Annotated in this window: 60 protein-coding genes (2 of these 60 only partly in view); 32 read left to right on the top strand and 28 right to left on the bottom strand. The window is 71.4% G+C overall.

Translation table 11 applies throughout. From position 1 onward, the window contains the following. On the top strand, positions 1–174 hold the 3' end of the coding sequence (locus AMK10_RS31920; RefSeq protein ID WP_073752385.1) for an endo alpha-1,4 polygalactosaminidase. 714 nt of this gene lie to the left of the window's left edge; only the last 174 of its 888 coding nucleotides appear in the window; its start codon lies off the left edge, out of view; its stop codon occupies positions 172–174. A gap of 31 nt (positions 175–205) precedes the next feature. On the opposite strand, the gene AMK10_RS31915 is transcribed toward AMK10_RS31920, so the two are convergent. Continuing rightward, on the bottom strand, positions 206–703 hold the full coding sequence (locus tag AMK10_RS31915) for a YfbM family protein (protein ID WP_198959835.1): 498 nt from the start codon (positions 701–703) through the stop codon (positions 206–208). Between the two features lie 804 nt (positions 704–1,507). On the opposite strand from AMK10_RS31915, the gene AMK10_RS31910 reads away from it, so the two are divergent. Continuing rightward, entirely contained in the window at positions 1,508–3,139 is a 1,632-nt protein-coding gene (locus AMK10_RS31910) for an MFS transporter (RefSeq protein ID WP_079180947.1), read from the top strand. A 105-nt stretch (positions 3,140–3,244) separates the two neighbouring features. Here the strand turns inward: AMK10_RS31910 and AMK10_RS31905 are convergent, their stop codons facing one another. From AMK10_RS31905 to AMK10_RS31895, 3 genes are all read right to left on the bottom strand, one after another. Beyond that, positions 3,245–4,510: an arginine deiminase gene (locus AMK10_RS31905; RefSeq protein WP_073752383.1), complete on the bottom strand. Its 1,266-nt coding sequence runs from the start codon at positions 4,508–4,510 to the stop codon at positions 3,245–3,247. Between the two features lie 46 nt (positions 4,511–4,556). Further along, positions 4,557–6,011, bottom strand: coding sequence for a basic amino acid/polyamine antiporter (locus tag AMK10_RS31900; RefSeq protein ID WP_073752381.1), 1,455 nt, complete (start codon positions 6,009–6,011; stop codon positions 4,557–4,559). Positions 6,012–6,147: 136 nt separating this feature from the next. Continuing rightward, on the bottom strand, positions 6,148–8,193 hold the full coding sequence (locus tag AMK10_RS31895) for a heavy metal translocating P-type ATPase (RefSeq protein WP_073752910.1): 2,046 nt from the start codon (positions 8,191–8,193) through the stop codon (positions 6,148–6,150). A 97-nt stretch (positions 8,194–8,290) separates the two neighbouring features. On the opposite strand from AMK10_RS31895, the gene AMK10_RS31890 reads away from it, so the two are divergent. Together AMK10_RS31890 and AMK10_RS31885 are read left to right on the top strand one after the other, a co-directional pair. Then, positions 8,291–8,677, top strand: coding sequence for an ArsR/SmtB family transcription factor (locus AMK10_RS31890; protein WP_073752379.1), 387 nt, complete (start codon positions 8,291–8,293; stop codon positions 8,675–8,677). 120 nt (positions 8,678–8,797) lie between these two features. Further along, the gene (locus AMK10_RS31885; protein WP_073752376.1) at positions 8,798–9,826 is read left to right on the top strand and encodes an MsnO8 family LLM class oxidoreductase; all 1,029 of its coding nucleotides are present in this window, start codon (positions 8,798–8,800) and stop codon (positions 9,824–9,826) included. A 67-nt stretch (positions 9,827–9,893) separates the two neighbouring features. Here AMK10_RS31885 and AMK10_RS31880 read toward each other — a convergent pair whose 3' ends face one another. The 8 genes from AMK10_RS31880 to AMK10_RS31845 form a co-directional block, all read right to left on the bottom strand. Next, entirely contained in the window at positions 9,894–10,283 is a 390-nt protein-coding gene (locus tag AMK10_RS31880; RefSeq protein ID WP_073752908.1) for a DUF2267 domain-containing protein, read from the bottom strand. A gap of 183 nt (positions 10,284–10,466) precedes the next feature. Then, positions 10,467–10,658 carry a DUF6381 family protein gene (locus tag AMK10_RS31875; RefSeq protein WP_073752906.1) on the bottom strand — a complete coding sequence of 64 codons (192 nt, stop codon included), beginning with the start codon at positions 10,656–10,658 and terminating at the stop codon, positions 10,467–10,469. A 117-nt stretch (positions 10,659–10,775) separates the two neighbouring features. Further along, the gene (locus tag AMK10_RS31870) at positions 10,776–11,396 is read right to left on the bottom strand and encodes an L-threonylcarbamoyladenylate synthase (protein WP_073752374.1); all 621 of its coding nucleotides are present in this window, start codon (positions 11,394–11,396) and stop codon (positions 10,776–10,778) included. Between the two features lie 385 nt (positions 11,397–11,781). Continuing rightward, the gene (locus AMK10_RS31865; RefSeq protein ID WP_073752372.1) at positions 11,782–12,573 is read right to left on the bottom strand and encodes a MerR family transcriptional regulator; all 792 of its coding nucleotides are present in this window, start codon (positions 12,571–12,573) and stop codon (positions 11,782–11,784) included. Between the two features lie 15 nt (positions 12,574–12,588). Continuing rightward, positions 12,589–13,350, bottom strand: coding sequence for an ABC transporter permease (locus AMK10_RS31860; protein ID WP_073752370.1), 762 nt, complete (start codon positions 13,348–13,350; stop codon positions 12,589–12,591). After that, a complete protein-coding gene (locus AMK10_RS31855) occupies positions 13,347–14,156 on the bottom strand; it encodes an ABC transporter ATP-binding protein (protein WP_073752904.1) in 810 nt (269 codons plus the stop codon). Before AMK10_RS31855 ends, AMK10_RS31860 begins: the two co-directional genes overlap by 4 nt. 187 nt (positions 14,157–14,343) lie before the next feature. After that, a complete protein-coding gene (locus AMK10_RS31850; RefSeq protein WP_073752368.1) occupies positions 14,344–15,726 on the bottom strand; it encodes an NAD(P)/FAD-dependent oxidoreductase in 1,383 nt (460 codons plus the stop codon). 154 nt (positions 15,727–15,880) lie between these two features. After that, positions 15,881–17,242, bottom strand: a complete 1,362-nt coding sequence (locus AMK10_RS31845) for an FAD-dependent oxidoreductase (protein WP_073752366.1) — start codon at positions 17,240–17,242, stop codon at positions 15,881–15,883. 323 nt (positions 17,243–17,565) lie between these two features. Between AMK10_RS31845 and AMK10_RS31840 the strand changes: the two genes are divergently transcribed. Further along, positions 17,566–18,003: a nitroreductase family deazaflavin-dependent oxidoreductase gene (locus AMK10_RS31840; RefSeq protein ID WP_073752364.1), complete on the top strand. Its 438-nt coding sequence runs from the start codon at positions 17,566–17,568 to the stop codon at positions 18,001–18,003. 61 nt (positions 18,004–18,064) lie between these two features. On the opposite strand, the gene AMK10_RS31835 is transcribed toward AMK10_RS31840, so the two are convergent. The 3 genes from AMK10_RS31835 to AMK10_RS31825 form a co-directional block, all read right to left on the bottom strand. Beyond that, positions 18,065–18,994, bottom strand: a complete 930-nt coding sequence (locus AMK10_RS31835; protein ID WP_073752362.1) for a PmoA family protein — start codon at positions 18,992–18,994, stop codon at positions 18,065–18,067. Continuing rightward, entirely contained in the window at positions 18,991–20,154 is a 1,164-nt protein-coding gene (locus tag AMK10_RS31830; RefSeq protein ID WP_107428538.1) for a Gfo/Idh/MocA family protein, read from the bottom strand. Before AMK10_RS31830 ends, AMK10_RS31835 begins: the two co-directional genes overlap by 4 nt. A 106-nt stretch (positions 20,155–20,260) precedes the next feature. After that, positions 20,261–21,235, bottom strand: a complete 975-nt coding sequence (locus AMK10_RS31825) for an acetylxylan esterase (protein WP_073752360.1) — start codon at positions 21,233–21,235, stop codon at positions 20,261–20,263. Positions 21,236–21,389: 154 nt separating this feature from the next. Here AMK10_RS31825 and AMK10_RS31820 point away from each other — a divergent pair, with 154 nt between their 5' ends. After that, a complete protein-coding gene (locus tag AMK10_RS31820) occupies positions 21,390–21,713 on the top strand; it encodes a DUF2087 domain-containing protein (RefSeq protein WP_073752358.1) in 324 nt (107 codons plus the stop codon). A 60-nt stretch (positions 21,714–21,773) separates the two neighbouring features. Here the strand turns inward: AMK10_RS31820 and AMK10_RS31815 are convergent, their stop codons facing one another. After that, entirely contained in the window at positions 21,774–22,598 is an 825-nt protein-coding gene (locus tag AMK10_RS31815; protein WP_073752356.1) for an aldo/keto reductase, read from the bottom strand. A 207-nt stretch (positions 22,599–22,805) separates the two neighbouring features. Here AMK10_RS31815 and AMK10_RS31810 point away from each other — a divergent pair, with 207 nt between their 5' ends. Beyond that, complete coding sequence (locus tag AMK10_RS31810) at positions 22,806–24,107, top strand: alpha/beta fold hydrolase (protein ID WP_073752354.1); 1,302 nt, start codon at positions 22,806–22,808, stop codon at positions 24,105–24,107. A 12-nt stretch (positions 24,108–24,119) separates the two neighbouring features. Here AMK10_RS31810 and AMK10_RS31805 read toward each other — a convergent pair whose 3' ends face one another. Next, the gene (locus AMK10_RS31805) at positions 24,120–24,692 is read right to left on the bottom strand and encodes a rhodanese-like domain-containing protein (protein WP_073752352.1); all 573 of its coding nucleotides are present in this window, start codon (positions 24,690–24,692) and stop codon (positions 24,120–24,122) included. 212 nt (positions 24,693–24,904) lie between these two features. On the opposite strand from AMK10_RS31805, the gene AMK10_RS31800 reads away from it, so the two are divergent. From AMK10_RS31800 to AMK10_RS31765, 8 genes are all read left to right on the top strand, one after another. Then, positions 24,905–25,627, top strand: coding sequence for a PIG-L deacetylase family protein (locus tag AMK10_RS31800; protein WP_073752350.1), 723 nt, complete (start codon positions 24,905–24,907; stop codon positions 25,625–25,627). Between the two features lie 87 nt (positions 25,628–25,714). Then, positions 25,715–26,314, top strand: a complete 600-nt coding sequence (locus AMK10_RS31795) for a helix-turn-helix domain-containing protein (protein WP_073752900.1) — start codon at positions 25,715–25,717, stop codon at positions 26,312–26,314. A 102-nt stretch (positions 26,315–26,416) separates the two neighbouring features. After that, positions 26,417–27,385, top strand: a complete 969-nt coding sequence (locus AMK10_RS31790; RefSeq protein WP_073752348.1) for an NADPH:quinone oxidoreductase family protein — start codon at positions 26,417–26,419, stop codon at positions 27,383–27,385. Next, positions 27,382–28,572, top strand: a complete 1,191-nt coding sequence (locus AMK10_RS31785; protein WP_073752346.1) for an acyl-CoA dehydrogenase family protein — start codon at positions 27,382–27,384, stop codon at positions 28,570–28,572. Before AMK10_RS31790 ends, AMK10_RS31785 begins: the two co-directional genes overlap by 4 nt. Further along, on the top strand, positions 28,569–29,684 hold the full coding sequence (locus AMK10_RS31780; protein ID WP_073752344.1) for an acyl-CoA dehydrogenase family protein: 1,116 nt from the start codon (positions 28,569–28,571) through the stop codon (positions 29,682–29,684). The genes AMK10_RS31785 and AMK10_RS31780 overlap by 4 nt, the downstream gene beginning before the upstream one ends. Before the next feature lie 229 nt (positions 29,685–29,913). Further along, positions 29,914–30,789, top strand: a complete 876-nt coding sequence (locus AMK10_RS31775) for a phosphatidylinositol-specific phospholipase C/glycerophosphodiester phosphodiesterase family protein (RefSeq protein WP_073752342.1) — start codon at positions 29,914–29,916, stop codon at positions 30,787–30,789. A 125-nt stretch (positions 30,790–30,914) separates the two neighbouring features. After that, positions 30,915–31,109, top strand: coding sequence for a hypothetical protein (locus AMK10_RS31770; protein WP_073752340.1), 195 nt, complete (start codon positions 30,915–30,917; stop codon positions 31,107–31,109). A 158-nt stretch (positions 31,110–31,267) separates the two neighbouring features. Beyond that, entirely contained in the window at positions 31,268–32,017 is a 750-nt protein-coding gene (locus AMK10_RS31765; RefSeq protein ID WP_073752338.1) for a hypothetical protein, read from the top strand. 9 nt (positions 32,018–32,026) lie between these two features. Here AMK10_RS31765 and AMK10_RS31760 read toward each other — a convergent pair whose 3' ends face one another. Further along, positions 32,027–32,641, bottom strand: coding sequence for an endonuclease (locus tag AMK10_RS31760; protein ID WP_073752336.1), 615 nt, complete (start codon positions 32,639–32,641; stop codon positions 32,027–32,029). Further along, on the bottom strand, positions 32,638–32,820 hold the full coding sequence (locus AMK10_RS31755; protein WP_073752334.1) for a DUF6480 family protein: 183 nt from the start codon (positions 32,818–32,820) through the stop codon (positions 32,638–32,640). Before AMK10_RS31755 ends, AMK10_RS31760 begins: the two co-directional genes overlap by 4 nt. A 126-nt stretch (positions 32,821–32,946) precedes the next feature. On the opposite strand from AMK10_RS31755, the gene AMK10_RS31750 reads away from it, so the two are divergent. Next, positions 32,947–34,185: an FUSC family protein gene (locus AMK10_RS31750; protein ID WP_073752332.1), complete on the top strand. Its 1,239-nt coding sequence runs from the start codon at positions 32,947–32,949 to the stop codon at positions 34,183–34,185. Positions 34,186–34,190: 5 nt separating this feature from the next. Here AMK10_RS31750 and AMK10_RS31745 read toward each other — a convergent pair whose 3' ends face one another. The 5 genes from AMK10_RS31745 to AMK10_RS31725 form a co-directional block, all read right to left on the bottom strand. Next, entirely contained in the window at positions 34,191–34,406 is a 216-nt protein-coding gene (locus AMK10_RS31745) for a CDGSH iron-sulfur domain-containing protein (RefSeq protein WP_073752330.1), read from the bottom strand. Then, positions 34,390–35,073, bottom strand: coding sequence for a HemK2/MTQ2 family protein methyltransferase (locus AMK10_RS31740; RefSeq protein WP_073752328.1), 684 nt, complete (start codon positions 35,071–35,073; stop codon positions 34,390–34,392). The genes AMK10_RS31745 and AMK10_RS31740 overlap by 17 nt, the downstream gene beginning before the upstream one ends. A 41-nt stretch (positions 35,074–35,114) precedes the next feature. Then, positions 35,115–36,077: an iron-containing redox enzyme family protein gene (locus AMK10_RS31735; protein ID WP_073752326.1), complete on the bottom strand. Its 963-nt coding sequence runs from the start codon at positions 36,075–36,077 to the stop codon at positions 35,115–35,117. 136 nt (positions 36,078–36,213) lie between these two features. Beyond that, the gene (locus AMK10_RS31730) at positions 36,214–37,233 is read right to left on the bottom strand and encodes a PHP domain-containing protein (protein ID WP_073752324.1); all 1,020 of its coding nucleotides are present in this window, start codon (positions 37,231–37,233) and stop codon (positions 36,214–36,216) included. A gap of 2 nt (positions 37,234–37,235) precedes the next feature. Then, positions 37,236–37,679 carry a hypothetical protein gene (locus tag AMK10_RS31725; protein ID WP_073752322.1) on the bottom strand — a complete coding sequence of 148 codons (444 nt, stop codon included), beginning with the start codon at positions 37,677–37,679 and terminating at the stop codon, positions 37,236–37,238. A 122-nt stretch (positions 37,680–37,801) separates the two neighbouring features. Here AMK10_RS31725 and AMK10_RS31720 point away from each other — a divergent pair, with 122 nt between their 5' ends. From AMK10_RS31720 to AMK10_RS31665, 12 genes are all read left to right on the top strand, one after another. Then, positions 37,802–38,122, top strand: coding sequence for a gas vesicle protein GvpO (locus AMK10_RS31720; RefSeq protein WP_073752320.1), 321 nt, complete (start codon positions 37,802–37,804; stop codon positions 38,120–38,122). Positions 38,123–38,158: 36 nt separating this feature from the next. After that, positions 38,159–38,608 (top strand): gas vesicle protein GvpJ, encoded by a 450-nt coding sequence (gvpJ, locus tag AMK10_RS31715; protein WP_073752317.1) that lies wholly within the window; start codon positions 38,159–38,161, stop codon positions 38,606–38,608. Between the two features lie 3 nt (positions 38,609–38,611). After that, the gene (locus tag AMK10_RS31710; protein ID WP_073752314.1) at positions 38,612–39,361 is read left to right on the top strand and encodes a GvpL/GvpF family gas vesicle protein; all 750 of its coding nucleotides are present in this window, start codon (positions 38,612–38,614) and stop codon (positions 39,359–39,361) included. A gap of 1 nt (position 39,362) precedes the next feature. Further along, entirely contained in the window at positions 39,363–39,617 is a 255-nt protein-coding gene (locus tag AMK10_RS31705; protein WP_073752312.1) for a gas vesicle protein GvpG, read from the top strand. Positions 39,618–39,624: 7 nt separating this feature from the next. Then, the gene (locus AMK10_RS31700) at positions 39,625–40,578 is read left to right on the top strand and encodes a histone protein (protein WP_073752310.1); all 954 of its coding nucleotides are present in this window, start codon (positions 39,625–39,627) and stop codon (positions 40,576–40,578) included. Positions 40,579–40,584: 6 nt separating this feature from the next. Further along, positions 40,585–41,697, top strand: coding sequence for an SRPBCC family protein (locus AMK10_RS31695; protein WP_073752308.1), 1,113 nt, complete (start codon positions 40,585–40,587; stop codon positions 41,695–41,697). Beyond that, complete coding sequence (locus tag AMK10_RS31690; protein WP_073752306.1) at positions 41,694–42,026, top strand: gas vesicle protein; 333 nt, start codon at positions 41,694–41,696, stop codon at positions 42,024–42,026. The genes AMK10_RS31695 and AMK10_RS31690 overlap by 4 nt, the downstream gene beginning before the upstream one ends. A gap of 22 nt (positions 42,027–42,048) precedes the next feature. Beyond that, positions 42,049–42,876, top strand: a complete 828-nt coding sequence (locus tag AMK10_RS31685; protein ID WP_073752304.1) for a GvpL/GvpF family gas vesicle protein — start codon at positions 42,049–42,051, stop codon at positions 42,874–42,876. A gap of 2 nt (positions 42,877–42,878) precedes the next feature. Further along, complete coding sequence (locus AMK10_RS31680; RefSeq protein WP_073752302.1) at positions 42,879–43,106, top strand: gas vesicle protein; 228 nt, start codon at positions 42,879–42,881, stop codon at positions 43,104–43,106. Further along, a complete protein-coding gene (locus AMK10_RS31675; protein ID WP_073752300.1) occupies positions 43,103–43,381 on the top strand; it encodes a gas vesicle protein K in 279 nt (92 codons plus the stop codon). Before AMK10_RS31680 ends, AMK10_RS31675 begins: the two co-directional genes overlap by 4 nt. 144 nt (positions 43,382–43,525) lie before the next feature. Then, positions 43,526–44,194, top strand: coding sequence for a lytic polysaccharide monooxygenase auxiliary activity family 9 protein (locus AMK10_RS31670; RefSeq protein ID WP_073752298.1), 669 nt, complete (start codon positions 43,526–43,528; stop codon positions 44,192–44,194). A gap of 180 nt (positions 44,195–44,374) precedes the next feature. Then, positions 44,375–46,054: an MFS transporter gene (locus AMK10_RS31665; protein WP_079180945.1), complete on the top strand. Its 1,680-nt coding sequence runs from the start codon at positions 44,375–44,377 to the stop codon at positions 46,052–46,054. A 24-nt stretch (positions 46,055–46,078) separates the two neighbouring features. Here AMK10_RS31665 and AMK10_RS31660 read toward each other — a convergent pair whose 3' ends face one another. The 3 genes from AMK10_RS31660 to AMK10_RS31650 form a co-directional block, all read right to left on the bottom strand. After that, complete coding sequence (locus tag AMK10_RS31660; protein ID WP_073752291.1) at positions 46,079–46,660, bottom strand: N-acetylmuramoyl-L-alanine amidase; 582 nt, start codon at positions 46,658–46,660, stop codon at positions 46,079–46,081. Positions 46,661–46,745: 85 nt separating this feature from the next. Beyond that, on the bottom strand, positions 46,746–48,035 hold the full coding sequence (locus AMK10_RS31655) for an SWIM zinc finger family protein (protein ID WP_073752290.1): 1,290 nt from the start codon (positions 48,033–48,035) through the stop codon (positions 46,746–46,748). After that, positions 48,032–50,908, bottom strand: coding sequence for a DEAD/DEAH box helicase (locus AMK10_RS31650; RefSeq protein ID WP_073752288.1), 2,877 nt, complete (start codon positions 50,906–50,908; stop codon positions 48,032–48,034). Before AMK10_RS31650 ends, AMK10_RS31655 begins: the two co-directional genes overlap by 4 nt. A 259-nt stretch (positions 50,909–51,167) precedes the next feature. On the opposite strand from AMK10_RS31650, the gene AMK10_RS31645 reads away from it, so the two are divergent. The 3 genes from AMK10_RS31645 (at position 51,168) to AMK10_RS31635 (ending at position 53,049) form a co-directional block, all read left to right on the top strand. Further along, positions 51,168–52,232: a fatty acid desaturase family protein gene (locus AMK10_RS31645; RefSeq protein ID WP_073752287.1), complete on the top strand. Its 1,065-nt coding sequence runs from the start codon at positions 51,168–51,170 to the stop codon at positions 52,230–52,232. Between the two features lie 95 nt (positions 52,233–52,327). After that, positions 52,328–52,510, top strand: a complete 183-nt coding sequence (locus AMK10_RS31640; RefSeq protein ID WP_028442276.1) for a hypothetical protein — start codon at positions 52,328–52,330, stop codon at positions 52,508–52,510. Further along, positions 52,507–53,049 (top strand): MOSC domain-containing protein, encoded by a 543-nt coding sequence (locus tag AMK10_RS31635; protein ID WP_198959842.1) that lies wholly within the window; start codon positions 52,507–52,509, stop codon positions 53,047–53,049. The genes AMK10_RS31640 and AMK10_RS31635 overlap by 4 nt, the downstream gene beginning before the upstream one ends. Positions 53,050–53,149: 100 nt before the next feature. Here AMK10_RS31635 and AMK10_RS31630 read toward each other — a convergent pair whose 3' ends face one another. Next, positions 53,150–54,067 carry a hypothetical protein gene (locus AMK10_RS31630; RefSeq protein ID WP_073752286.1) on the bottom strand — a complete coding sequence of 306 codons (918 nt, stop codon included), beginning with the start codon at positions 54,065–54,067 and terminating at the stop codon, positions 53,150–53,152. Positions 54,068–54,269: 202 nt separating this feature from the next. Here AMK10_RS31630 and AMK10_RS31625 point away from each other — a divergent pair, with 202 nt between their 5' ends. After that, positions 54,270–54,403 carry the beginning of an oxygenase MpaB family protein gene (locus AMK10_RS31625; protein ID WP_073752896.1) on the top strand. The gene runs 769 nt beyond the window's last position, so only the first 134 of its 903 coding nucleotides appear in the window; its start codon is at positions 54,270–54,272; the stop codon falls past the right edge of the window.

Genomic DNA, 54,403 nt, shown 5'->3' with positions numbered 1-54,403 from the left:
GACGCGTACGCCGACGCGTACGACGGCCGGGTCTTCGCCATCGAGTACGAGGGCGAGGGCGACGTCGGCTTCGACGAGAGCTGCTCCGCCTGGGGCGACAGGATCTCCCTCGTCCTGCGCGACCTCGATGTGCTCCCCGGGGGCGAGAAGGGCCACGTGTTCCGTCTCTGCTGAGCTTGCCGTTCAATGTCCCCGCCGTAGGAGGTCAGTCGAGCCAGACCACCATGGCGTGCTCGGAGGAGGCCGCAGCCTGGAAGAACTCGGTCAGAGGCACAAACAGGTCGCGGGCCCATTCCAGGGAGGCCGGCGAGTCCCAGATCTGGGGATAGATCTCGGCTGCGGTGAGTTCGTTGTGGTCGACGCCGTGGATCAGATCGTCGTAGGTCATCCGGTTCAGGCTGTCGGCGGCCAGTTGCACCCGGTCGACGGAGAGGTACCGCGGCGGATCGTAGCCCCAGTCGTCTGCCTCGGGGATGAGTTCCTCACCGAAGACGATGTCGACCGGGAAGTCCGACCGCTTCAGCAGGAACCCCAGCAGGTTCCAGGTCTGGTGCGTGGTGAAGTGCCGCGCGTCGGCGGGTGCCGTCTCCTCGTCCTCCTGGTCCTGAACGTCGGAGGCGAAGTCAAAGGCCCACTCGGGGTCCTCCAGGGCTCGGGCCAACTCGCCGGGTGTGACACGCAGGTACTCGCCGTTCATGCTCATGGGCGGCAGCATACGGAGCGGCTCCGACAAAAGTTTCGGCTGGTCAACCAGCTCGGCGTGGTCCGGTGCCGACCTTGTGGTGGGCTGGTCTGCGGTAGGGCTCGCCGGTCACCGGGAGCAGGCCGACGTCGTAGCGGGTCGCGGGGCGGCGGTTGTCCCGGGAACACCCGGACGAGTGATCACCAGGTCCGCCTGCTCGAGGCCGCTGGACAGATCACAAGCTGAGCGCTGCGCTCCAAGCGCTCCGAACCGCCGACGCGGGCGCCCTCACCAGAGGGCGTTTTCGCCTCGCGCGCCACTTCGGCGCGTCCTTCCTCGGCCGGCGGTGCCCCGTAGGGCCTGGTCCTCCCTCCGCGTCCTTCGCGGTGGTTCCGCGCACTCATCGCCGAGTGAATCATCTGTACGTTCTGAAAGAGTCCTTGACAGTCCATAAAGCTTGTGACAATTTCACTCCTCAATCGGCTGGTGAAGCCGGTCGCAGGGTGTCGCGCTGCCGGTGCGGCTCCTGCCCACCTCAGGAGGGGCCGCGTGACGTGCTCACCCGCTCCCGGGGCCGACGGTCCGGTGCGCCCTTCGTTACGGCCACGGCCACTCCGGGCCGTCACCCTCGTACCCCTGGGCTGAGCCCCGGCCCACGCCGCTCAGCCCGGCTGTCGCCCCTCCCGTAGAGCCGCCCTTCATCCGGACCTCGCCCTGCCGCGTGGTTCGTACCGGCATGCCCCCTCGGACGCCCCGGTGCGCCGGAACCGGCATGCCGGTTGGTACGCCACGGCCATCTCCCGCACGGAACAAAGGAGTTCACGCATGAGCCGCGTCAGCGAGCCGTACAGAACCGCAGCCGAGGAGGCCGCGCCCCCCGAGAGCCCCGCTCGGGGCGTGCGTTCCCCGCGCTACCGGGCCACCCTCGTGGCCGGCTTCGTCGCCGTCCTGGTCGCCCAGCTGGCCAACGCGCTGCCCGGTGCGCTCAACGGCACCTTCCAGCAGGAGTTCCAGACGGCCGGTACCCAGCTGACCTGGATCACCGCAGCCTTCTCGATCCCGCTGGTCGTCTTCGAGCTCACCTTCGGAGTCCTCGGCGACCTCTGGAGCCGCCGCAAGCTGCTCTTCGGAGGAGCCGTGCTCACGGCGATCGGCGCGCTGATCTGCGCCACCGCACCCTCCGTGCAGGCGATGTGGGTGGGCCAGGCGGTCGGCGGTCTCGGCGCGGGCGTCCTGTTCCCCATCTCCCTCGCCCTCATCGCCGCCGTCACCCCGACCCAGCACGCCCGGTCGAGAGCGATCGCCGTCTGGGCCGGATTCCTCTCGGCAGGCGCGGCGATCTCGCCCCTGCTGGCCGGTCTCTTCGCCGAGTACGGCTCGTGGCGTGGCTCCTACGTCGTCGTGGCCGCACTGGGCCTGGTCACCTTCGGGCTCACCTTCGGCGCCGCGGACTCCTCCGCCCCCGAGGGCCGGAAGCTGGACATCCCGGGCCAGGTCACCCTCGCCGTCGGTCTGATCGCGGTCATGTACGCCGCGGTGCAGGGCTCGGAGGTCGGCTGGAGCCGTCCCGAGATCATCGGATCCTTCACGGTGGGCGCCCTGCTGCTCATCGCGTTCGTCGTCATCGAGCTGCGCACCGACCCGCCGCTGCTGGACCTCGACCTGTTCAGGAACCGGGCGTTCACCATCTCGTCGCTCGTCGCGGTGATCGGCATGTTCAGCTTCCTGGGCATCTGCTTCGCGACGAGCATGTGGGTCGGCGCGGTGCAGCACCAGAGCCCGCTCAAGCTGGGCTTCCTGTTCCTCTTCATCCAGGGCCCGGCATTCGTCCTCATCCCGGTGATCTCGCATCTGATCAGAAACGTGTCACCCCGGTGGGTCCTCACCTCCGGGTTCGTCCTCGTCGCGATCGGCGGCTTCATGTGCTCGCGCTTCGACGTACGGGACATGGACTGGACCCAGTTCATCGCGCCGCAACTCTGCGTCGGTGTGGGATTCGCCCTGACCGTCGGCTCGATCACCGCCGTCGCCATCAACTCGGTGCCGATCGCCTACGCGGGCATGGCGAGCGCGACGACCAACCTGCTGCGCGACCTCGGCTTCGCCCTCGGGCCGGTCGTCGTGGGCGCGGTGGCGCTCAGCAGCGCGGGCGACGCCTTCATGTCGGCCCTGCCGGGCGCCGGGCTCCCGCCCGAGGAAGTCGGGGCCGCCATGGGCATCGGGCGGGAAGCGGGTCCGCTCGCGGTCAACAGCCTCCCGCCGGGCACCCCGGGGGCCGCGGCGCAGTCGATCGCGCTGGACGCACTGGGTGACGCCCTCTCGCTGTCCTTCCTGGTCTGCGCCGTCGCCGCGCTCGCCGCGGCCGCCCTGACGCTGTTCGGCCTCATCGGATCGGGCGGGTCCCAGGCCCTCGACACCGCCGACGAAGCTCACCGGGCGGCGCCGGCGCCCGCGTAGAACCGACGCGCCGGAAGCGGTTCCGGCACCGCACGCCGTCCCACGGCGCGACCGTGGGACGGCCGCCGGAGTACCCGGCCGGACGCTGCCTCAGGGCCGCGCCGCTCAGAAATCCACCGGCTCGCGGATGAGCGGGCACGTCATGCAGTGCCCCCCGCCCCGGCCGCGTCCCAGCTCCGCGCCGACGATCGTGATGACTTCCACGCCCGCCGCGCGCAGCAGATCATTGGTCTGGGTGTTGCGGTCGTAGGTGAACACGACCCCGGGTTCGAGCGCCACGGCGTTGTTTCCGCTGTCCCACTGCTGGCGCTCGGAGGCGTACACGTCGCCGCCCGTCTCGATCACCCGCAGGGAGGGCAGCCCGAGGCTCTTGGCCACGACGTCGGTGAAGGCCCGGGAACCCTCGTCGGTGACCTCCACCCCGGGGGACCTGTCGCTCGGACGGAGGGAGAACGTGCGGACCGCGTCCATGATCGTCGGGTAGACCGTCACGATGTCGCGGTCGGCGAAGGTGAAGACCGTGTCCAGGTGCATGGCTGTCCGCAGTTTGGGCATCCCCGCGACGACGACGTGCTCGGCGGCCCCCTGCGCGAAGAGCGAGGCCGCGACCTGGGTGATGGCCTGGCGGGAGGTGCGCTCACTCATGCCCATGAGGACGACACCGTTGCCGACCGGCATGATGTCGCCGCCCTCGAAGGTGGCCTGGCCCCACTCCTGCTCGGGGTCGCCCCACCAGACCCTGGCTCCGGTGAAGTCCGGGTGGAAGAGGTAGACCGCCTTCATCAACAGCGTCTCGTCGTGACGCGCGGGCCAGTAGAGGGGGTTGAGCGTCACCCCTCCGTACAGCCAGCAGGTGGTGTCGCGGGTGTAGAGCGTGTTGGGCAGGGGCGGCATCAGATATTCGCGCACCCCCGTCGACTCGCGCGCCAGGGCGAGATAGCCGGACCGGTAGTCGTCGGGCAGGTCGGCGGTGGCCAGCCCGCCGATCAGATACTCGGCGAGCTCACGCGGTTCCAGCGACTCGAGGTAGGCACGGGTCGCGTCGATGAGACCCAGGCCGACCTCATTGGCGGTGATCTTGCGGTCGAGGAGCCATGACCTGGCCGTGGGATCGGCGACCGTCCGCGCCAGTACGTCGTGCAGCTCCACGACCTCTACGCCGCCCTGCTGGAGCTTGCCGACGAAGTCGGCGTGGTCGCGCTGCGCGTTCTCCACCCACATCACGTCGTCGAAGAGCAGGTCACCTGCGTTGCCCGGGGTGAGCCTGCGGTGGGCGAGGCCCGGTGCGCAGACGAGCACCTTGCGCAGCTTGCCGACCTCGGAGTGGACGCCGTGCACGGCAGGCGCGCCGGAGGCGGAGGTGTTCGTCATGAAGGGCTGCCTTTCGGTCGGGAAGCGGACGCGGGGAGTGCGGACCTCAGAGGCTGATCCATCCCGCCGCCAGGGCGATCACCCCGACCACGGCCCCCGCGACGGAGACGGCGCAGATGAGGCGTTCGGCGGGGGAGAAGACCCGCCGTCCCTGTTCCCTGCGGGCCATCGCGAACAGGATCGTGGCAGGGGCGTAGATGATGAAGGAGACCAGGACGAATTTCAGTCCGGCGGCGAAGAGCAGGAACGCCGTGTAGAGCGTCGCCACGATGCCGACGGTCAGGTCGCGCCGCTTGGCCGTTCCCCTGGTCAGTTCGTCGGGACGGACCATGATCTTGACGGCGAACGCGGCGGCGAGCAGGAACGGGATCAGGGACAGCGCACTGGTCAGATCGAGGGCGAAGTTGAACGCGTCGTCCGAGAAGAGCGTGATCACCAGGACGACCTGGGACAGCAGCGTCGTCATCAGCAGGGCGGGCACCGGCACGTCGGCGCTGTTGGCGTGGCGCAGGAAGCGCGGCATGTCGTGGTCCTTGGCGGCGACGAACAGCACCTCGGCGGCCATCAGGGTCCAGGCGAGATACGCGCCGAGCACGGAGACGATCAGCCCCACGCTCACGAAGACCTGGCCCCAGGTACCGACCGCCTCCTCCAGCACCGCTGCCATGGAGGGCTGGCGGAGGTCGGCGATCTCGGCCATCGGCATGATGCCGTACGAGACGATCGTGACCGAGGCGAAGACGGCGAAGACGCTGAGGAAGCCGAGGACGGTGGCGCGCCCGATGTCCTCGCGTCGCCTGGCGTGGCGCGAATAGACGCTGGCGCCCTCCACACCCAGGAAGACGAACACCGTGGCCAGCATGGTGCCGCGCACCTGGTTGAACAGGGAGCCGGCGTAGTCCGCGCCGCCGAAGTTGTCGGCGAACACCGATGCGTCGAAGAAGAACAGGGCCAGGATCACGAACACGATGATCGGGACCACCTTGGCGACGGTGACCACCCTGTTGATGGCCGCCGCCTCCTTCACGCCCCGGCGGATGAGGAAGTAGAAGGCCCAGAGCCCGGCCGTGGACACGACCACGGCCACCAGCGTGTCGCCGTCGCCGAGGGCCGGCCACACGGCCCCGACCGTCGACGTGATCAGCACCCAGTACGTCACATTGCCGACGCAGGCGCTGGCCCAGTATCCGAACGCGGAGAAGAAGCCGAGATACTCGCCGAATCCGGCCTTGGCGTAGGCGTAGACACCGGCGTCGAGATCCGGCCGGCGCACCGCGAGCGTCTGGAAGACGAAGGCGAGCATCAGCATGCCCGTCCCGGCGATCGCCCAGGCGATCAGTGCCCCCGCCACACCCGTCTCCTGGGCGAAGCGCGACGGCAGGGAGAACACTCCGGCGCCGACCATCGAGCCGACCACCATCATGGTCAGCGTCAGCAGCGACATCTTGACCGGGGTGGCCGGTCCTTCGGAGACGTCGGTCCCGGTGCGGGAGCTTGTCATCTGGTCCCCCTCGTGCGGTGCAGATACGAGGGGGACTTTAGTTGCAAATAGGACATTGTGCCCGATAGGTGGCCGTGATGGCGGCGGGTCGCGCGGTTCGGGTGAGGCGCCGGGAGCCTCCCGCGCTGACGGGACCTCAGGCGGCGGCCGGCTCCGAGGGTGTGGGTGACGGCTTCGGGGTGAGGCCCTGGCCGGCCGCGCGCCGCCATGCCGATTCGCGCAGCAGCCGGAGGCCGTTGAGGCCCACGATCACGGTGGAGCCCTCGTGGCCCAGGACGCCGTGCGGGAGCGGAAGATGGCCGACGAGGTCCCAGACCACCAGGACGGAGATGAACACCCCCGCGATGACCAGGTTCTGCACGACCAGCCGGCGCGTTGCCCGGGACAGGGCCACCACGGCGGGCACGGTGGCCAGTTCGTCTCGGATGATCACGGCGTCCGCGGTCTCCAGTGCGAGATCGGAGCCGGCCCTGCCCATCGCGATGCCGGTGTGCGCGGCGGCCAGCGCGGGCGCGTCGTTGACGCCGTCGCCCACCACCAGGACCTTGCGCCCCGCCTGTTCCTGCTCGCGTACGGCGGCCGCCTTGTCCTGGGGGAGCAGTCCCGCGCGAACGTCGGTGATGCCCGCCTCGGCGGCCAGCCGGGCGGCGGCGCGCGGGTTGTCACCCGTCAGCAGCATCGGCGAACCGCCGGTCAGACGGGCCAGCGACGCGACGGTTTCCACGGCGTCCCGGCGCATGCGGTCGGCGATTCCCAGCACCCCGGCCGGCACGCCGTCCCGCAGGACGAGCACGGCGGTGCGCCCGCCGTCCTCCAGCTCCTCGGCGGCGGAGGCGGCGTGGTCGAAGGCGGCGGCCGTGGTGGCCGTACGGGTGGAGACCTCGCGCAGCAGTCGCCCGGGCGAGCCGACCGCGATCCGGTGGCCGTCGACGGTGGCCGTGACCCCCGTGCCGGGCGCCGACGTGAAGTCCCCGGCGGGGGCGACCGGCAGGCGCCGCTCCTGCGCGGCGTTCACGACGGCGCGGGCCAGGGGGTGCTCGCTGGCGTGCTCGGCGGCGGCCGCCAGGGCGAGCAGCGTGTCCTCGGTCAGCCCGGAACCGGTCAGCGGGCGGACGTCGGTGACGCGCGGGGTGCCCTCCGTCAGGGTGCCGGTCTTGTCCAGCGCCACGGCGTCGGCCTGCCCGAGGCGCTCCATCACGACGGCGGACTTGACGAGGACACCGTGGCGTCCGGCGTTGGCCATGGCGGAGAGCAGCGGCGGCATGGTCGCCAGGACCACCGCGCAGGGGGAGGCCACGATCATGAAGGTCATCGCGCGCAGCAGGCTGTCCTTCATGTCCTCGCCGAAGCCCAGCGGTACGAGGAAGACGGCCAGGGTGGCGGCCACCATGCCCAGCGAGTAGCGCTGCTCGACCTTCTCGATGAACAACTGGGTGGGCGCCTTGGTCCGGGAGGCCTCCTCCGTCATGGCCACGATCCGGGCGATCACGGACTCCGAGGCGTCGCGCTCGACGGCGACCCGCAGCGTTCCCGTGCCGTTCAGCGTTCCGGCGAACACCTCGTCCCCGTGCTCCTTCGTCACCGGCAGCGGTTCGCCGGTGATGGTGGCCTGGTCGACCTCGCTCGCGCCGTCCAGGACCCTTCCGTCGGCGCCGACCCGCTCTCCCGGGCGGATGCGGATGACATCACCGACCACGAGGTCCTCGGTGGCGACGCTCTCCTCACCCCCGTCGGGCATGATCCGGGACGCGGTGTCCGGCGCCAGGTCGAGGAGTCCGCGTACGGCGTCCTGGGTCCGGGCGGTCGCCAGTGCCTCCAGTGCTCCCGAGGTCGCGAAGATGACGATCAGCAGCGCCCCGTCCATCACCTGTCCGATCGAGGCCGCGCCGAGCGCCGCCACGATCATCAGCAGGTCCACGTCCAGGACCTTCTCCCGCAGCTCCCGCAGTCCCGACAGGGCGGGCTCCCAGCCTCCGGCGGCATACACCAGGGCGTACAGCGGGCCCCAGGCCCAGGCGGGGGCGCCGGTGACCTGGAGCGGCAGCGCCAGCAGGAACAGCGCCAGGGAGGCGCCCGCCCAGCGGGCCTCCGTCAGCGCGAGGACGCGGGTCCTGCGCCGGGGGACCGTGCCGGGACCGGCGGTCGGGGTGCGCGAGGGGCGCGGGATGACGGCAGCGGGCATGGCGGAGAAACCCCTCACGGGCGGCGGGAACGGCGACGCCACCACCGTACAGGAACATATGAACAGGTCTTCATGTGTCATCCGTAGAATGAGTGCCATGGGCCACGGACGCGACGAGCAGAACACCGCAACCACCCGCGAGCGTCTGGACGCCGTGGGGGCCGCGGGCGTCGCCGAGACCCTCCAGGCGCTGGCCACCCCGTCCCGGCTGCGGATTCTGGCACGGCTCCAGGAGGGCCCCTGCGCGGTCGGTGACCTCGCCGAAGCGGTGGAGATGGAACCTTCCGCCTGCTCCCACCAGTTGCGGCTGCTGCGGAATCTCGGACTCGTCGCGGGCGAGAGGCAGGGGCGCTCGATCGTCTACGCCCTGTACGACCACCACGTCGCCGAACTCCTGGACCAGGCCCTCTACCACGTGGAGCATCTGCGCCTGGGACTCCGCGACGCGCCCGCCGAAACCGCCGCCGCGGCAGCCCGGCGGTGACGGCGCGCCACGCCGGGTGACCCCGGCGGCGGCCGCGTGCCCTGCCGGGCCTCCCGGCCGTGACCGCGTGCCGCGCCAGGGATACGGGAATCCCGGCGCGCCCCCGGCGTTGAACCATGAGTGAGCCCACTCATCGGATCGACCCGCTTCTCCTTCCTCGACCGCTCCCGCACCCGCGAGGGGGATGACGGCCCGCAGGCGCTGCGGGACACCGTCGCGCTCGCGGGAACGGCCGAGGACCTCGGCTACCACCGCTTCTGGGTGTCCGAACACCACAGCGTGCCCGGTGTGGCCGGATCGGCGCCGACGGTGCTCGCGGCTGCCGTGGCCGCCGCGACATCCACCATCAGGGTGGGAACCGGCGGGGTCATGCTCCCGAACCACCAGCCCTTCGTCGTGGCCGAGCAGTTCGGGGTCCTGGCCTCGCTCTTCCCCGGCCGGATCGACATGGGCCTGGGCCGCTCCGTCGGCTTCACCGACGGGATCCGCAGGGCCCTCGGCCGGGACAAGGGCGACGCCGACGCCTTCGCCGGTCAGCTGAGCGAACTCCTCGGCTGGCTGGACGGCACGCAGCGGGCCCACCCCCAGGTGCACGCCCGTCCCGCCGAAGGGCTGCGCGTTCCGCCGTTCGTCCTGGCGACCGGCGGCGGCGCGGCGATCGCCGCCGCGGCCGGTCTGCCGCTCGTCGTGGGCGACCTCCGGGGCCGCGAGAGGCTCGTCCGCGCGGTCGAGGAGTACCGCGCCGGATTCCGCCCCTCCCCATGGGCTCCCGAGCCGTACGTGATCGTGGCGGGCACCGTCGCCGTCGCGGGCACGGAGCGGGAGGCGCGGCGGCTGCTGATCCCCGAAGCGTGGTCCATGGCGTACGCGCGCACCCATGGCTCGTTCCCGCCGCTGGCGCCGGCCGGACGGATCGAGGCACTGGCCATGACGGACAAGGAGCGCGGGCTGTTCGAGGACGGACTGCGGGGGCATCTCGCGGGCACCGAGGACACGGTGGCCGACGGACTGGAGCTGGTGCTCAAGGAGACCGGCGCCGACGAGGTGCTGGTCACGACGAGCACGTACGACCGCGAGGCGCTCGTGGACTCCATGCGGCGGCTCGCCCGTCTCGCGGGCCTGCGCCCCGCCGCCGACGCCGCGCCCTGAACTTCGGATGCCGTGCCGGCCTCGGACGCACCCCGCGCCGCACGTCGGACAGCGCCCGCCACCGGCCTCAGATGCTGCCGGGGTGACCGAACAAGAGGTCGTAGCCCGGAGGCAGTTGCAGCAGCATCCGATCCAGGAGATCCTCGCCCGCGGCGTCGGCCGCCACACTGAGCACCGCGCTGGTGTCCCAGGCGGCGGTCTGCTCGGTCGCGCCCTCGATCCAGGCGGCCGCCGCGCGCACGAATCTCTCGGGGCTCAGCGGCTCGGCGGCCTGCAGCGGATTGAGAAGGATCAGCGCGAAGGTCTCGGGCAGCCGGGCCGCCAGCTCGTTGCGCTCCTCACCCACCAGATGCGCCCCGAGCAGCGCCAGCACCACACGTGACGCGCGCTCCGCCTCCAGGCCCGATGGATAGTCGCCCCGTTCCTGGACGGCCTCCAGGAACGCCTGCCATCTCATGTACGTCACCGGTACCCCTTCACGGAGCGCGAGCGGAGAGCGGGGCGGGGGAGGGGAGCCCGTGCCCCGCCCTCCGCGTATTCACCGCAAGCCACCTCATGTTCGTACTAACACGGCTGCACGAGGGCGGCAAACGCGCGGCGGCTCTTCCACCGACGGGTGACGCGACGCCCCCGTGCCGGCCTACTCCATGGGGTAGATGTCCCCGCTCGCCATGCCGCTGACCTGCACGCTCTGGTCCTCGAGCCGGTGCGCCTTCTCCTGGAGACGCTTGCGTTCCGCGGGGTCGGTGGACTTCTCCGCCGCCGCTTCGAGGTCCTTCGCCTTGTCGCGCATCTCCTGCGCGCGGCCCCGGAGGTCTTCCTGCTCGCTCATGATCACTCCCTGGCGCTGTACGGAGCGGACACCTCCACCGAACCAGGCACCGGGGGGTACGCGCATCTCAGCGGAGCCCGCGGAAGCGCGGAGTGACCGCGCGGGGACCCGGGCGGGCTACTCGAAGCGCGTCGGATCGCCCGCCCCACGGCGTACGATCTCCGCTTCGCCGCCCGAGAAGTCGATCACGGTGGTCGGCTCGGTTCCGCAGTCGCCCGAGTCGAGCACCACGTCCACGACGTGGTCGAGGCGCTCCTTGATCTCCCAGCCCTGCGTCAGCGGCTCCTCCTCGTCCGGCAGGAGCAGCGTGCTGGACAGCAGTGGCTCGCCGAGCTCGGCCAGCAGGGCCTGCGTCACCGTGTGATCAGGGATCCGGACCCCGACGGTCTTCTTCTTGGGGTGCAGCAGCTGGCGCGGCACCTCCTTGGTGGCGGGGAGGATGAAGGTGTAACTCCCGGGCGTCGCCGCCTTGATCGCGCGGAAGACGTCGTTGTCGACCTGCACGAACTGGCCGAGCTGCGCGAAGTTCTGGCACACCAGGGTGAAATGGTGGCGGTCGTCGAGATTCCGGATGGACCGGATGCGGTCGATGCCGTCGCGGCTGCCCAGCTGGCATCCCAGCGCGTAGCAGGAGTCGGTCGGATACGCGACGAGTGCGCCCGACCGGATGCTCTCGGCCATGCCGGTGATGGTGCGGCGCTGAGGATTGTCTGGGTGCACGTCGAAGTACTTGGCCATCCGGCGAGTCTACGGCCTCCGGACCACGTCGTTCCGCCTTCGGAGTGCCCTTCCGGGGGAGTTCCGGGAGAGACCGCCCCATGCTCGCGCGCGGGGGAAGTGCCGCGGGCGGGTGGCCCGGTGACTCCGGGCGTGCTCCGTGTCGGTGCCCCTGTCCGACGGCCCGTCACGGACCGTTCGCCCTTTGTCGCCGAACTGCTCCACCTGTACGAGCGACGAAGGCTCACCGGTGCCCCGGGTCATCCGGGCACGAGTCGGCCCGTGACGCGTTCAGCCACCTCCCCGGAGGTGTGCCGCGACGATCCGCGCGGTGACCGGTCGACCCCTCGCGCCCGTGCAGGCGCGAGCACCACCGCACGACGTCGCCGAGGCCGCCGACCTGCCGTCAGGAGGGCGGCGGTTCAGGAGGGAGCCTGTCGGCAGGCACGCGCTCGATGCGGGTCCACCCCTCCCAGCCACGCTCCTTGAGAATCGCCAGCACCAGTTCGGCGCCCGGTGCGGACTCGAGCATGGCCGAGTCCATCAGGGCGACGAACTGGTCGTCGAAGCCGTCGGTCCCCACCTCGCCGGCCTCCACGGCGCGAATCATCAGGCGCTCCAGGACATCGGCGACCTCGACGATCCGTGGGTCACCGGCCCGCCAGTCGGGCTCCCCGGTGAAGAAGCCGTAGAGCCTCACCATGTCGGGATCGTCCAGCTCCTCGTGCTTCATGGCGATCACGGCGCCGATCTGGTCGGGCACCTGCGCGGCGATCATGATCCAGGCGTCCCGCTCCAGTTCGAGGTACCGCTTCCCGACACCGAGACCGCGCAGCCGGTCGAGATAGTCCACGACGCACTGCGGGAGCGCCAGATGCTCTCCGGCGGCGAGCCGGGCGAGCCGGGCGCGGGTGTCCCGCAGCCGCCGGATCTCGGCGCGCAGACCCTTGTCGATCTCCTCGACGCCGGCGGTGAACTCCGCGGGCCCGGCGTCGAGGAGTTCCTGCACCCTGGCCAGCGGTACGCCGGAATCGGCCAGGGTGCGGATCCGGATCAGCCGCACGACCGCGGCGGCATCGTAGGTCCGGTACCCGGACCGGTCGCGCTCGGGCTCGGGCAGCAGGCCGATCTTGTGGTAGTGGCGTACCGCCCGCACCGTCACCCCCGCGTACCGCGCCAGCTGGCTGATGGTGAGCATGGGCACCAGCCTGCCTCAGGCGATCTTCCGGCGGTAGGCGGTCATCGCGAAGACGTACGCCACGACGAGGATGCCCACACACCACACGAGCGCGATCCAGATGTCGTCGCCGACCGGCCGCTCCGTGAACAGGGCACGGATCGAGTCGACGATCGACGTCACCGGCTGATGTTCGGCGAACCAGCGCACCGGGCCCGGCATCGTCTCCGTGGGCACGAACGCCGAGCTGACGAACGGCAGGAAGATGAGCGGGTAGGCGAACGCGCCCGCGCCCTCGACCGACGACGCGGAGAGCCCGGGGATCACGGCGAGCCAGGTCAGCGCCAGGGTGAACAGGAGCAGGATGCCGGTGACCGCCAGCCAGGCCGACACTCCTGCACCCGAGCGGAAGCCCATGAGCACGGCGACGCCCACGACGAGGACGAGCGCGATCAGATTGGCGACCAGCGAGGTGACGACATGGGCCCACAGCACACCCGACCGTGCGATCGGCATGGACTGGAACCGCTCGAAGATCCCGCTCTGCACATCGGTGAACAGCCGGTACGCGGTGTAGGAGATGCCCGATGCGATGGTCATGAGCAGGATGCCGGGCAGCATGTAGTTCACGTACGAGGCCGACCCGGTATCGATGGCGCCACCGAACACGTAGACGAACATCAGCATCATGGCGACCGGCGTGAGGACGGTCGTGATGATGGTGTCCATGCTGCGGGTGACATGGCGCAGGGTCCGCCCCGTGAGCGCGGCGGTGTCGCTGAAGAAGTACCCGGTCATCCCTGTTCCCCCGTTGTCGTGCCGATGACGGCGTTCCTGTCGCCGCCGCCGACGACCGAGAGGAAGATCTCCTCCAGAGTCGGCTGCTTCTCGACGTACTCCACCGCGGCGGGCGGGAAGAGCTTCTTGAGCTCGGCGAGCGTGCCGTTCACGATGATCCGCCCCTGGTGCAGGATCGCGATCCGGTCGGCCAACTGCTCGGCCTCGTCCAGATACTGCGTGGTGAGCAGCACCGTCGTGCCGTGACCGGCGAGCTCCTTGACCGCATCCCACACCTCGATGCGCGCCTCCGGGTCGAGTCCGGCTGTCGGCTCGTCCAGGAAGATCACCGGGGAATTCCCGATGAGGCTCATCGCGATGTCCAGCCGGCGGCGCATCCCGCCCGAATAGGTGGACACCTTCCGCGCGCCCGCCTCGGTCAGCGAGAAGCGCCTGAGCAGGTCGTCGGCGATCGCGCCCGGGTCCTCCAGGTGACGCAGCCTGGCGACGAGCACGAGGTTCTCCCTGCCGCTGAGGATCCCGTCGACGGCCGCGAACTGTCCGGTGAGACTGATGGACTCGCGCACGCTCGCGGGCTGTTCGGCCACGTCCAGGCCGTTGACGCTCGCCGTCCCCGCGTCTGCCTTGAGCAGAGTCGCGAGGATCCTGACCGTCGTGGTCTTGCCCGCCCCGTTGGAGCCGAGCAGGGCGAAGATACTGCCCCGCGTCACGTCGAAGTCCACACCGCGCAGCACTTCGACCTTCCCGTACGACTTCTCCAGACCCCGCACGCTCAGCGCCGGGCCGGCGATCGATCGGGCCGTCATGGTCATCCGCCTCCTTCGCGGAGCTGTTCCGGGCAAGGGCTGCCAGGAAGCTCCTGCCGGAAGGATGGAGGGTTGACCCAGCGTCAAGGTCAAGTCCGCTCCTGAGCGGCGACGAGCGACGAGCGACGACAACGCGGCGAGCGTGCGTGCCAGACGCCGCGAGCCCGGCAGGATCCGGAAAGACGGCCTAACCGCCCGGAGCCCGGCGGACCGCCGCCGCTTCCCACTCCTCGCGGTCAGGTCCGTCGAACTCCGGAACGTAGTCCCGGTGCTGGTCGAGCCAGCGCGCGATATGGGCGCGCACCTCCTCGGTGGCGTAAGCCTGTTCACCCGTCAGCACGAGGTGGCGCACATGCGCGCGTGCCCGCATGACCACGGGGTCGTCGAGAGCACAGGCCGACCTCGCGGCCTTCTCGCGGGCGGCGCCCGTGACCTGCCTGCCCGTTGCCTCCGGCGCGCCCCGGCGGTGCCTGTCCGCCGCCTCGTCGGCCGCCGCCTGGATCTCGAACCACGGGCGAAGGGTGCGCACCGCCCAGCGGTGGTACTCCTCGGCGAACGCGACGGGATCGCGTGGTGCCCCGTCGGCGTGGTGGGCGATCCACTGCGCCGCCCACAGGCCCAGCGCCGTGCCCTGGCCCATGGTCGGGTTGGTGTGGGTGAGGGAGTCCCCCAGGCCGACCAGCCCCGTCACCACCGGGCCGGAGTCCGTGACGAGGGAGGTCCAGCGGTTGTCCAGACCGCCCATCGCGTGGACGTCGGAGACGGCTTCGGGGTCCAGTGCCAGCCAGGCGGCGACCGCCGGGAACAGCCGGGCGACCCTCTCGAAGACCTCCGGGTCCCGAAGCGCGGCGCGCGTGGGCTCCGCCGTGGACACGGTCAAGGAGACCGCGAACGTGCCGTTGTCCGAGGGGAAGACCCCTCCGACGGCGACGGGCGAGAACGAACCGTACGTGACCCGCCCGGGGTTCGCCGGACCGTCGGTCCGCAGCCTGTACCACCGGCAGAAGTACGCGATGCCGGTCCGGTGACTCTCCACCACCGGCGCGCGGCAGCCGGCCCCGGTCAGCCAGCGGCCGACCTCCGACCGGCGTCCTCCGGCGTCCAGCACCAGACCGGCGTCATGGCGTCCGGACGCCGACTCCACCCCCGTCACCCGCGGGACGGCCCCGGACCGGTCCGTGAGGAGTCCGAGCGCGGGGTCCCCGCGCCGCATCTCGATGGACGCCTCACGCGCGACCGCCGCGCTCAGGTCCTCGTCGCCGGGACGGGCGGGCGGCCGCTCGGGGAACCAGTCCAGCTCATGGCGTTCGACGGCGCCGCGGCGCAGCATGTCCTCGTGGACGTCCGGGGCCTCGGCGCGCAGCACCGTGCGTACGGGAGCCAGCAGGGCGTGCGGCTGGACCGCCTGGGGCACGCCCGGCCGCTGCCAGTCGAAGAAGTCCGTGTCGAGGTGCTCGCCGGGCTGCCGGGCATCCCGCTCGAACACCGTCACCGAATGACCCCGGCGGCCCAGGAAAAGGGCCGCCGCCACACCACTGATCCCACCGCCGACAATCGCCACGTGCGTCACAGCAGACCCCCCCGCGCATGCGCTACGCACCCCATCGTAGCGAGGCGCTCGCATGCGCTCGGGGCCGTCCTCGGGGGCCCGGCCCCGGAATGCACGGCGCCCCCGGAGCCTCCTTGACGGGAGGCCCGGGGGCGCGTACGGCTCGCCGGATCGGTCAGGCCCCGGAGGCGTCCAGCATGGCGGTGCGCTCGACGACCTTGATGCGCTCACGGCCCTGCTCGGCGCCGAGCGCCTGCTCGTGGGCGTCCAGCCGGTGCCAGCCCTCCTTGGTGGTGTAGCGGACTCCGCGCTGCTCCAGGTAGTCGACGACCGCGTCGGGCTCGGGCTGCGTGGGGGCGGGCAGCCGGCCGGCGGAGTGGTCCTCCAGCAGGCAGGCCACGGTCTCGTTGGCGTCGCCCTTGGTGTGCCCGATCAGGCCGATCGGACCGCGCTTGATCCAGCCCGTGACGTACACCGACGTCATCGGCTCGCCACCGGTGAGCACCCGGCCGGCCTCGTGCGGGACGGTGCCGGAGGCCACGTCGAAGGGCAGCTTCGGGAGCTCCTCCGAGTAGTAGCCCACCGCGCGGTAGACGCTCTGCACGTCCCAGTCCGTGAACCGGCCGGTGCCCTTGACGTTGCCCGTACCGTCCAGCTCCGTGCGCTCCGTCCGCAGGGCGACGACGCTGCCGTCCTCGCCGACCACCTCGACCGGGGACTCGAAGAAGTGCAGGAACAGCTTGTGAGGACGGTCGCCGATGTCCCGGATCGCCCAGTTCTCCAGCGTGGAGGCGACCATGTTGGCCTGCTTGTTCTCCCGGCGGGTGGCGATCGAGCCCTCGTCGTAGTCGATGTCCTCGGGGTTGACGATCACCTCGATGTTCGGGGAGTGGTCCAGCTCGCGCAGCTCCATGGGGCTGAACTTCGCCTGGGCCGGCCCGCGCCGCCCGAAGACGTGCACCTCGAGCGCCTTGTTCGCCTTGAGACCGTCGTAGACGTTCGCCGGGATCTCGGTCGGCAGCAGTTCGTCCGCGGTCTTGGCGAGGATGCGTGCGACGTCCAGGGCCACGTTGCCCACACCGAGCACGGCGACCTTCTCCGCCTCCAGCGGCCAGGTGCGCGGAACCTCGGGGTGGCCGTCGTACCAGGCGACGAAGTCAGCGGCACCGTAGGAGCCGTCGAGCTCGATCCCGGGTATGTCCAGGGCTCGGTCGGCGTCGGCACCGGTGGAGAAGATCACGGCGTCGTAGAAGGACCGCAGGTCGTCCAGGCCGATGTCGTTCGGGTAGTCGACGTTGCCGAACAGCCTCAGCTGGGGCTTGTCCAGGACCTGGTGCAGCGCCTTGACGATGCCCTTGATCCGCGGGTGGTCGGGAGCCACGCCGTAGCGGATCAGGCCGAAGGGTGCGGGCATGCGCTCGAACAGGTCGATCGATACGCCCGGGTCCTGGGCGGCCTCGGACTTGAGAAGCGCGTCCGCTGCGTAGATTCCGGCGGGACCGGCTCCGACGATGGCGACGCGGACGGGGCGTGTCATGGAGTGTTGTTCCTTAGGGCGGACGACCACGGGCAAAGTGCAGCGGGGTAAGGCTTGGCTTACTCCGCTGCCCCCACGGTACGGCCTGTGGCCGGGAGTCCCTGGAGCGGGGCGTGGGGATATTTCGGAAATAAAGGTGCAAAGCGGCCTAAATGATCTCGGTTTCTGTGAGTGGATTCTTCCCCGGCCGTCTCACGGGGTTCCAGAGAATGAGACGGCGTACGCCGGGCAGGCTGTACGCCGGTGTCCCCGCGCGCTCCTCGCGGCTGCCGGAGCCATGATGGGGCACAGCACCGCAGCACTCCGACGAGAGGACATGTGCCATGCCGATCGAGGGCGAGTACGAGCCGAGCCCCACGACGTGGGTCCGTGAACAGGTCGAGCTCATCGAGAGCTCCGGGGGCACGCAGGGGACCACCATGCGCGGCATGCCCGTCATCCTCCTCACGACGCGCGGAGCCAAGAGCGGCAAGCTCCGCAAGACCCCGCTCATGAGGGTCGAGCACGGCGGGGAGTACGCCGTGGTCGCCTCCCTGGGCGGCGCCCCCAAGCACCCCGTCTGGTACTACAACGTCCAGGCCGACCCCCACGTGGAGCTGCGGGACGGCACCGAGCGGCAGGACATGGTCGCCCGCGAGGTCACGGGCGAGGAGAAGGCCCTGTGGTGGGGCCGCGCCGTCGAGGCGTTCCCCGACTACGCCGACTACCAGACCAAGACGGACCGCGAGATCCCGGTATTCGTCCTCACCGCTGCCGGGTGAGCCGCGACGCCGGAAGGCCGGGTCGGGGCGCGCACGCCCGGACCCGGCCGGTGCCGGTCGGCTACCAGCGCAGGCCGCCGACCGCCGCGGCGATCCGGTCGCGTTCCCAGGCGCCGTCCGCGACCAGGACGCGGTAGCGGCGGGTGAGCGTCGCACCCGGGTCCAGCACCAGCTCCTCGTGGAAGGCGAACGACGGGGCGACCGCCGCGAAGGGGGTGTTGCGCACGAACCAGTGCGCCGGGTGCTGCCCGTCCGAACCGCTGTGGCCGTTCTCGGGGGAGTGGACGAACACGAGGGTCGCGTGCCCGTCGGACTCGTCGTGCTCACCGCTGTACGCGAGCCACGGGGCCTGCTTCCCCATCATGTCCGGGCCTTCCGCGTCCGGCGCGAGGATCCGGCCGTCCCGGAAGGCCCGCGGCCCCCGCCAGAACAGCCCCGTGTAGCCCGCGTCCGGACGTCCGTGCGTCGTCGGGCTGCCGAAACGCAGCGGCTCCTCGCGCCGGTTGGTGATCGCCGAGGACCAGGTCAGCGCCCAGCTGCCGGTCACCGCGTCGACGTCGTGCACCTCGATACGGCGCGTCTCGTCGGCCCAGAGCCCGCCGCCGCGCGGGTGCCAGGTCAGCCGCTCCGCGAAACGGACCGAGCCGTCGTCGGCCGAGACCTCGTCGAAGCCGGCGTGCGCCATGGAACCCACGCGCTCCGGCAGGGCGAGATACCCCTCGCCGTGCACATAGCTGTTGCCGCCCCAGAGGTTCGCCCCCGACAGATGTGAGGCGGTCATCTGGAGACCCTTGTGCCAGCGGTGGTCGTTGGGGCGGTAACCGGTCACGACCCGGCCGGACAGCGTGCGCAAGGGGTGGATGTACGGCTTCGGAGCCTCCCAGGCGTCCTCGGCACGGTAGACGTAGCGCAGCAGCTCCACCCCGCTCTCGGCCGCGGTGACCGCGAGGTGCTCGCCGTGCCGGTGGACGAGTTCCAGGGCCTTCGTCATGCCGGCACCTCCGCGCGCGGTTCCCGCGACTCCGGCGCCCAGCCGGGTGCGTCGCCGTGCAGTGCGGCGTAGTACGGATCGCCGGGACCGATGTCACCCGCCCGTACCGTGGCCCCGGTGAAGGCCGCCTTGTAGAGCGCCGTGACCAGTTCGAGGGTCTTCCGGCCGTCCGCGCCGCTGCTTCGAGGCCTGCGTCCCGCCCGGAGGTCCTCGAGCAGGCCCGTCAGCTGCGCATGGTGCGAGCTGGGCACATCGGGCCCGAAGTCACGCCAGGCGTCGGCTTCTTCGGAGGGGACCCCGGGGGCCGGGGTGATCCGCCAGTCCGCGTTGCGATGTCCGTACAGATGGGTGAGCTCGACCGTCGCGCGCTCGCAGTCGATGCGTATCCGGCTCACCTCGTCCGGGCTGAGCACGCTGTTCACCACGGTGGCCATCGCGCCGTTCTCGAAGCGGATGAGCGCGGTGGAGACGTCCTCCGTCTCCACGTCGTGCACCAGCCGGCCCGCCATCGCGCGGATCTCCGACCACGGACCCAGCAGATCGAGCAGCAGGTCCATCTGGTGGATGCCGTGTCCCATCGAGGGTCCGCCGCCCTCGCTGCTCCACGTGCCCCGCCAGGGAACGGCGTAGTACGCGTCGTCGCGGTACCAGGTGGTCTGGCAGTGGGCCACCAGCGGGCGGCCCATCGCCTGTCCGGCCAGCAGCTTCCGGACGTGCCCCGAGCCCGAGCCGAAGCGGTGCTGGAAGACGATCGCCGCGAACGGCCCCTCGCCCTCCGGGCCCTCGGCCGCCTCGATCGCGTCGAAGTCCTCGAGCGAGGGGCAGGGCGGCTTCTCGCACCACACCCACGCCCCGGCGCGCAGCGCGGCCACGGTCTGGTCGCGGTGGAACCGGGGCGGGGTGGCGAGAGTGACCAGGTCCGGACGCTGTTCGGCGAGCATCCGGTCGAGGTCGGTGTACGCGTGGGCGATCCCCGCCTCGGCGCAGAACGCCTCGGCCGACGCCGCGTCGACGTCGACCGCCGCGACGACCTCCAGCGGCTGCCCGGCGGCGAGCGCGGTCAGCGCGGGCAGATGACTGCCGCGCGCGATCGCGCCCGTACCGATGATCGCGACCCGCAGCGGGACCGGGTGCGAAGGATGGCTGGTCGTGACAAACACCCCTTGGAGCGAAGATATGGGCACTCGCCGGACAGCAAGCGCTTTCTCTCCCGGAAACCTAGGCTCCGCGCGCGAGGCGGGTCAAGGGGTTCCTGCCCTGTGCTCGTCAGGCCTTCAGCAGCCGGGGCAGCCAGGCCAGTTGCGCGGCGTGCTGGAACGGGCCGCCGCCCTCGTGGTCGTTGAAGTCGTAGATCTCGATCTCCTTGTCGGCGTGCGCGTACGCGTTGAACGCGCCGAACACCGTCGACGGCGGGCAGGTCAGGTCCTCCAGGGCGACGGAGAACAGGGCGGGAGCCTTTCCTCGCGCGGCGAAGTGCACCCCGTCGAAGTACGAGAGGGTCCTGTCGGCCTGCTCGGCCCGGCCCCGGTGGGTCTTGAGGTAGTCGCCGATCTCGCGGTACGGCTTCCGGTCGGTCATCCGGGTCGCCCGGGGGAAGTCGCAGAGGAACGGGACGTCGGGCGCCACGGCCGCCAGGTCCGGCACCAGTCCGCCGGCCGCGAGGGCCAGGCCGCCGCCCTGGCTCGCGCCGACCACCGCGGAGCGCGAGGCGTCGGCCAGCGGGTGCGAGCGGGCCGCCTCCACCGCGCGTACCGCGTCCGTGATCACCCGGCGGTAGTAGTACGTCTCCGGGTCCTCGATGCCCTGGGTCATGAACCCGGGCAGCGACGGCCCCGAGCCCACGGGGTCGGCGGTGTCGCCCGGCGCCCAGCCGCTGCCCTGGCCCCGGGTGTCCATCACGAAGTGCGCCAGGCCGGCCGATGCCCAGAGCAGATGGGTGTGCGGGAGGCTGCGCCCGCCGCCGTAACCGATGAACTCCACGACCACCGGCAGGGGTTCCGTGGTGCCGGCCGGTATGACGAACCACCCCTTGACCGGGTGCCCGCCGAATCCGGCGAACGTCACGTCGTACACGTCGACCGTGGTGAGGCCGACGTCGGTGCGCTGCTCGAAGCGGGCGTCCAGATCGTGCGTTCCGGCCTCCGCGAGCGTGGTCGACCAGAAGGTGTCGAAGTCCTCGGGCTCCACCGAACTGCTGCGATAGGTGCGCAGTTCTTCGAGGGGGAGATCGAACAGGGCCATTGCGGGACCACCTTCAACCGAAAGAGTGAATGAATGGTCACACCGTACGACGGTCGGCCCGAAGGTCAAGATGCTGTCCATTTCGCCGGGCGTGCCGCTTTCCGGTGGGAGAAAACGCGTTGCCCCGCCGTCCGGTGGCTGCGAGGCTTCCGGCATGTCCGATACCGACACCCTCGCCGCCCGCCAGGTGGCCGCCCTCTTCTCGCGCGGGCGCCTGACGGCGATCCCTCGTAAGCCCGCTCGTCGTGCGCAGTTGCTGGAGCACCTCGCGCACACGCTCTTCGAGCACGGCCGGGTGTACACCGAGCGCGAGGTCAACGACGCGCTGCGCACCGTTCACGAGGACTGCTCGGCCCTGCGGCGCTACATGGTGGTCGCCGACCTGCTGGAGCGGCCGAGGGACGGCAGCAGCTACCGGCGGGGGAGCGGGTCCCGGGACGTTCCGGCCGCCTCCGCCGCGGTGCCGACGGGCGTGTGAGACGAGCCGCCGGCCGGCGTGCGGAGGCCGGCCGGCGGGCGAGAGGGCCCTGGGGGGCGCTCAGTTGAGGGTGTCGGGGTCCGGGCCGATGCGCATGCCTCGGTCCAGTCCGGCGATCGCGTCCATGTCGGCGTCCGGGAGCTCGAAGCCGAAGACGTCGATGTTCTGCCGGATGCGCGCGGGCGTGACCGACTTCGGGATCACGACGTTGCCGAGCTGGAGGTGCCAGCGCAGCACCACCTGGGCCGGGGTCGTCCCGTGGCGCTCGGCGATGGAGAGCAGCGCCGGGTCGTCCAGCAGAGTGCCCTGGGCCAGCGGGCTCCACGCCTCGGTGGCGATGCCGTACTCCGCGTGCACGGCGCGCAGTTCGCTCTGCTGGAGCCCGGGGTGCAGCTCGATCTGGTTGACGGCGGGGACGAGCGAGCTCTCCTCGCGAAGGCGGCGCAGGTGGGCGGGCTGGAAGTTGGAGACGCCGGCGGCCCTGATCCGGCCGTCGGCCAGCAGCTTCTCCAGCGCGCGCCAGGTGTCGACGTACAGGTCGCGCTCGGGGGTGGGCCAGTGGATGAGGTAGAGGTCCACGTGGTCCAGGCCGAGCTTGGCGAGGCTGGCGTCGAAGGCCGTGAGGGTCGCGTCGTACCCCTGGTCCGCGTTCCAGAGCTTCGTCGTGATGAACAGCTCCTCGCGGGCGAGCCCGGACTCGGCGAGCGCGCGGCCCACGCCCGCCTCGTTTCCGTACACGGCGGCGGTGTCGACGGAGCGGTAGCCCGCGTCGAGGGCGCTGGAGACCGCGGCCGCCGTCTCGTCGTCGGGGACCTGGAAGACGCCGAAACCGAGCTGCGGGATCGCGACGCCGTTGTTGAGCGTGACGGTGGGGACCGTGGACATGGTGGGGCCTCTCATGGGTGCGGCTGAACCGATCTGCGTACGATGGTTACTGGCGTCAACAATAATTGCATACGCGGGTTAATGGCAAACGCGGACGAAGTGTCGCGGTGCGCTCGGGGCCGCCGCGAGGTGCGTGCGCGGGCCGGGACCGAGCGTGTCACGGTGATGTGCTGAACTGTCCGGGAATCACCGATAAAGGAGCTCTTCTTGAACAGTTATCGCCAGCCCGGCACCGTCCTCACCGACCGTCGCTTCACGGTCCCGCTCGACCACGGCGATCCGGGCGGCGAGACCATCGAGATCTTCGGCCGCGAGGTCGTGGCGAGTGCGAAGGCCGGGGAGGATCTCCCCTGGCTGCTGTATCTGGAGGGCGGCCCCGGTTTCGGTGCCCGCCGCTTCAGCGGTACGGAGGCCTGGCTCGGCAGGGCGGTGCGGGAATTCCGTGTGCTGCTGCTCGACCAGCGCGGCACCGGGCTCTCCACCCCGGCCAACCGGCAGACCCTGCCCCTGCGCGGCGGACCGCGCGAGCAGGCCGGCTATCTGGCCCACTTCCGTGCCGACAGCATCGTCCGCGACTGTGAACTGATCCGCCCGCAGCTCACCGGCGGCGCCCCCTGGACGGTGCTGGGGCAGTCCTTCGGAGGCTTCTGCGCCGTGCGTTATCTGTCGGCCGCCCCGGAGGGGCTGCGAAGCGTCCTGATCACCGGCGGGCTGCCCTCCCTGGACGCGCACGCCGACGACGTCTACCGCGCCGCCTACCCGCGCATCGAGCGCAAGGTCGCGGCCCACTACGCCCGCTACCCGCAGGACGTCGCCCGCGCCCGCGCGATCGCGGCGTACCTCGCCGAGCACCGCCCCGAGAGCGGCGGCCACCGGCTGACACCCGAGGGGTTCCAGTCCCTGGGCATCATGCTGGGCACCGGGAACGGCAGTCACCAGCTGCACTACCTCCTGGAGAACGCGTTCGTGGAGGGTGCGCGCGGGGCCGAGCTCTCCGACGCCTTCCAGGAGGCCATGCGCACGGCCACCTCGTTCGCCGGGCACCCGCTCTACGCCCTCATGCACGAGGCGATCTACGGCCAGGGCGGGCGGCCCACGGACTGGGCCGCCGAGCGCGTCCGCGCCGAGTTCCCGCAGTTCGACGCGGCCGGAGCGCTCGCCGGTGACGGGCCCCTGCTCTTCACCGGCGAGAGCATCCACCCCTGGCACTTCGACGTCGATCCCGCGCTGCGCCCGCTGCGCGAGACGGCCGGGCTGCTCGCCGCCCGCACCGACTGGCCGGTCCTCTACGACGCCGAGCGGCTCGCGGCCAACGAGGTCCCGGTGGCCGCCGCCGTCTACCACGACGACATGTACGTCGACACCGGCCACGCGCTGAGCACGGCGTCCGCGATCCGCGGTCTGCGTACGTGGGTGACCAGCGAGTACGAGCACGACGGCGTGCGCGCGGGCGGCCCCCGGGTGCTGGACCGGCTGCTCGCTCTCGTGCGGGACGAGAGCGAGCGTTAGGAGCCGGGCCCGTCAGCCCTGGAGGGTGTCCAGGGTGGCGTCCAGGTCGGCCGCCGAGTGGGGGGCGCGGTTGTACGGCAGCTTCGAGAGGGCGGCCGCCATGCCGCAGGTGTTGCTCACCGCGGAGTAGACGAGGCCCGTGCCGATGCCCGCCGACAGCCAGCGCGCCGCCGGGAAGCGCCGTCCCGCGATCAGGCCGGCGACCACCAGCGAGCCGGCGGCGAGCCGCACCTGCCGCTCCATCGGCCACGTGGTGCGGGCGCCCTCCGGGCGGTCCAGGCCGTGACCGTCGCCCTCCCACGCCGAGGTGCCGCCGGTCAGGGTGGCGGCCTCGATGTCGGCATCGGCGAGGATCTCGCACGCCCGGGTCGAGCGGACGCCGGAGGCGCACACCACCAGCAGGGAGCCGCGCGCCGAGGCCGACTTCAGGGCGGGCACCGCCTCGCCGAGCCGGTCGAGGGGGATGTTCAGGGCGCCGGGGACATGTCCCGACGCGTACTCCCCGGGAGCCCGGACGTCGATGACGGTGAACTCCTCCAGGCGGGTTGCGGCCTGGGCGGGGGTGAGGGAGGCGGGGCTGATCACGAGCGGAATTCCTTTCGGTCGCCGGGGCGGGGCGGCCCGGGGTCCTGCTCACCCCGGCGGCCCCGGACGTTCATCATACCCCCAGGGGTATAAATGCCACGTGGGGCTGGCTCGCCCGCGGTGTCCCCGGCCGGAGCGACTCCTCCCTCCCTGCCCCGAACCGCTTCCGCAATGCACGTGTCCGTCCCCCTTCCCTGGATAGCCTGCCGGGTATGACAGAGCAGCTGGAACCCATGCCCACCGACTGGCAGCGGGCGCTGGCGGTGGTCGCCCACCCCGACGACCTGGAGTACGGCTGCGCGGCGGCCGTGGCCGGATGGACCGACGCGGGACGTGAGGTCACCTACCTCCTGGCGAGCCGGGGTGAGGCGGGGATCGACACCATCGCCCCGCAGGAGTGCGCCCCGCTGCGGGAACGGGAGCAGCGAGCGAGCGCCGCGGCCGTGGGCGTCTCGGCCGTGGAGTTCCTCGACCACCGCGACGGCGTGATCGAGTACGGCACGGCGCTGCGCCGCGACATCGCCGCCGCGATGCGCCGGCACCGTCCCGAGCTGGTCATCACCCTCAACCACCGTGACACCTGGGGCGGCGTGGCCTGGAACACCCCCGACCACCGCGCCGTCGGCCGGGCCGTCCTGGACGCGGCGGGCGACGCGGGCAACCGCTGGATCTTCCCGGAACTCGGCCTCGAACCCTGGGACGGAGTGCGCTGGGTCGCGGTGGCGGGAACCGACCGGCCCACCCACGCGGTCGACGCGACACCGGGGTTCGAGCGGGCGGTCCACTCGCTGCTGGCCCACCGCACCTATATCGAGGTGCTGACGGACGAGGACCCGGAGGCGTACTGCCGTACGTTCCTGACGGGTGCCACCGGGTCGGCCACCGAACGCTTCGGAGGCCGCCCGGCCGTCGCCTTCGAGGTGTTCCCCCGCTGACCGGGGAAGGCGCCGCGCCGTGCGTTGCGTGGTGTCGCGACCGGGTCCGGATTGACACATCGGTTTGCTGATTCTGCAATGGGCTCCATGAAGGAACAGAAACAGGACGACCCCGAGCTCGACGCCGTACTGACCGGCGTCGGGCCCCGGCTGCGGCGGCTGCGCAAGGACCGGGGGGTGACGCTCGCCGGACTCTCCGAGGCCACCGGCATCTCCGTCTCCACGCTGTCCCGTCTGGAATCCGGCGGCAGGCGCCCCAGTCTCGAACTGCTGCTCCCCATCGCCCGGGCCCACGAGGTGCCGCTCGACGACCTCGTGGGCGCGCCCCCGGTGGGCGACCCGCGCGTCAAGGCCAAACCGATCGTGCACGGTACGAAGACGTCCCTGCCGCTCTCCGCCAGGCCGGGCGGACTCCAGGCGTACAAGGTCATCCAGACCGCCCCGTGCTCCGACGAGACCGAGCAGCGCACCCACGAGGGATACGAGTGGCTGTACGTCCTCAGCGGCCGCCTGCGGCTCAGGCTCGCCGAGCACGACCTGGTGCTGGTGCCCGGCGAGGCCGCCGAATTCGACACCCGGCTGCCCCATGCGTTCGGTCCCGCCGGTGAGGAGCCGGTCGAGTTCCTGAGCCTGTTCGGGCCGCAGGGGGAGCGGATGCATGTGAGGGCCAAGCCGAAGCGTTCCTGATCGCTCCGGAGCCGACGGGCGCGAGGTGTTCCCAGACGGGCAAGCGACCGCTTAGTATGCGCCGGAGCAGTGGTAATGCCGACAGTGTTGTGGAGGCCCCTCATGCAGGCATGGCGAGTGCACCGGAACGGTGAGCCGAGCGAGGTGATGGAGCTCGAAGAGACGGACCGGCCCACCCCCGGCGACGGGCAGGTGCTGCTCGAGGTACGCGCGGCGAACATCAACTTCCCCGACGCGCTGCTCTGCCGGGGCCAGTACCAGGTGAGGCCCCCGCTGCCGTTCACCCCCGGCGTCGAGATCTGCGGCGTGACGGAGGACGGACGCCGGGTGCTCGCCACCCCCGCCCTCCCCGGCGGCGGCCTCGCCGAGTACGTCGTCGCGGACGAAGCGGCGCTCCTTCCGGCTCCGGACGCGCTGGACGACGCCGAGGCCGCCGCACTCCACATCGGTTACCAGACCGGCTGGTTCGGCCTGCACCGGCGCGCCCACCTCCAGGCCGGGGAGACGCTCCTGGTGCACGCGGCTGCGGGCGGCGTCGGCAGCGCGGCGGTCCAGCTCGGCAAGGCCGCGGGCGCCACCGTCATCGGAGTCGCCGGAGGCCCCGAGAAGGCCGCGATCGCCCGTGAGCTGGGATGCGACCTGGTCATCGACCGCCGGAGCGCGGACATCGTCGCGGTGGTCAAGGAGGCCACCGGCGGACGGGGCGCGGACGTCGTCTACGACCCGGTCGGCGGAGACGCCTACGCCAAGTCCGTCAAGTGCATCGCCTTCGAGGGCCGCGTGGTCGTCGTCGGTTTCGCGAGCGGCACGATCCCCACGCCGGGTCTCAACCACGCCCTGGTGAAGAACTACTCGATCGCCGGGCTCCACTGGGGCCTCTACAACACCAAGGACCCGGCCGCCGTGCGCGCCTGCCACGACGAGCTCACCAAGCTCGCGGCGCAGGGCGTCATCAAGCCGCTGATCAGCGAACGCGTGCCCATGGCCGATGCCGCGCGCGCCGTCCAGAAGGTCGCCGACGGCACCAGCACGGGCCGGATCGTCGTCCTGCCGTCAGGAGGAACCCGATGAGCACCGCCCTCGACGCGGCGAAGATCCGCGAGCTCACCCAGGAGCTGCTGGCCGCCCACCCGCCGGCCACGACCGGCCGCAGCGACTTCCTCGAGGCGCGCTTCGACGCCGGGCTCGCCTGGGTGCACTACCCGGCGGGGCTCGGCGGCCTGGACGCGCCGCGCTCCCTCCAGCCCGTCGTCGACGCCGAACTCGCGGCCGCCGGAGCCCCCGACAACGACCCGCGCCGCATCGGCATCGGTCTCGGCATGGCGGCCCCGACCATCCTGGGATACGGCACCGACGAGCAGAAGCAGCGCTTCCTGCGCCCGCTCTGGGTGGGCGACGAGGTGTGGTGCCAGCTCTTCAGCGAGCCCGGCGCGGGCTCCGACCTCGCCGCACTGGGCACGCGTGCCGTGAGGGACGGCGACGACTGGGTGGTCGACGGGCAGAAGGTCTGGACGTCCAGCGCGCACGTGGCCCGCTGGGCGATCCTCATCGCCCGCACCGACCCGGACGTCCCCAAGCACCGCGGCATCAGCTACTTCATCTGTGACATGAGCGACCCGGGCGTCGAGGTCCGGCCGCTGCGCCAGATCACCGGCGAGGCCGAGTTCAACGAGGTCTTCCTCACCGGCGTACGCATCCCGGACAGCAGGCGGCTCGGCCCGGTCGGCGACGGCTGGAAGGTCGCCCAGACCACCCTGATGAACGAGCGCGTCTCGATCGGCGGAGCCCGCATCCCCCGTGAGGGCGGCATGATCGGCACCGTCGCGAAGACCTGGCGCGAACAGCCCGCGCTGCGCACCCACGACCTCCACCAGCGGCTGCTCACGCTCTGGGTCGAGGCCGAGGTCGCCCGGCTCACCGGCGAGCGGCTGCGCCAGCAGCTCGTCGCGGGGCAGCCCGGCCCCGAAGGCTCCGGCATGAAGCTCGCGTTCGCCCGCCTCAACCAGGAGATCAGCGGCCTCGAAGTCGAACTCCTCGGCGACGAAGGCCTGTTGTACAGCGACTGGACGATGCGCCGCCCCGAGCTCGTCGACTTCACCGGACGCGACGCCGGTTACCGCTACCTGCGGTCCAAGGGCAACTCCATCGAGGGCGGTACGAGCGAGGTGCTGCTCAACATCGTCGCCGAGCGCGTCCTCGGTCTGCCCGTCGAGCCGCGTAACGACAAGGACGTCGCCTGGAAGGATCTCGCCCGATGACCGCACAGCCCGAAGCCGCACCCGACCTGCTCTACTCGGAGACCGAGGAGGACCTCAGGTCCGCCGTGCGCTCGCTGCTCGCCGACCGGGCCGACGCGCCGACGGTCATCGCGGGGATCGAGTCCGACACACCGTACGACCTGCGCTTGTGGGAGTCGCTCGCGACTGGGATCGGGGCGGCGGGACTGCTGGTGCCGGAGAAGCTCGGCGGCCAGGGTGCCGGCCACCGCGAGGCCGCGGTCGTCCTGGAGGAGCTGGGGCGCAGCGTCGCCCCCGCGCCCTACCTGACGAGTTCCGTCGTCGCCACCGAGATCCTCCTCGCGCTCGGCGCGGGGGACGGCCCGGTCGCGGATCTCCTCGGCGAGCTGGCCGCGGGCCGCAAGATCGCCGTCCTCGCCCTGCCCTTCGCCGCACCGGCGGCCGACGCGGCAGCGGCGTTCACCGGGACCCTCGACAGGACCGTGACCGGGGTCGCCGAGGCGGCCGTGGCCGACGTGCTGCTCGTGCCCGCATCGGACGGCCTGTACGCGGTGGAGACCGGCGGCGAGGGAGTCACCGTCCAGCCGCTGGTCCCGCTGGACCTCACCCGTCCGCTCGCGGAGGTCACCCTCGACGGGGCGACCGGAACCCTTCTCGCCGGGGCCGGGCCCGCGGCCGAGGCCGTCGCGCGGGGCCTGCTCGCCGGTGCGGGACTGCTCGCCTCCGAGCAGCTCGGGCTCGCCGAGTGGTGCCTGACCGAGACCGTGAGGCACACCCGCGAACGCCACCAGTTCAACCGGCCGGTGGGCTCCTTCCAGTCGCTCAAGCACCGGATGGCCCAGCTCTGGCTGGAGGTCGTCTCCGCGCGAGCCGCCGCCCGCAACGCGGCGGACGCTCTGGCGACCGGCAGCCCGGACGCGCCGCTCGCGGTGGCCGTGGCCCAGGCGTACTGCTCCAGGGTCGCGGTGCACGCGGCGGAGGAGTGCGTCCAGCTGCACGGCGGGATCGGCATGACCTGGGAGCACCCCGCCCACCTCTATCTGAAGCGGGCCAAGGCCGACTCGATCGCGTACGGCACGGCGGGGCGCCACCGCGAGACGATCGCCGGGCTCGTGGAGCTTCCCGCTCCGTAGATCCGGCCGGCGGCGGACCGTCAGGGCGGGGGCGCGTGCCCCCGCCCTGACGCGTGTCCGCCCTGTGCCGGGGGCGGTGTGCACGGGGAACTCCAGGCGCAGCGCAGCCGACGGACGGACGACGGTGACGCCAACTCTTGGCAGGTACCTGCCTTTCGGCGCGTCCGCGCCCCCATACTCGTCGCGTCCGTCCACCCGCTCTGCCCGCCCCACCGCTTCAGGAGACCCCATGGCACACCTGACCCGTCGCAGAGTCGTCACCACCGCCCTCGCCACCGCCGCCGCATGCGCGTTCATCCCCGCCCAGGCAGCCACCGCCGCGCCTGCCACCGTGCGGCCCGCCGGCCCTCGCCCCCTGGCCCGGGCCCACGCGCACAACGACTACCTGCACGCGCGTCCCCTCCACGACGCACTCGCACACGGATTCACCAGCGTCGAGGCGGACATCTTCCTCGTGGACGGCGAACTGCTCGTCGCCCACGAGCCCGAGACCCTCGACCCCGCACGCACCCTGGTCTCGCTCTACCTCGACCCCCTGCTGGCCCGGGTGCGCGCCCACCACGGATCGGTCCACGCCGGACACCGCGCGCCGCTGCAACTGCTGATCGACATCAAGACCGACGGAGCTGCCGCCTATCTCGCGCTCGACCAGCTGCTCCGGCGCTACCGGCCGATCCTCACCCGCTACGACCGCGGCCGGGTCCGCTCCGGCGCGGTCACCCCCGTCATCTCGGGCGACCGTGCCGCCCGCGTCCCCATGGAGGCACAGACCACCCGGTACGCCTTCTACGACGGCCGCCCCGACGACCTCGGCAGCGCGGCCCCCGCCTCCTTCATCCCGCTCATCAGCGGCAACTGGACCCAGGCCTTCAGCTGGCTGGGCACTGGCCCCTTCCCCACGGCCGAACGCGACAGGCTGCACACCTTCGTCTCGGCCGCCCATGCCGCGGGCCAGCGGGTCCGCTTCTGGGGCACCCCCGACATCGCCGGCCCGCAGCGTGATGCCGTATGGGCCGAGCTCCTCGCCGCGGGCGTCGACCACCTCAACACGGACGACCTCGCGGGACTCGAAGCCTTCCTGCGCCGCCGCGAGGACGGCCGCTGACCGCGGACCCGGTCACCGTGCGTCACTACCCGTTCGGCCGACACGCCAGTGCGCCGAACGGCCCCTCCGCTGCGTCACACTGGCGGCCGAATGCCGCAATTCCGGCGCGGCGGAGGAGGTTGGCCATGGCCATTTCGATCTCAGTGGTGCTGCTTCTGCTGATCCTCGCAGCGATCTTCCTGCGCAACGGCGGACTCAAGCTCTCGCACGCGATCGTCTGCGCCCTGCTGGGTTTCCTCCTCGCGGGTACGAGCATGGCTCCCACCATCCACGAGGGGATCACCGCCACCGCGAACGTCGTGAGTGACCTGCGGCCCTGACCGCGCCACCTCTCCAGGTGGGAGAATGTCCACCCGATCGTGGCGGAGTGCCGCACGGGTCCCGTACGGGGCGTTACCGTCGTACGCGGGCCCCTGCGCGCGCTTCGCCGGCATGGCTCGGACCCGACCGCCCGGCCACGTACCTGGAGAACGCAGCAATGTCATTTCCGCCCCCCGGACGGCAGTCGGGCGCCGCACACCACGAGTACTGCAACAACGCCCTGTGCTGCCGGTGCCAGCAGCGGCAGTGGACGACGAGACTCGGCGACGAAAAGCTCTGCGGCCCCTGCGCCGCCTGCTGCCGTGACTGCGGGCGGGCTCCGGCCCCGCACCTGGACGGGCTCGACGACGGTCTCTGCGCGGAATGCCGTGGCCAGTGCGGCCGGTGCCAGCGCCGGCTGCCTCCGGAGGGTCCCTGCCCGTGCCGCAAGTGGCGCGAGCGGGCCGGCGGCGACCCGGTCGCCTACATCCTCCAGGCGCTTCCGCAACCGCTGGTCCAGGCGCTCGGCCACCGCCACCCCCGTACGGTCCACGATCTGATCCACCAGGAACTCTCCCGGCGCACGCCCAACCAGCTCCTGGAACGGGTCGAGCGCCGGTGGAACGTCCGCTGGTCCCACGCCCTGCACGAGAAGGACGAGGACGGCCGGCGCCGCTGGGCACCGCAGGAGATCGCCGAGGCGCTGGTGGGGCCCAGCCGCTGCGCGGATCCCCAGTGCGAGGACGGCTATCTGATCACCACCGACACCCCGTGCGGCCAGTGCCTACGCCCCACCCACCGCTTCGTCACGTCCGTGGCCGACCGAACGGCCACCTCGGACCACGCCCGGGCCACCGCCGCACAGATCAGGCGGGCCCTCGTCGAAGGCCGCTCCGTCAAGCCGGGCAAGCGGCGGCCGACGGGCTGAGCCCTCCGTTCAGCCCTTGTCCAGCGACGCCCGCACGAGAGCGGCGGCGAGCACCGCGGGGTCCCGGCCGTCCGCGAGCCGTGCCAGCTTCCCGGCATTGCCCGGCAGGCCGAGCCGCCGTGCGCCCTGGAGTGCCTTCGCGTCCAGGCAGGGCGCCGTCTCCGGCCATACCGTCTGGACCTCGCGAAGGAAGATGTCGGCGCCGGCGGGCCCTATCCCGGGAAAGCGCCGCAGCCCCGTGCGCAACGCGTCCGGATCGCCGTCGGCCTCCCCGCGCAGGCGCCGCAGATCCCCGCCGTACGCGTCGAGCAGCAGCCGGGCCCCGTCCCCCAGCTGCGTCGCGGTCCGTTCGTCGTACCGCCGATAGCCGCCCTCGCCCAGCGCGTCGACTCGCTCCTGCCAGGTGGCGTCGGCCATCCGGCGCGGGGTGCGCAGCCGATGGGAGAAGAGCGCGCGGGCCGAGGCCACCGCCACGCCCGCCCGGATGCGGGCGCTCAGCAGGTCACTCAGCACGAGCAGTTGGTACAGAGGCTGGGGGGTGTCCCGCAGCCGGATACCGGCCTCGGCCGCGTATGTCGTTCCGTGCTTCTCCAGCAACGCGTCCATCGTCCGGCGTGCACTCATGTGAAGCCGAAGATGCGTGCGATGAAGTAGCCCGCGACGACGAGCGAGCCCAGCAGCACCACGGCCGCCCACAGGGCGGGGTGCTCCCAGATACCGCCGTCGGGGCGTTCGACGTGTGCCTCGCTTATGGAGCCCTCGGCGGGAGGTGTCTCTCCCGGGGGTGTCAGTGAGATAGCCATACCTCCACCATCCCCCTGTACCGCCGGAGCCGCGCGGGCTGGCCGATGGGCGCACGCGTACGTCCGTACGGAGTCCGCCGGGCCTTTGAAGCGCTGCGCGGTGCGGGTTCCGGGCACCGTGAAGGAATGCCTGCAGTTTCCACGCCCGCGCCCGTCGTCAAACTCGTCCAGCGCACCACCGAGCCGGCCGCGACCCAGACGCTGCGCTCGACCGCGGCGGCCGTCATCGCCTTCGCGGTGGCCCAGCTGGTCCTGCCCGCCCCGCACCCGGCGCCCCTCACCGCGCCCCTGACCGCGCTGCTCGTGGTGCAGGTGACCCTCTACGCCACGCTCACCACCGGCATCCGGCGCGTCAACGCCGTCGTCGTCGGGGTCCTGATCGCCGGCGGATTCAGCGCCCTGGTCGGCCTGAGCTGGTGGAGCCTCGGACTGACCATCTTCACCTCCCTGCTGATCGGGCGGGTGGTCCGGGTCAACGAGTTCGTGCCGGAGGTGGCCATCAGCGCGATGCTGGTCCTCGGCGTCTCGCAGGTCGCCGACTACGCCTGGGAACGGGTGCTGGAGACCCTCATCGGCGCGGGGGTCGGCCTGCTCTTCAACCTCCTGTTCGCACCGCCCGTCTGGGTCGAGTCCGGCAGCGCGTCCATCGGCGGCCTGGGGGAGCGGATGGGCACGATGTTCCGCGACCTGGGCGACGAGATCGGCGGCACCCACCCCGTACGGGAGGCGGCCGCCCGGCTGCACGAGGCCCGGCGGCTCGACCACGACATCGTGGAGGTCGACGCCTCACTCCGGCAGGCCGAGGAGAGCACGATGCTCAACCCCCGGGTGCGCCAGGGGATGCTGCACCGCGTCGTGCTGCGGACCGGGCTCGACACGCTGGAGATCTGCGCGGTGGTGCTGCGTGTCCTGACCCGCTCGCTGACCGACCTGGCCAAGGCGCGCACCGGAGAGGCACTCTTCCCGGACGACGTGGCCAGAGGCCTCAGGGAACTGTTCCGGAACATGTCCGAGGCCATCGAGGGCTTCGCGGTGATGATCACCACGCCGATGGCCGAAAGCGGCGAGGAGGCCGAGGACCGCCTCGCCGACGCGCTCGCCCGCAGTCGCGCCACACGTGACCACGTGGCCGACCTGCTGCTCGCGGGGGTGCAGGAACACCCCCGGCAGTGGCAGCTGCACGGCGCCCTGCTCGCCGAGATCGACCGCATCCTCGACGAACTCGACATCGACAAGCGCACGGAGCGCCTCGCCGAGGAGCTCGACCGCCGCTCGGCCGAGGTGCACGAGCGCCACCCCCGGCTGCGGGCGATGTCCCGCCGGCTGCGCGGGGCGACGCCCACGCGTTTCCGGCCCGACGAGTGAGCCGGTCAGTCCTTACCGCGGCCGGGCCGCTCACGGCGCCGGTGGCTGGTGTCGCACCACGGGTAGGTCCTGCTGCGCCTGCACATGCAGACGGCCACCACGAACCGGTCGGAGACGGCCACACGGCCGTCCGCGCAGACGACCTCCACCGGTCCCTCGACGAGCAGAGGACCCTCGTCGCCGAGGGTGATCCTGCACGGGCGCTCAGGGGTGTTCGGCACGGATGACCACCAGCTCCTCCGTCGTCTCGCCGTGGTCCACCAGCCCCGTGTCCCGCAGCCACCGCAGCCTCGACCGCAGCACCGGCCCCATGGGCACCTGGACGCGGTCACTGACGCGGGCCCGCAGGCCGACGTCCGCCAGGTGCCGCAAGGTCACCTCGCTGTCGCAGAGGCCGGAGTGCACCAACAGGAGACGGCCCCCGGGACGCAGAGCGGCAGGCGCGGCCCGGCAGACCCGGTCGAGGACCGCCCGGCCGTCGCGCCCCGCCTCCCAGGCACGCGACGCGCCGCGCTCCGGCAGCCGGCCCACGGGCGACGGCACATAGGGAGGATTGCAGATCACCAGGTCGTACGACCGGCCGGGCAGCGCGGAGAGGAGATCGCTGCGCTGCACCGTGATGCGCCGACGGGAGAGCAGCGCGTTCAGCCGGGCCGTCATCACGGCCCGCCACGCGATGTCGACGGCCGTCACCCGCGCGCCCAGCCGGGCGGCGTGCAGGGCCAGCGCGCCGCTGCCCGTACCGAGATCCAGGACCTCGGCGCCCGGGCCGATGGCCTCCCGGTCCAGCGCGGCCATGAGCAGGCGTGTGTCGTGCTGGGGCGCGTACACCCCCGGAAGCGTCATGAGACGGGCGGCGGGGGTGTCCTCGGCCATGTCTGCGGACATCTGCGGCTCCCTTCGGGGGCGCGGGCCAGGGTGGGTGTGGGTCAGACCTGCCAGTGGGCGAGCAGGTGGTCCCCGAGCCGGTCCTCCAGATGCGAGGTGGCGGTGACGCCGAAAGCGATGTCGGCCGACAGATCCGGTTCGTCGTCGAGCAGCCCCCCGATCACGTCACGGCGTACCACCTGCTCGTGCACCGCGTCGGCCACGACGTGCTCGGTGTAGAAGAACTCGGCGGCGGGCCCGGCGCCGGTGCGCTTCATGGCGTTGGCGAGACGCCGTGAGGCGGGTGAGGAGGTGATCTCGACCGCCGCGAAATGACCCACCAGCGCACCGCGCAGCCCCCGGTGCAGGCCGAACAGGGACATCAGATTGACCAGGGCCAGCATCGGCGCGCGGCCCTCGTCCAGATAGCGGCCGTACGTCGCGTCCAGACCCAGTTCGCCCATCAGGTCCGCGAACAGCTGGGCGTGGACGCGGTCCGCGCGCCCCGCGCCGAACTCGTCGTACTCGATCGCCGCCATGCCCGCCTTCGCCCGCCCATGGAGGCGGGGCAGCACCCAGGCGTGCGGGTCGGCCTCCTTGAGGTGGTAGAGGGAGCGCTGCACCGCGTAGTCACGCAGATGGCGGAGCTCGCCCTCGTCCTGGAGGAACCAGGAGAGCCCGGTCCCGTGGACCGGTTCCACCAGGAGGCCGTCCAGGACATCGTCCAGGCCCGCCGCGGGTGCGGCATCGCGCCGCAGAGCCGTCAGGAAGCGGTCCTCCAGGGCGGCGCGCACCGCGAGCAGGGGCGGATCCCACTCCAGCTCGGGGCGGACGCCGGCGAAGCCGCGATAGTGCAGCTCGTAGCAGACGTACAGGGCGAGCTGCAGATCGTCGCCGTACGGTTCGGCGGTCGCCGCGTCGCCGGGACCTGGCAGCGGGCCGGCGCCCCGAAGGTAGGCGATCACACCCTCGGAGAGCGCACCGCGTGCCTGCGGCAGCAGAGGGCCTGTGCATTGACCGGACATGAGCTTCCTCCTGCTCCGGTCCGAGCCGGAGCCATCTGGACAACCCCGATCGACTGTACGCCGGACCTCCCGGACCGGCCCGTGCGCACCGGTCCGCCCCGGACCACCGGCCCATGGCTGCCCGTCCGCCCGGCAGCTACCCGCGCTTGTTGTCACCCGCCCAGCCCAGCAGCCGATCCACCGGCCAGTTCGTGACGACGCGCTCGGCGGGCACACCGCACTCCTCGGCCCGCGCGCAGCCGTAGGCCTGCCAGTCCAGCTGGCCGGGCGCATGGGCATCGGTGTCGATGGAGAGCAGCGCTCCCGACGCGACCGCCTGCCGGAGCAGGCCACGCGGCGGGTCGAGCCGCTCGGGGCGGCAGTTGATCTCGACGGCGGTGCCCGACTCGGCACAGGCGGCGAAGACCCGCTCGGCGTCGAACACGGACTCGGGCCGCTTCTTCGCGCCGACGAGCCGCCCGGTGCAGTGCCCGAGGATGTCCGCGTGCGGATCGCGTACGGCCGCGAGCATCCGCCGGGTCATCGCCGCGGCGTCCATGCGCAGCTTCGAGTGCACGGAGACGACCACCACGTCGAGGCGCTCCAGCACTTCGGGATCCTGGTCGAGCGAGCCGTCGTCGAGGATGTCGCACTCGATGCCCGTGAGCAGACGGAAGGGCGCCCACCGCTCGTTGAGCTCCGCCACGACGGACAGCTGCCGCAGCAGACGCTCGGTCGACAGCCCGTTCGCGACCGTCAGCCGGGGGGAGTGGTCGGTGAGCACCGCCCACTCGTGGCCCAGCTCGGCCGCCGTACGGCCCATCTCCTCGATGGGGCTGCCACCGTCGGACCAGTCGGAGTGGAGATGGCAGTCACCGCGCAGCGCCGCGAGGAGCTTCTCGCCGCCGGTCGCCAGTGGGCTGGAGGACTCCGCCTCCAGCCGTGCGAGGTACGCGGGCGTCTCGCCCTCCACCGCCTCGCGGATCACCGCGGCCGTCTTCGGCCCGATTCCGCGCACCGCCTCGAGCGAGCCGTGCGTCACCCGATCGGCGAGCTCCTCACCGTCCATCGAGCCGATCGCGCCGGCCGCCGTGCGGAAGGCCTTCACCCGGTAGGTGGCCGCCTGGGACCGCTCCAGCAGGAACGCGATCCGGCGCAGCGCGTCGACCGGATCCATGGTCAGGGCCGGGCCGTGTGCTGGGGGTGCCCGTGCGTGCGGCGGGCCTCTTTCATCTCCGCCTCGTACAGGTGCCTGCGCCCGCCGGCGAGCTCCTGGCGCACCCGCTCCTCGACCGCGACGAACGGCCGGTAGTAGGTGTCGTCGTACGCCTCGACGAGCTGGAAGGTCCAGCAGCCGGGAACGACGTTGCGGCCCAGGATCTCCCGCTCCACGAGATCGGCCTGCTCCGCGTGGCCCCCCATCCGGAGCAGCTCCACCGCCCGGTCGAGCGTCAGGTCCGCGCCGCCCGTGAGCTGATGGAACCCGTAGAGCTGGCCCCGGGCCCGCTCCACCTTCTCCAGCGCCTCCGTCAGCACCCCGAGGGCCTCGACGGTCGTGTCGCCGACCCCGGACGGCCGTACGTGTTCCTCGTCGGGCCCACTCGGTTCACGGGTCTCACTCATGCCTACGACTGTGCACGCCTCCCGCACGACGCGTCCCGCCGGAACGCCGAAAGGGTGAGTGCCCACAGGCCCCGCCCAGCCTTCGAGATGCGCCCGGCCGGTTCCTGACCAGACTGGAATCCATGGCAGAGAATCGTCGCGCCCGCTCCGGGCAGACAGCGAAGAAGACGGCATCCCGCACCGCGTCCCGACGCGGTCCCGAACATGCCGCCCGCGCCGCCTGCGAGAGCCTGGAACGTCTGATCTGTCACCCCGCGGAAGGGGTGTCGGCCGTGCGGCGCAAGGACGACGGCTGGTGCGTCGTCGTCGATGTCCTCGAAGTGCCCCGCATCCCCGACACGACGAGCCTGCTGGCCTCCTACGAGGTCCAGATCGACGAGCGGGGCGAACTCATGGAGTACAGCAGGGTCCGCCGCTACCGGCGGGGCTCCGCCGACGAGTGAGTGACCCGATTCGCCCCCCACCCGGAAGGACGCTCCATGACCACGACCATGTACGCCGACGAAGTCGCCCCCTGCCCGCCCCGGGCCGGGACGCTCTACGACGTCCTGGAACTCATTCTCGACCGGGGCATGGTCATCGACGTGTTCGTCAGGGTGTCGCTGGTCGGGATCGAGATCCTCAAGATAGACGCGCGCATCGTCGTGGCGAGTGTGGACACCTACCTCCGCTTCGCCGAGGCGTGCAACAGGCTCGACCTGGAGCGTGACTCCGGAAGCACGACCATTCCCGAGCTGCTCGGAGGACGCGCCGCCAAGTCCATCGGCAAGCGCAAGGTACGCAAGGCCGCGGAGTCGGTCGGCGACACCGTGCGCAAGGCGGTGGGCGGCGACGACGACGAGGACGGCGAGGAGCGGGAGGAGCGGCCCAAGAAGCGGAGGGCCCCCGCACGCGAGGGATCCCAGCGGCGCCGACGCGCGGAGGCGTGAGCCGTGACACAGAACGGCGTGTACGTCTACGCGATCGTCCCGGCGGCGGCCGTGCTCCCGGCGGGTACGGCCGGCGTGGGCAGCCCCCCGGCCGAGCTGAGGCTGGTGAGGGACGGCAAGCTCACTGCGGTCGTGAGCGACGCCCCACCACAACTGCGGGCCAGGCGACGTGACCTGATGGCACATCAGGACGTACTGCTTCGGCTCTCGGACGGCGGTCCTGTGCTGCCCATGAGGTTCGGGGCCGTCGCACCGGACGAGGACTCGGTGCGCGCCCAGCTGGCCGGGTCGCGGGCGGAGCACCTCGCCACGCTGAGGCACCTGGACGGGGGCGTCGAGATCAACCTCAAGGCGCTCCCCGCCCAGGACGCGCTCGCGGCCGTGGTCGAGCAGGAGAAGGACGTACGCCGGCTGCGTGAGGCGGTCCGCAGGCGCCCCGGCTACGAGGAGAACGTCCGGCTGGGGGAGGCCGTCGCCACCGCGTTGTCTCGCCGGGCTGCCGACGCCGGGAGGAAGATCCTCCACAAGCTCACCCCGATGGCTCGCGCAGTGGCCGCCGGGCCCGAGGTCCACGGCTGCGCGCTCAACGTGTCGTTCCTCGTCGACCGGAGCGAGAGCGACACCTTCAGGGCCGCGGCGCAGCGGTTCGCCGACGACCATCGCGACCACGTGGAGCTCCGGGTCGCGGGACCGCTGCCCTGCTACAGCTTCGTCTCCTCGCGCCCGCTCCGGACCCCGGTCGCAGGGGCCTGACATGGGACTGTTCACCGGCCTGCTCCTGCTGCCGCTCGCACCGGTGCGTGGCGTGGCCTGGGTCGCGGAGAAGGTGAACGACGCGGCCGAACGCGAATTCAACGACCCGCAGGTGATCAGGGCCCGGCTCGCCGCGCTGAACCTGGAACTCGAGGACGGCCACATCGGCCTGGAGGAGTTCGAACGGGAAGAGGAGGAGCTGCTCGACCGGCTTCATGCCGCCCGGGTCCGCCCCGCGCCGAACCATCGAAGGTGACTCACTCATGGAAGAACAGACAAAGGTCACGCTCGCAGCCGCCGTGGTGGGCGGATACGTGCTCGGCCGCACGAAGAAGGGCCGTCTCGCACTCTCCGTCGCCACTTACCTGGCCGGCAGGCGCTTCGGCCTCGAACCTCGCCAGCTCGCCGCCGAAGGGATGCGCCGACTGGGCGAGATGCCACAGTTCGCCGAACTTCAGGACCAGTTGAAGGGCGAAGTACTCGACTCCGGCAGGAAGGCGCTGACGGCTGCGGCGGACCGGGGCATGAACTCCCTGGCCGATGCCCTCAGCGAGAGGACGGCGCGCCTCGGGGAACCGGAGGAGGCCGACGAGGACGAGTACGACGAGGAGGAGTACGAGGGGTACGACGACGAGGAGGAACCGGAGGAGGGCGAGGAGGAGTACGAGTACGAGGACGAGGAACCGGAGGAGGAAGAGGAGCCCGAGGAGGAGTACGAGGACGAGGAGCCCGAGGAGCCCCGGCGCAGGACTGGAAAGAAGGCGGCGCCGTCGAAGAAGCCCTCGGCAGCCAAGAAGGCTCCTGCCAAGAAGGCTCCTGCCAAGAAGGCGCCCGCCAAGAAGGCGCCTGAGAAGAAGACGGCGACGAAGAAGGCCGCATCCGAGAAGCCGGCTCCTGCGAAGAAGGCCGCGGCCAAGAAGGCCGCCCCCAGGAAGAGCGCTGCCGACAAGTCGGCAGCGAAGAAGGAAGCGCCTGCCAAGAAGTCGGCAGCCAAGAAGTCGGCGCCCGCGAAGAAGGCGGCGGCGAAGAAGTCGGCCCCGGCCAAGAAGACGGCCCGCAAGGCTCCCGCCAAGAAGTCGGCGCCCTCCCAGAAGTCGGCTCCGGCGAAGAAGTCGGCGTCTCCCGCCAAGAAGTCGTCGGCCAGGAAGAGCGCTTCAGCCAAGAAGACGACGTCATCGAAGCGAGCCGCGTCCCGACGCGGCGGACGGCAGAGGTAGGCAGCCATGGCCAGGACGGACAGAGACGAACCCGAAGAGTCGGGTGTGGACCGCCTCCGCGAGGAGTTCTCGAACTTTCTCGGCGCACAGACGGGGAAGCTCGCCGAGAAGGCGGGCGACAAGCTGACCGGGCTGACAGGGCAGCTCACCGACATCGCCGAGAACGGCGGTTCACTGGCGTCGGTCGGCTCCCGTGTCCTCCAGGGCGAATCCCCGGTGAAGGCGTTCGTCGCGGACAAGGCGAGCAGCGTCAAGGACAACATCGTGGACAAGGCCAAGGACGCTTTCGGCGGCGGGAAGAACAAGCGCAAGTCCAGCGGCGGCAAGTCCATGAACATCATCGAGGTGCTCGATGTCGGGGTGCCCCTGCGCACCGCCTACGACCACTGGACGCGCTACGACGAGTTCAGCAGCTTCACGAAGGGCGTGCAGAGCGTTTCGACGGATGAGGAGGAGGTGGAGAGCGACTGGAAGGTCAAGATCGGCCCGTCCTCACGCGGCTTCAAAGCCACGGTCCAGGAACAGGTGCCCGACGACCGCATCGTGTGGACCTCCGAGGGAGCGAAGGGCTCCACACGCGGATGCGTCAGCTTCCACGAACTCGCGCCGAGCCTGACCCGGATCGTTCTGGTGGTGGAGTACTACCCGTCAGGATTCTTCGAGAAGACGGGCAATCTGTGGCGTGTGCAGGGCCGCCGCATGCGACTCGACTTCAAACTCTTCCAGCGGTTCGTCACGCTGACCGACGAGGAACCCGAGGGCTGGCGCGGTGAAATCCGCGACGGGGAAGTTGTCGTGACGCACGAAGAGGCGATGGAAAAAGAGGAAGCCGAGAACGAAGAGGCGGACGAGGAACCCGAGGACGGGGAAGAGGACGACGCGGAGTACGAGGACGAGCCCGAGGAAGAGGAGCCCGAGGAAGAGGAGGAAGAGGAGCCCGAGGAGGAAGACGAGTACGAGGACGAGGAGGAGCCCGAGTACGAGGACGAGGAAGACGACGAACCCGAGTACGAGGACGAGGAATACGAGGACGAAGAAGAAGAGGAGGACGGCGAGCCCGAGGAGGAGGAAGAGGACACCGCCCCCAGGAAGCGACGAGGACGGAGGGCATCGAGGTGACGGATCTCGACCTCGGCCGGGACGCGTACCCCATCCCGGGGCCGCAGAACACCAACCTCGCCGACATCCTCGAACGGGTTCTGGACAAGGGCATCGTCATCGCGGGTGACATCAAGATCGACCTTCTCGACATCGAGCTGCTCACCATCCGCCTCCGCCTGTTCGTCGCCTCCGTGGACACGGCGAAGAAGGCCGGGATCGACTGGTGGGAGACCGATCCCGCGCTGAGTTCCCGGGCCGCCCGCAATTCCCTCCAGGACGAGAACCGTGAACTGCGCGAGCGCCTGGAGGCGCTCGAGTCGAAGACCAGCGAGACATCGGCCGGCTGACGAGCAAGGAGAACCGAGCCTCATGACGGAGTGCGGACCCGAAACTTCGGACGCCGGCGCCCTGTACGTCTTCGCGGTGTGCGCAGACCCCGACCCGGAGTCGTTCGCGGACCTTCCCGGCGTCGCGCCGGGTGAGCAGCTGCGTGCCCTGCGGTTCGGAGAGCTGACCGCGATCGTCCAGACGGTGCGGGCCGCCGATTTCACGGAGGACGCGTGGCAGGCCCGGATGGCCGACCAGCGAGAGCTTGAACGGTACGCGCGTGCGCATCACCACGTCGTCTCGGCTGCCGCCGCCTGCTGCCCCACCGTTCCGTTGCCGCTGGCCACGCTCTACCACGGCGAAGAGCGCGCCCTCGAGGCGTTGCTCGGCGAGACCGAGCGCTTCCGTACGGCCCTGGAGCGCACGGCGGGCCACTCCGAATGGGGTGTGAAGGTCTACGCGAGCGACGCCCCGGCCGAGCCCCCGGCGCCGGAACCGGTCGCCCCTGCGCACCGGCCCGAATCCAGGGGTCCCGGCGTCAGACCGGCACCTGGAGCCGGTCTCGCCTACCTGGAGCGCAAGCGCGGGGTGCAGGCGCGGCGTGAACGGCGGCACGAGGACGCCCTGCGGGTCGCCGAGACGGTCGACGCCTCCTTCCGTACCGTCGCCGCCGCGGGGCGCAGGCTGAGGCTGCACGCTGCGGAGCCGACGGGGAAGGGCGGTGCGCAGGTGCTCAACGCCACCTATCTGGTCAGGGCGCACCGGACGGCGGAGCTCGAGGAGCTGACCAGGACGCTTCGGGCCGATACCGGTGCCCGCATCGAGATCTCCGGGCCCTGGGTGCCGTACTCCTTCGTCGGCGAGGTGTAGACGTGCAACGCGAAGTGGTGCCCTGGGACAACCCCGAGCCCCTGAGCGGCCCCATCGGAGTGCCGCTCGTCGACCTGCTGGACCGGGTACTGGCCACCGGCGTCGTGATCAGCGGTGATCTCGTGATCGCGATCGCCGACGTTCCTCTCGTCCGGCTGTCGCTCCACGCCCTGCTCTCCTCGGTCAACGAACGCGTCCCGGCGCCCTGGGCGGACGGGGGCCCGCTGTGACGGCCTCACGACTCGACGTCGACTCCGACCAGTTGGGGCGCGATCTGGTCGCGCTCGTCCTGACCGTGGTGGAACTGCTGCGCCAGCTCATGGAACGCCAGGCCATCCGCCGTATCGACCAGGGCGATCTGAGCGAGAGCCAGGTGGACGAGATCGGGACCACGCTCATGATGCTCGACCAGCGGATGGCGGAGCTCTGCGAGCAGCACGGGGTACGTCCCGAGGACCTCAACCTGGACCTCGGCCCCCTCGGAACGCTGCTCCCGCGCGACTGACGCCCGCCTCGCCCACCGTTCGCCGCTGCCGGCCGTGTCGAGGCGGACATGTTTGAGGCGAGCGGGGTGGGGCAAAGCCCAAGTGGCGCGGGAGCGCTCCCACGCCACTGGATCCCCCCACCTCCCTGAAACGGAGAGCATTCCATGATCTGTCATGAGCGCATCAACTTAGCCGGGTGGGCGCCACGCCTCGGCGGCGTCTTCGTCGCGGCCCTGCTCTGTCTCCTCCCGTGGACAGGCACCGCGAGCGCCCACGGCTCCGTCGTCGACCCGGCGTCCCGCAACTACGGCTGCTGGCTCCGCTGGGGCGACGACTTCCAGAACCCGGCCATGGCGCAGGAAGACCCCATGTGCTGGCAGGCCTGGCAGGCCGACCCGAACGCCATGTGGAACTGGAACGGGCTGTACCGCAACGGCTCCGCCGGGAACTTCCCGGCCGTCGTACCCGACGGCCAGCTGTGCAGCGGGGGCCGGGCCGAGAGCGGCCGCTACAACTCCCTCGACACCGTCGGCGCCTGGAAGACCACGGACATCACCGGCGACTTCACGGTGAAGCTGTACGACCAGGCCAGCCACGGCGCCGACTATTTCAAGGTGTATGTCACCCGGCAGGGCTTCGACCCCGCCACCCAGGCCCTGACCTGGGCCGACCTCCAGCTGGTCGCCGAGACCGGGAGCTACGCCCCCAGCCAGAACTACGAGATCCCGGTGAGCACCTCGGGACTCAGTGGCCGCCATGTCGTCTACACGATCTGGCAGGCGTCGCACATGGACCAGACGTACTTCCTGTGCAGTGACGTGAACTTCACCTGATCCCCCCCCCGCATCATGCCCCGGTCCCGCCGGACACCCCTGTCCGGTGGGGCCTCGCGGGTCAGGCGGGAGTGCTGTTCGCGCCGCCGCGCGTGATCGATTGGCGGAGCCGTCCGCTCCGACCTAACGTCGATGAGTGAACGTTTCCGTTCATTGCCGACACGCATGGCACGTAGCGCTATGACTGCATCCCGAGCGAAGTCCGCGTCCATTGCCGGAACCCCGGAGCGGGGCCACGGCAACGGGATAGCGCTGCTCATCATCGCCTCGTGCCAACTGATGGTGGTTCTCGACATCACCATCGTGAACATCGCCCTGCCGCACATCCAGACCTCGCTCGGCTTCTCGACCGAGAGCCTGTCGTGGGTGATCAACGCCTACACCCTCACCTTCGGCGGGCTGCTCCTGCTCGGCGGGCGCCTGGGTGACATCCTCGGGCGCCGCAGGGTCTTCATCTTCGGAGTGCTGCTCTTCGTCCTGGCCTCGCTGCTCGGCGGCCTCTCGCAGGAGTCCTGGCAACTGCTGGCGGCGCGTGCGCTCCAGGGAGTCGGCGGCGCGATCGCCTCGCCGACCGCCCTCTCCCTCATCACCACGACCTTCGACGAAGGCCCCGCGCGCAACCGCGCGTTCGGCGTGTTCGCCGCGGTCTCCGCGGGCGGAAGCGCGATCGGACTGCTGGCCGGCGGAGTGCTGGTGGAGTGGCTGGACTGGCGGTGGGTGCTCTTCGTCAACGTACCCATCGGCCTGCTGATCGCCTTCGCCACGCCCCGGTACATCAAGGAATCCGAACGCCACCCCGGTCACTTCGACCTCCTCGGCGCGCTCACCTCCACGCTGGGCATGGTGCTGCTCGTCTACGGCTTCATCCGGGCATCCGAGGACGGCTGGAGCGACACCGTGACCATCGGGGCCTTCGTCGGTGCCGTGGTCTTCCTCGCCGCCTTCCTGGCCGTGGAGCGCCGGTCGAGGCAGCCCATCACGCCGCTGCACATGTTCCGCGACCGCAATCGCGCCGGCGCCTACGGAATGATGCTGAGCCTGGCCGCCGCCATGTTCGGGATGTTCTTCTTCCTGACCCTCTTCGTGCAGAACATCCTGGACTTCAGCCCGTTGCAAGCGGGGCTGGCCTTCCTGCCGGTGAGTGCGATCATCGCGGTCAGTGCCGGACTCGCCTCGCAACTGCTGCCCCGGTGGGGACCCAAGCCCTTCATGGTGGTGGGTGCCGTCCTGGCGGCGGCGGGGCTCGCCTGGCTCACGCTGACGGACGTCGACAGCACCTACCTCGGCAGCATTCTCGGCCCCATACTGGTCTTCGGCTTCGGCATGGGCATGCAGTTCGTGTCGCTGACGCTGATGGCGGTCTCCGGTGTGGCGCCCAGGGAGGCGGGGGCGGCGTCCGGGGTCCTCAACGCCACCCAGCAGGTCGGCGGCTCGCTGGGGCTGTCCATCCTCGTCACGGTGTTCGGCACGACCAGCCGCAACGAGGCGACGGAGCAGATACCGAGCTTCCTCGCCGAGGCCACGCCCGCCCAGCAGCTGGAGTTCCGCAGGACGGGCGAACTCCCCTCACCGTGGGGTGACCAGGTGCTGGCGTCCGGCGTCTCCAGCGCGTTCATCGTCGCCGCCGTCTTCTCCGTCGTGGCCGCGCTGATCGCCCTGATCGTCATCCAGGTCCGCGCGTCCGACCTCGAACGCCTGCGCGGCGGGGGCGCCATGGGGCCACCGATGGCGGACGACGCTTCCGGAGCCGGGACGGACCAGGTCCCCGAGGCGGGTGGCCGGGCCGACGGCGCCGGGCACGACCTCGGAGTGCCGACGCGGAAACGGGACGGAGGCGAAGGTTCCGCTCCCCTCGGATAGCGTGACCTTCACCGCCCCTCGTCGTCAGACCAGGTTGACCAGGCGGATGTAGCGCACCCAGTCCCAGTTGACCCCGGGGTCGGTGTGGTCGCTGCCCGGCACTTCGTGATGGCCGATGATGTGCGCGCGGTCCTTGGTCAGGCCGTAACGGTCACAGATGTCCGCGGTCAGCCTCGCCGACCGCTCGTACATCGCGTGGGTGAAGTAGGAGGGCTGATCGACCCAGCCCTCGTGCTCGATGCCGATGCTGCGGGTGTTGTAGTTCCAGTTCCCCGCGTGCCAGCCGACGTCCTTCTCCCGTACGCACTGCGCGACCAGGCCGTCCCCCGACCGCACCACGTAGTGCGCCGAGACCTGCTTGGCCGGATTCTGGAAGATGCCGATCGTCTCGGTGAACGTCTCCTGGGCGACGTGGATGACGACGCGGTCGACCGGATACGCCGAAGGGCGGCTCGACACCGTGTAGTTGGACGTCGACGCGGGGGACCACTGCGCTCCCGGGAAGTCGGTCGCCGCCGCCGGCGCGGCCACGGCGCGGACCGACGCGGGGAGGAGCGCCGCGGTGGCGGTCGCCGCGGCGCCCTGGAGGATCCGTCTGCGCTGCATCAGCACTCCTGTACGTGGGGGGAGTCCGTCAGGTCTACGCCTGAACACGCGCACGCCCGCCCCACGGTTCCGCGCCGGCGCGTGTTCAGGAGCCGGACAGCACCCCGGCCAGTGCGGCGGCCGGATCGTCGTCCGCCGGCCCGGCAGGCACCCAGCGGCCCCGTTTCTTGGTGTACGGCCACCAGCGCCCGTCCCGCCCGTACCGCAGCTGTGCGCCCGAACCGACCACGGTCCAGCGGTTGTTCGCGGCGCGGAGCCGCGGGCCCTCACCCTCCTCCCACGCCGCCGCGAGCTGCGCCCCGGCCCGGGTGAGCTCCTCGGCCCCGGGCTGCCACTCCTCGTCGTACACCGCCAGTGCCGCCGCCCCGCCGTACCGCCAGGCGCGGGCCGCCGCGTCGAGTCCGGCCGGCTGCCGTCCCGCCGCCGAGGCGAGACGCGCCCCCATCGCCGTGTCGGGCCGCCCGTCCGCCGCCAGCCGCACGGCGTCCTGTTCCGGCGTCAGCAGGGCCGGCGGCGGCTGCTCACCATGGCCCGGGGCGAGCGCGTCCGCCAGCATCGCGTAGGCCCGTACGGCGCTGTCCGCCGCCAGGAACTCCAGTGCGGCGGGATCGATCCCGCCGGCCGGCTCCGCGTCCGTGTCCAGCGAGGGCGGCAGGCCCGGCTCGGCGGGCAGCGGCGGCGGAGGGGGGAGCGGCGGCAGGATGTCCCGCGCGGTGAACGCCTCGTCCGCCCGGACGCCGCGCGTCGCGGGCCGCTCGGCCGGATCGTCCGCCGGGGCCGCGCCCGCTTCCCGGACCGCCCGCGCGGCACTGCGCACCTGCAGCTCGTCCAGCAGCCGCCGTTCGTCGCGCCCCCGCAACAGCAGCAGCACGAAGGGATCCTGGTCCAGCAGCCGCGCCACCTGGTAGCAGAGGGCGCCCGAATGCGGACAGTGGTCCCATGCCTCGCAACTGCACTCCGGTTCCAGATCGCCGATGCCAGGCAGCAGTTCGACCCCGGCGGCTGCCGCGTCCTCCACCAGATGCGGCGGCATCTCGCGGTCGAGCAGCGCAGCGATGTGCCCGGACCGCTCGGACGCCATGTCCAGGAATCGGTCCCACTCCTCCTCGCTCAGCTCCTGGAGGAGCACATCACTGCGGTGCGTCGTCGAAGAGCCGTCCCGCACGAGAGCGGTGAGTCTGCCCGGCCTGACCGACACCGCCCCGACCCTGCCCTCCCGCGCCAGCCTGCGCCCCCGCTTGAGCTGCGCGCCGTCGAGCGCCGTGTCCTCCAGTGCCTTCAGCCACGCCTGTCCCCACCAGGACGAGGCGAACCCATGACCCCGCGCCGGCGGCAGGGCGGCGAACGTACGCTCCGGCTCGTGACTCCCGCTCATCGTGCGCCCCCTCGCAGCTCGACCAGTTCGGCCAGTTCGGCATCGGTCAGTTCACTCAGCGCGGCCTCGCCGCTGCCCAGCACGGCGTCCGCCAGTTTCTGCTTCCGTGCCAGCATGGCGGCGATGCGGTCCTCGACCGTCCCCTCGGCGATCAGCCGGTGCACCTGCACCGGCTGGGTCTGCCCGATCCGGTACGCGCGGTCGGTGGCCTGCGCCTCCACGGCCGGATTCCACCAGCGGTCGAAGTGCACCACATGACCCGCCCGGGTGAGGTTGAGCCCCGTGCCCGCGGCCTTCAGCGACAGCAGGAACACCGGCGCCCCGCCCTCCTGGAAGCGGTTCACCATCGCCTCGCGTTCGGCGACCGGGGTGCCACCGTGCAGGAACTGGGTGGGGACCCCGCGCGCGGTCAGATGCCGCTCCAGCAGCCGGGCCATCTGCACGTACTGGGTGAACACCAGCACGCTCGCGCCCTCGGCGAGGATCGTGTCGAGCAGTTCGTCCAGCAGCTCCACCTTCCCCGAACGGTCCACGATCCTCGGCCGCTCCTCCTTGAGGAACTGCGCCGGGTGGTTGCAGATCTGCTTGAGCGCCGTCAGCAGCTTCATGACGAGCCCCCGCCTGGCGAAGCCGTCCGAACCGGAGATCTCGGCGAGCGTCTCGCGCACCACCGCCTCGTACAGACCGGCCTGCTCCGGGGTGAGCGACACCGCGCGGTCCGTCTCCGTCTTCGGCGGCAGCTCCGGGGCGATGCCCGGGTCCGACTTGCGGCGCCGCAGCAGGAACGGGCGGACCAGCGCGGCCAGGCGTTCCGCGGCGGCGGGGTCGTTGCCGCCCTCCACCGCGCTCGCGTACCGCGTGCGGAACGTGCCGAGCCTTCCCAGCAGCCCGGGAGTCGTCCAGTCGAGGATCGCCCACAGCTCGGAGAGGTTGTTCTCCACGGGGGTACCGGTGAGTGCGACACGGGCCCGCGCCCCGATGGTGCGCAGCTGCCTGGCGGTCGCCGAACGCGGGTTCTTGACGTGCTGCGCCTCGTCGGCGACGACCATGCCCCAGGAGGCCTCGGCCAGCCGGGCGGCGTCCAGGCGCATCGTGCCGTACGTGGTGAGGACGAACTCGCCGTCGGCGAGGTCCTCCAGCGAGCGCGACACGCCGTGGAAGCGGCGCACCGGAGTGCCCGGGGCGAACCGCTCGATCTCCCGCTGCCAGTTCCCCATCAGGGAGGTGGGACACACCACGAGCGTGGGCCCCGCAGCCGACGGGTCGCCCTGCCTGTGCAGATGGAGGGCGATCAGGGTGATGGTCTTGCCGAGCCCCATGTCGTCGGCCAGACAGCAGCCGAGGCCCAGGGAGGTCATGGTGTCCAGCCATTCCAGGCCGCGCAGCTGGTAGTCGCGCAGACTCGCGTCGAGCGCCGCCGGCTGTCCGACCGAAGGGCGGTCCGCGGACTCCGGGTCCGCGATCCGCTCGCGCAGCCGGTCGAGCCAGCCGCTCGCGGCCACCTCCACCTGCCGCCCGTCGACCTCGGTCGTCCCGGTCAGGACCGCGCCCAGCGCGTCGATGGGCGTCACCTTGCGGTCCCGGGTGGCGCGGGCGCGCCTGACCTCCTCCGGGTCGACGAGGACCCACTGGTCGTGGAGGCGCACGAGCGGCCTGCCCGTTTCCGCGAGCCGGTCGATCTCCGCCCGGCTGAGTTTCCGGTCGCCCAGCGCGAACGACCAGTCGAACGCGAGCAGGGCATCGGCCGACAGGAAGGAGGGCGTCTGCGGTCCGGTGCCCGCCGGTGACGCCTCGTCGCCGTCCTCCGGTCCGATCACGGCGCGCGCGGTGAGTTTCCTCGCCAGCGCCTTCGGCCAGTGGACCTGCACGCCCGTCGCGGCGAGCGCCCTGGCCGCGGGGCCCAGCAGTTCCGCGATCTCCTCGTCGGCGGGCTCCACCGCGTCCGGAACCGCCGCCGAGAGGAGGGGCGTCAGCGGCGGCCAGGCCCGCGCGGCGCGCCGCAGGGCGAGCAGGGCGTCCATCCGGGCGCGCGGACCGAAGAGCGAAGCGGCGGGGGAACGGTCGGTCCATACGCCCGCCGCGTCCGCGACCAGGGCGGGGTCCTGAACGCTGTGAATCTGCAGGACGACACGGAAGGAGGGACCGGGGCCCGCGCGGTGCTCCGCGTCCGGCGTGTCGGCCAGCCCGGACACCTCGACACGCAGGGAGAGCCGGACCCCCGCGTCATGTCCCGCCGCCACATCGGCCGCCCACGGCCGCAGTGCGGGCAGGTGCTGCGCGGCACGCGCGGCGAACGCCGGTGAGCCCGTCGCGAATTCGGCGCCCGGTGTACGCGGCAGTCCGTCCACCACCGCGTCGATGAACGACCGCAGCAGCGACTCGGGGTCGGCCAGCATCAGCGGATCGGCCGTCGCGTCGAGCGGGACGGCATGGGCGTCGGGCGGCATGGAGGCCGCCAGCACGCGGATACGTTCGAGGTCGGCCGCGGCCAGCGGTCCGGCCCGCCACGCGTCGCGGTCCGTGGGACTCAGCCCCGGCAACAGCAGTCCGCGTGCGACGAGTTGGAGTGCGAGCACTCCGGCGGCGCCCCAGAACGCGGCCGACGGGGAGGCGTGGGCGGAGGCCCGCGCCCGTGTCAGGACGGGCAGCGCCTCCCGTACGGGCACGAGCAACGCCGGTACCGCGTAAGGGCGTGCGTCGCTCCCGGCGACGGTGATGTCCTGCGGACTCCCTGGATCACCGGGAGGGGTGCTACCGTCCGGGTTCCAGAACGCGATCAGGCCGGTACGGGCCGGATCCGCGGGGAGGAAGACTGCGGAGCAGCGGGACAGTTCAGCGTTCTGGTCTGGTGTTTCCGCAGGGAGCCTGTGCACAGCGATGTCAGATTCCTCAAATTTGACTAGTGAGCCCGGGGTCGCCGAGGGTACCTCACTCACGGCCCGCCCCGGGAGAAACGCGCAGTGACCCACCTCGCTCGTTCCTGCCTTCTGAAGCCTGGGGTACAGCTGTCCCCACCACCGGACACGGGGGATTGCCCCCGCACGGCCGGGGTGATGGCGCCATGGCTGCCGCAGGCCCGCCCTCCGTACGTTTTGACGAGGTCAGCGCAGTTGCCCAGAAACCGGAGACGTCATGCCCCAGGCGGTAGAAGCCACCGTTGAGCAACACCCCCGCGAGGGATCGGAGATTCCCGCGGACACCCGTACCGCCGGCAGTGATTTCGCACCGCTCCTGAAAACCGTCAAGGGGCAGGGACTGCTGGAACGGCGCACCGGCTGGTACGCGGCAGGCATCGCGGCCAATCTGATCGCGTCGGCGGCGGTGATCACGGGGGTGGTGCTCATCGGCGACTCCTGGTGGAACCTCTTCCTCGCGCTGCCGCTGGCCGTCCTGTGGACCCGTACCGCCTTCTTCGGGCACGATGCCGGGCATGCCCAGATATCCGGCGACCGCAGGGCGAGCAGGGTCACCGGACTCGTGCACGCCAACCTGCTCCTCGGCATGAACGAGGCCTGGTGGAACGACAAGCACGTACGCCACCACGCCAACCCCAACCACATCGACAAGGACCCCGACGTCGGGGTCGGAGCCCTGGTGTGGACCCAGAAGCAGGCCGCGCAGCGCGAGGGCTTCGCCCGCTGGCTCACCCGCAACCAGGCGCGCCTCTTCTTCCCGATGCTGCTCCTCGAAGGCATCGCCCTCAAGATCTACGGCTTCCAGTTCCTGAGCCGCCAGCCCGCCCGTGAACGCGCCCTGTCCGGCGGTCTGCTCGCCGGACACCTCGCGCTGTACGTGACCCTGCTGCTGACCACCATGTCCCCGGGCAAGGCCGTCGTCTTCGCCCTGGTGCACCACGCGCTGTTCGGTCTCCACCTGGGCATGGCGTTCGCCCCGAACCACAAGGGCATGGAGATGCCCGACCCCGACGGCGACCGCTGGGGCCACCTCCAGCGCCAGGTCCTCACCTCGCGCAACGTGCGCGGCGCCGTCCTCACCGACTGGTTCCTCGGCGGCCTGAACTACCAGATCGAGCACCACCTCTTCCCGAGCATGCCCCGGCCCCATCTGCGGCTGGCGCAGCCCCTCGTGAAGGCGCACTGCGCGTCGATCGGCATGCCCTACGCGGAGACGGGGCTCATCGAGTCCTACCGCCAGGCGCTGCAGCACATGCACGAGGTCGGCGAGCCCCTCAGGTAGGCCCCGCGGCACCTTTCCCGCGGAGCCGGAACCGACGGGCGCCCACAGGCGTTCTCCCCACAGGAGCGGCTCCGGCCGCGAAGGAGGCACGGATCATGTCGAACGGTGCAAAGATCGCCATCGGGGGAGTCGTCGCGGCAGTCGTCCTGATTCCGTTCATCGGATTCTGGTGGTCACTGCTGGTCCTCATCGGGGTGCCCACCGTGGGTTACCTCATGCTCGACCCGTCGCAGAGGCGCAGGCTCCGCAGGATCAGCCGTAAGGAGATAGGACGCTGAACAGCACGGTCACCGCGGTGAGCAGCAACGGTGTGTACGCGTTCACCAAGCCGAACAGGGACAGCATCACGCTCCTGGCCGGACTCGGAGTGGAGGGCGACGTGCACGCCGGTGTCACGGTCAAGCACCGCTCCCGCGTCGCCCAGGACCCGACCCAGCCCAATCTGCGCCAGGTCCACCTCATCCACGAGGAGCTCTTCGGCGAGCTGCGGGAGGCCGGTTTCGAGGTGGCCCCGGGCGATCTCGGGGAGAACGTCACCACCAGCGGACTCGATCTTCTCGCGCTTCCCGTGGGTACCCTGCTGCACCTCGGCGACGAGGCCGTCGTCGAGGTCACCGGCCTGCGCAATCCCTGCCTGCAGATCGAGGCCTTCCAGGCAGGACTGCTCAAGCAGGTCGTCGGCCGCGCGGACGACGGCACCATCCTCCGCAAGGCCGGAATCATGGGCATCGTCAGGACGGGCGGGGCCGTGCGCCCCGGCGACCGGATCAGCGCCGTGCTGCCCGCCGAGCCGCACCGGCCGCTGGAGCGCGTGTAGCACCGACGCCCACGGACACGGACCGCCGCGGCAGGGCCCGGCGGTCCGTGTCCTCCGTGAGGTGCCGGTGAGACCGATCCGGCGGTCCGTGGGGTGCCGGTCAGGACGGCCGGACGGCCAGTGCGTCGAGCGCCTCGAGCAGCCCGGGCAGCTCAGGGCCCCGGCCGACCGTCATGACCTCGCCGGGCTCCTCGTCCAGCAGGATGAAGGCGATGTCGTCCGTCCTCGCGACCAGGGACCAGCCCGGTCCGTCGGCACGCAGGGTGCGGGCCCCACCGGGGGCGAACGCGGAACGTATCCGGCCGGGCGGGGGCGGGGAGGCCACATAGGCCCGGGCCGCTTCGAGCGCCCTGCGTACGCCGGGGTGCTGCCCGGATCCGGCGGCTGCTCCACCGGTCTCCTCGTCGGCATCGGGCGCCTGCGACCCGTCCGCCCCCTGCTCTCCCGTCCCGGCGGCATCCGACGCGGAGTCCGCCCCGGATCCGGACTCCGATCCGGCCCCGGACGCGCCGAACGCGGTCTCGTCATCGATCTGCTCGCGCCAGGCCGACCACTGAAGAGCGATCTCGTCCGCTCCGAGCCTCCGCTGCGGAGCCCCCCACACCGAGGTGTCCGGCGGTGTCAGCGGCTTCAGCGCCTCGTCCTCCGGGCCGGGGAGCGGATCGTGCGGCTCGGGCACCCCGGGCGTCGCGACCGCCAGCTCGAGCGGCCACCCCGGCAGTGCGCACACCACCGAGCGGTCGTCGGGGGAGAGGTCGTACTCCATCCCGCAGTCCCACGAGGCGATGGCGACGGCCACCAGCGAGACGTCGTCCACGACCACCGTCCACCGTGCGCCGCCGCTGTCCTGGCCGAGCACCAGGCCGTACCCCTCGGCGTACGGCTCCAGGCCGAGCCCGTCGCACGCGGCCACGTAGTCGTCGCCCAGCACGCTAGGAAACTGCGCGGGAGTCAGCAGCACCGCGGTCAGCACGAACAGCGAGTCCTCTTCGGCGACCGTGTCGTCCGTCCCAGCCACAGCACCCTCCCTCATCCGTTGGATCGGTCGTATCCGTCGGCGCACCTTAACTACTCGGTAACCCCCTCGTCGAGGCCCTGACAAGCGATGACGCCGACCTGCACAGAAGGTGCGGACGCGCCACGCACGCCCCTCGCACCGTGGTGCCGGCCCTCCGCGTCCCCGTAGGGTGGTGCCTCCGGCCGACGAGGGGGAGAGCACGGTGAAGCGGTTCGAACGGCTCAAGGAGATCCAGCGCCTGGACCCGGAACGGGACTTCCTCGAGATCTACCGGCTCACCGTGACGTACGAATTCCCCTGGGACATCACCCGAGCGCTCGAACTCGCCCTGTACCG

Origin of the sequence: Streptomyces sp. CB02058 (assembly GCF_001905505.1) — a bacterium.
Lineage (GTDB): Bacteria > Actinomycetota > Actinomycetes > Streptomycetales > Streptomycetaceae > Streptomyces.
This window is presented reverse-complemented; position numbering and strand designations above follow the sequence as displayed.

Coding starts and splice junctions, on each gene's coding strand:
- AMK10_RS31915 (WP_198959835.1), bottom strand. CDS start 703: ATGAGCATGAACGGCGAGTACCTGCGTGTCACACCCGGCGAGTTGGCC.
- AMK10_RS31910 (WP_079180947.1), top strand. CDS start 1,508: ATGAGCCGCGTCAGCGAGCCGTACAGAACCGCAGCCGAGGAGGCCGCG.
- AMK10_RS31905 (WP_073752383.1), bottom strand. CDS start 4,510: ATGACGAACACCTCCGCCTCCGGCGCGCCTGCCGTGCACGGCGTCCAC.
- AMK10_RS31900 (WP_073752381.1), bottom strand. CDS start 6,011: ATGACAAGCTCCCGCACCGGGACCGACGTCTCCGAAGGACCGGCCACC.
- AMK10_RS31895 (WP_073752910.1), bottom strand. CDS start 8,193: ATGCCCGCTGCCGTCATCCCGCGCCCCTCGCGCACCCCGACCGCCGGT.
- AMK10_RS31890 (WP_073752379.1), top strand. CDS start 8,291: ATGGGCCACGGACGCGACGAGCAGAACACCGCAACCACCCGCGAGCGT.
- AMK10_RS31880 (WP_073752908.1), bottom strand. CDS start 10,283: ATGAGATGGCAGGCGTTCCTGGAGGCCGTCCAGGAACGGGGCGACTAT.
- AMK10_RS31875 (WP_073752906.1), bottom strand. CDS start 10,658: ATGAGCGAGCAGGAAGACCTCCGGGGCCGCGCGCAGGAGATGCGCGAC.
- AMK10_RS31870 (WP_073752374.1), bottom strand. CDS start 11,396: ATGGCCAAGTACTTCGACGTGCACCCAGACAATCCTCAGCGCCGCACC.
- AMK10_RS31865 (WP_073752372.1), bottom strand. CDS start 12,573: ATGCTCACCATCAGCCAGCTGGCGCGGTACGCGGGGGTGACGGTGCGG.
- AMK10_RS31860 (WP_073752370.1), bottom strand. CDS start 13,350: ATGACCGGGTACTTCTTCAGCGACACCGCCGCGCTCACGGGGCGGACC.
- AMK10_RS31855 (WP_073752904.1), bottom strand. CDS start 14,156: ATGACGGCCCGATCGATCGCCGGCCCGGCGCTGAGCGTGCGGGGTCTG.
- AMK10_RS31845 (WP_073752366.1), bottom strand. CDS start 17,242: ATGACACGCCCCGTCCGCGTCGCCATCGTCGGAGCCGGTCCCGCCGGA.
- AMK10_RS31840 (WP_073752364.1), top strand. CDS start 17,566: ATGCCGATCGAGGGCGAGTACGAGCCGAGCCCCACGACGTGGGTCCGT.
- AMK10_RS31835 (WP_073752362.1), bottom strand. CDS start 18,994: ATGACGAAGGCCCTGGAACTCGTCCACCGGCACGGCGAGCACCTCGCG.
- AMK10_RS31825 (WP_073752360.1), bottom strand. CDS start 21,235: ATGGCCCTGTTCGATCTCCCCCTCGAAGAACTGCGCACCTATCGCAGC.
- AMK10_RS31820 (WP_073752358.1), top strand. CDS start 21,390: ATGTCCGATACCGACACCCTCGCCGCCCGCCAGGTGGCCGCCCTCTTC.
- AMK10_RS31815 (WP_073752356.1), bottom strand. CDS start 22,598: ATGTCCACGGTCCCCACCGTCACGCTCAACAACGGCGTCGCGATCCCG.
- AMK10_RS31800 (WP_073752350.1), top strand. CDS start 24,905: ATGACAGAGCAGCTGGAACCCATGCCCACCGACTGGCAGCGGGCGCTG.
- AMK10_RS31795 (WP_073752900.1), top strand. CDS start 25,715: ATGAAGGAACAGAAACAGGACGACCCCGAGCTCGACGCCGTACTGACC.
- AMK10_RS31790 (WP_073752348.1), top strand. CDS start 26,417: ATGCAGGCATGGCGAGTGCACCGGAACGGTGAGCCGAGCGAGGTGATG.
- AMK10_RS31785 (WP_073752346.1), top strand. CDS start 27,382: ATGAGCACCGCCCTCGACGCGGCGAAGATCCGCGAGCTCACCCAGGAG.
- AMK10_RS31780 (WP_073752344.1), top strand. CDS start 28,569: ATGACCGCACAGCCCGAAGCCGCACCCGACCTGCTCTACTCGGAGACC.
- AMK10_RS31775 (WP_073752342.1), top strand. CDS start 29,914: ATGGCACACCTGACCCGTCGCAGAGTCGTCACCACCGCCCTCGCCACC.
- AMK10_RS31770 (WP_073752340.1), top strand. CDS start 30,915: ATGGCCATTTCGATCTCAGTGGTGCTGCTTCTGCTGATCCTCGCAGCG.
- AMK10_RS31765 (WP_073752338.1), top strand. CDS start 31,268: ATGTCATTTCCGCCCCCCGGACGGCAGTCGGGCGCCGCACACCACGAG.
- AMK10_RS31760 (WP_073752336.1), bottom strand. CDS start 32,641: ATGAGTGCACGCCGGACGATGGACGCGTTGCTGGAGAAGCACGGAACG.
- AMK10_RS31755 (WP_073752334.1), bottom strand. CDS start 32,820: ATGGCTATCTCACTGACACCCCCGGGAGAGACACCTCCCGCCGAGGGC.
- AMK10_RS31750 (WP_073752332.1), top strand. CDS start 32,947: ATGCCTGCAGTTTCCACGCCCGCGCCCGTCGTCAAACTCGTCCAGCGC.
- AMK10_RS31740 (WP_073752328.1), bottom strand. CDS start 35,073: ATGTCCGCAGACATGGCCGAGGACACCCCCGCCGCCCGTCTCATGACG.
- AMK10_RS31735 (WP_073752326.1), bottom strand. CDS start 36,077: ATGTCCGGTCAATGCACAGGCCCTCTGCTGCCGCAGGCACGCGGTGCG.
- AMK10_RS31730 (WP_073752324.1), bottom strand. CDS start 37,233: ATGGATCCGGTCGACGCGCTGCGCCGGATCGCGTTCCTGCTGGAGCGG.
- AMK10_RS31725 (WP_073752322.1), bottom strand. CDS start 37,679: ATGAGTGAGACCCGTGAACCGAGTGGGCCCGACGAGGAACACGTACGG.
- AMK10_RS31720 (WP_073752320.1), top strand. CDS start 37,802: ATGGCAGAGAATCGTCGCGCCCGCTCCGGGCAGACAGCGAAGAAGACG.
- gvpJ (WP_073752317.1), top strand. CDS start 38,159: ATGACCACGACCATGTACGCCGACGAAGTCGCCCCCTGCCCGCCCCGG.
- AMK10_RS31705 (WP_073752312.1), top strand. CDS start 39,363: ATGGGACTGTTCACCGGCCTGCTCCTGCTGCCGCTCGCACCGGTGCGT.
- AMK10_RS31700 (WP_073752310.1), top strand. CDS start 39,625: ATGGAAGAACAGACAAAGGTCACGCTCGCAGCCGCCGTGGTGGGCGGA.
- AMK10_RS31695 (WP_073752308.1), top strand. CDS start 40,585: ATGGCCAGGACGGACAGAGACGAACCCGAAGAGTCGGGTGTGGACCGC.
- AMK10_RS31685 (WP_073752304.1), top strand. CDS start 42,049: ATGACGGAGTGCGGACCCGAAACTTCGGACGCCGGCGCCCTGTACGTC.
- AMK10_RS31670 (WP_073752298.1), top strand. CDS start 43,526: ATGATCTGTCATGAGCGCATCAACTTAGCCGGGTGGGCGCCACGCCTC.
- AMK10_RS31665 (WP_079180945.1), top strand. CDS start 44,375: ATGACTGCATCCCGAGCGAAGTCCGCGTCCATTGCCGGAACCCCGGAG.
- AMK10_RS31660 (WP_073752291.1), bottom strand. CDS start 46,660: ATGCAGCGCAGACGGATCCTCCAGGGCGCCGCGGCGACCGCCACCGCG.
- AMK10_RS31655 (WP_073752290.1), bottom strand. CDS start 48,035: ATGAGCGGGAGTCACGAGCCGGAGCGTACGTTCGCCGCCCTGCCGCCG.
- AMK10_RS31645 (WP_073752287.1), top strand. CDS start 51,168: ATGCCCCAGGCGGTAGAAGCCACCGTTGAGCAACACCCCCGCGAGGGA.
- AMK10_RS31640 (WP_028442276.1), top strand. CDS start 52,328: ATGTCGAACGGTGCAAAGATCGCCATCGGGGGAGTCGTCGCGGCAGTC.